Origin of the sequence: Streptomyces sp. NPDC048171 (genome assembly GCF_043202655.1) — a bacterium.
Lineage (GTDB): Bacteria > Actinomycetota > Actinomycetes > Streptomycetales > Streptomycetaceae > Streptomyces.
Genome location: NZ_JBIDAU010000001.1, coordinates 497,267 through 554,937, shown reverse-complemented (window position 1 = coordinate 554,937; position 57,671 = coordinate 497,267). Strand labels below are relative to the sequence as shown.

Sequence of the window (57,671 nt, the reverse complement as noted above, 5' to 3'; positions counted from 1 at the left end):
CGGTGGCCGGCGAGACGCCGAGGTTGTGCCGCTCGGTGAGGGCCTTGGAACCGACCGGCTCCTCGGTGCCGACGTAGTCCTGGACGATGGCGCGCAGCACCTGGAGCCTGCGTTCACTGAGCATCCGCGCACACCTCCAGAAGTCGTCGTCCGCTGCCCTGCCGGTCCGTCCTGGCACTCACGACGCGCGAGTGCCAGACTTCCCCGGCCCAGTGTACGGCCGTGGGGTACGCCCCCGGCAAGGCCGGGGCCACGCCGACGTGCGGCGAGACCGTGTGGCGATAGCGTCGTGGTCGTGACGGTGACTTGGGAAGACCTGGGATGGGAGCGGGTGGCGCCCGGAGTGGGCCGGTGCCGGCTGCCGGGCTGGGACTGCACGGCCGGGCTGGTCCTCGGCACCGACGCGGTGCTGATGATCGACGCGGGATCGAGCCTGGGCGAGGGCGCCCGGTTGCGCGCGGGGGCGCAACGGCTGGCCGGCCACCGTGTGACGCATCTCGCGCTGACCCACCCGCACTTCGACCACGTCCTCGGCGCCGCGGCGTTCGCGGGCGCGGAGGTCTACGGCGCGGTGGGCACCGACGCGGTGTTCGCGCCGGGCGGACACGGGCGGGAGGCGCTGCGCGCGGACGCTGTGGCTCAGGGGCTGGACGAGCGGCGGGCGGAGGAGGCGGTCGACGCGCTGGTCCGCGTCCCGCACGAGGTCTGCGGCGAGCGGACGCTCGACCTGGGCGGCGGGCGGCAGGTCCTGCTCGCCAACGTGGGCCCCGGGCACACCGGCCACGACCTCGCGGTGCTGGTGCCGGGCGACCCGGAGGTGGTGTTCTGCGGGGACCTGGTCGAGGAGTCCGGCGAACCTCAGGCGGGCCCCGACGCCGTACCGTCGCACTGGCCCGCGGCCCTGGACCGGCTGCTCGACCTGGGCGGCGCGGACGCGCGGTACGTCCCCGGGCACGGAGCGGTGGTGGACGCGGCGTTCGTCCGGGCCCAACGGGACGCGCTGTCCGTGCGTTTCGGCGTGTCGCACTGATCACGAACGGCGGATTCCTCGTATCGTCGGCAGAATGCGCCAGTACTCCGCCGACCTGACCCCTCCGTGGAAGAAGTCGCAGCCCGTACCCGAGGTACCCGCCGACCCCGGCCTGGTGGTCGAGGAGCCCGGCACCGGGTTCTGCGGCGCGGTGATCGGCTGCGAGGCGGGCACGGTGACGCTGGAGGACCGCTTCGGCAAGCACCGGGTGTTCCCGATGGAGCCGCGCGGCTTCCTGCTGGAGGGGCGCGTGGTGACGCTGGTGCGGCCCGCGTCCGGCCCGGTACGCCCCTCCCGTACGGCCTCCGGTTCGGTCGCCGTCCCCGGCGCACGCGCCCGGGTGGCGCGCGCCGGGCGCATCTACGTCGAGGGGCGGCACGACGCCGAGCTGGTCGAGAAGGTCTGGGGCGACGACCTGCGCGTCGAGGGCGTCGTCGTGGAGTACCTGGGGGGCGTGGACGACCTGCCGTCGATCGTCGAGGACTTCGACCCGGGGCCGGACGCGCGGCTCGGCGTCCTGGTGGACCACCTGGTGCCGGGTTCGAAGGAGTCCCGCATCGCGGAGGCGGTGACGGGCGAGCACGCCCTGGTCGTCGGCCATCCCTACATCGACATCTGGGAGGCGGTGAAGCCGTCGTCCGTGGGGATCGACGCCTGGCCTCGGGTGCCGCGCGGGCAGGACTGGAAGACGGGTGTGTGCCGGGCCCTGGGCTGGCCCGCCGACAACACCGGGGCGGTGTGGCAGGCGATCCTGGCCAGGGTCGGCTCGTACAAGGACCTGGAGCCGGAGCTGCTGGGCCGGGTGGAGGAACTGATCGACTTCGTGACCGCGTAAGTCACGTCTTCAGCCCCTCCGGCGTTTGAGGAGCGGGGGTCCGGGGGCGGAGCCCCCGGGACGGGACGGGTAGGGGCGGCGGGGGCGAAACAGGCTGTTCAGTCCACCAGATCCCGCACCACCGCATCCGCCAGCAACCGTCCGCGCAGCGTGAGGACCGCGCTCCCCGCCGCGTAGGGGCCCTCTTGGAGGAGCCCGTCGGACAGCGCCCGCCGGGACGCCGCGAGCCCCGCCTCCCGCAGCAGCGACAGCGGCACCCCCTCCCGCAGCCGCAGCTCCAGCAGGACACGCTCCACACGCCGGTCCTCGTCCGTGAGGATCTCCCGCCCGGCCCCCGGCGACTTCCCCGCCGCCAGCGCCCCGGCGTACGCCCCGGGGTGCTTCACGTTCCACCAGCGCACACCGCCCACGTGGGAGTGGGCTCCCGGCCCCGCGCCCCACCAGTCGGCACCCCGCCAGTACAGCTCGTTGTGGCGGCAGCGGCCGGCGTCGGAGGTGGCCCAGTTCGACACCTCGTACCAGTCGAAGCCCGCCGCCGAGAGGGTCTCCTCGGCGATCAGGTACCGGTCGGCGTGCACGTCGTCGTCGGTCATCGGGACCTCGCCGCGCCGGATGCGCCGAGCGAGCTGGGTGCCCTCCTCGACGATCAGGGCGTACGCCGAGACGTGGTCGGGTCCGGCGCCGAGCGCGGCGTCGAGGGAGGCCCGCCAGTCGTCGTCGGACTCGCCGGGGGTGCCGTAGATCAGGTCGAGGTTGACGTGGTCGAATCCGGCCGCGCGGGCCTCGGCGACGCAGGCCTCGGGGCGGCCGGGGGTGTGCGTGCGGTCCAGGACCTTCAGGACGTGCTGCCGGGCGCTCTGCATGCCGAAGGAGATCCGGTCGAAGCCGCCCTCGCGGAGGGTGGCCAGATAGGCGGGGTCGACCGACTCGGGGTTGGCCTCCGTCGTCACCTCCGCGTCCGGCGCCAGGCCGAACTCGTCGCGGATCGCGCCCAGCATCCGCACCAGGTCCCCGGCGGGCAGCAGCGTGGGGGTGCCGCCGCCGACGAAGACCGTGCGGACCTCGCGCGGGTCGTCGCCGAGCACCTTGCGGGCCAGGCGGACCTCGTCGACGAGCGTCCCGGCGTAGTTGTCGCGGGAGGCGAGGACGCCGCCGGTGCCGCGCAGCTCGGTCGCGGTGTAGGTGTTGAAGTCGCAGTAGCCGCAGCGGGTCGCGCAGTAGGGCACGTGCAGGTAGAAGCCGAGGGGGCGGTCGGTGGCCCCGGCGAGCGCGGACGCGGGCAGGGCACCGTCGGCGGGGACGGGTTCGCCGTCGGGGAGTGCGGAGGGCATGCGTCCATTGTCCCGTACGGGCGCCGCTACCCGGTTGCCCGGCCGCCCGCCGCTACTCGGCCTGGAGCACCAGCAGCGCCAGGTCGTCCTCCGGGGGCCGGGGCCCGAACTCGTGCACCAGCCGCCGGATGCGCTCGGCGACCAGTTCGGCGTCGAGACCGGCGCACCCGGCGAGCGCCGCGGCGAGCCCGTCCCCGTCGTCGAACTGGCGGGAGCCGCTGCGCCGCTCGGTGACCCCGTCCGTGACGCAGAGCAGGGTGTCGCCGGACCACAGCTCGAAGGTCTCACTGGCGTACGTGGCGTCCTCGACGACGCCGAGCAGGGTCTGCGGCGCGGCGACCGCGCGCACCGCGCCGTCGGGTCCGAGGAGCAGCGGCAGCGGATGCCCGGCGGAGGCGAGGGTGCAGCGGACGCCGCCCTCGAAGGGTTCCAGTTCGCCGTAGAGCAGGGACAGGAAGCGGGTCTGCGGTCCGTCGCCCGGGGCAACCGGCGGTCCGCCGACGGCGACCAGGGCGCGGGCGGCGGCGTCCGCGGCCTCGGTGGCGTCGTCGAGGAGGAGCTGGTTGAGGCGGTCGAGGACGTCGGGGACGCCGTACTGCTCCCGGGCGAGCAGCCGCAGCCAGGGCCGGGCGAGGCCGATGACGACGGCGGCCTCGGGGCCCTTGCCCTGGACGTCGCCGACGGCGAAGCACCAGCGGCCGTCGCCGGCCGGGAAGAGGTCGTAGAAGTCGCCGCTGGGGCCGCCCTTGTCGCAGGGCTCGTAGACGAGGGCGCTGCGCACGCCGGGGATCTCGGCGACGGCGCCGGGCAGCAGGCCGCGTTGGAGGACGGCGCTGATGGTGGCCTGGCGCGCGTACTGGCGGGCGGCGCCGATGGCGAGCGCCACGCGGCGGCTGAGGTCCTCGACCAGGCCGGTGATCTCGTCGGGGAAGCCCGCGGTGCCGGCCCGTCCGATGACCAGGGAGCCGAGCGGCCTGCCCCCGGCGACCAGGCGGTAGGCGAGCGCGGCGCCGTGCGTGCCGAGTGCCTCGGCGGGCCAGGGGTGGCCGACGGGGCCGGAGCGCCACGGGTCGCGGGCGCGGGGCGGGTCCTTCTCCAGGGCTCGGCGCAGTTCGTCGATGTGGCCCTCGCCGGCGTGCCAGACGCGGGCCAGCCGGGCGCCCACCGCCGTGCCGGGGTCGTCGCTCCAGGCGCCCCGGCCCAGGGACTCGTCCTCCAGCCACACCCCGCACCAGTCGGCGAGCCGCGGCACGACGAGCTGCCCGGTGAGCGAGGCGACCAGGTCCTCGTCGAGCTGCCCGGCCAGGAGGTCGGAGGCCTCGGCGAGGAAGGAGAGCGCGCCGCGCCCGAGCCACTCCCGGTCGCGCAGACCTCGCAGGCCGGTGCCCGGGCTCTCCGGAGCCTCGTCCGGGACGTACACCTCGATCTGCCCGGCGGTCAGGGCGTCGCTCCCGGCGTCCGCCGCCGCCTCCGTACCCGCGGCCGGGAGCCTGGCCCACACCGTCTTGGTGCCCGGCCGGTAGGTGATCCCCCAGGCCTCCGAGAGCGCGGCGACCAGCCGCAGGCCGCGCCCGTACTCGGAGGGGTCCTGCGGTGTCCCGTGGTCGCCGCCCCTCGGCGCGCGGGAGGGGTGGTGGTCCGTGGCCTCGACGACGAGGGTGCCCGTCTCCTCCATCCGGCAGACGACCTCGACGTCCGTGCCGGCGTGCACGACGGCGTTGGTGACCAGCTCGCTGACGACCACCAGGACGTCGGTGGCGCGGTGCTCGGTCAGCTGTTCCGTGCCGGGCAGGCCGCGCGCGGACCAGTCGGCGAGCGCCGCCCGCACCATCGCGCGCGCGGCGCCCGGCGCCAGGGAGCTGCCGAGCAGCACCACGTGCGCCCGCGCGCACTCCTGGGCGGATGCACCGGCGGTGTACGCGGGTGCCCCGCTGGCGCGGAAGGCGGTCTCCCGCTGCGTCGGAATGGCCCCCATGGACGTCTCCCCGGGCAGTTCGTGCGAGGTGCTCGCAGTCGATGCCGACAGAGTGACAGACCGGACCCGTTCATAAGCACGGAGTTACCGAAGTCGGCCGCCATGGGTGAGATCCGTGCTACGCGGATGCTCGGACTCCGCCGGAAAACGGACGGTTCCGAGCATCCGCCACGGAGCGAGGGGCGGCGAGCGCGCTCACGCCTCGCGCGAGCCCTCGTACATCTCCTCGATCAGGTGCTTGTACTCCCGCTCCACGACCGGCCGCTTGAGCTTGAGGCTCGGGGTGATCTCGCCGTGCTCGACGTCCAGGTCGCGCGGGAGCAGGCGGAACTTCTTGATGGTCTGCCAGCGCTGGAGGCCCTCGTTGAGCTGCTTGACGTAGCCGTCGACCATCTCCACCGTCACCGGCGCCGCGACGATCTCCGCGTACGGCTTCCCCTCCAGGCCGTTCTCCTTGGCCCACTCGGCGATGGCGATCTCGTCGAGGGAGATGAGCGCGGTGCAGAAGTTCCGGTCGGCGCCGTGCACCAGGATGTTGGAGACGTAGGGGCAGACCGCCTTGAACTGGCCCTCGACCTCGGCGGGCGCGATGTACTTGCCGCCGGACGTCTTGATGAGGTCCTTCTTGCGGTCGGTGATCCGCAGGTAGCCGTCGGCGGAGAGTTCGCCGATGTCGCCGGTGTGGAACCAGCCGTCGGCCTCCAGCACCTCCGCCGTCTTCTCGGGCAGCTTGTGGTAGCCCTCCATGATGCCGGGACCGCGCAGCAGGATCTCGCCGTCGTCGGCGATGCGCACCTCGGTGCCGGGCAGCGGCTTGCCGACCGTGCCGGTGCGGTAGGCCTCGCCGGGGTTGACGAAGGACGCGGCGGAGGACTCGGTGAGGCCGTAGCCCTCCAGGATGTGGATGCCGGCGCCGGCGAAGAAGTAGCCGATCTCGGGGGCGAGGGCGGCCGAGCCGGAGACGCAGGCGCGCAGGCGGCCGCCGAAGGCCTCGCGGATCTTCGCGTAGACGAGCTTGTCGGCGACGGCGTGCTTGGTGCGCAGCCCGGCGGGGGCGCTTGCGGTGCCGGTGCGCTTGAAGTTGTCCTGGGTGACCTTGGCGTACTCGCGGGCCACGCCGGCCGCCCACTGGAAGATCTTGTACTTGGCCCCGCCGCCCGCGCGGGCCTTGGCGGCGACGCCGTTGTAGACCTTCTCGAAGATGCGCGGCACGGCGGCCATGTAGGTCGGCTGGACCACCGGCAGGTTCTCGATGATCTTGTCGACGCGGCCGTCGACGGCGGTGACGTGACCCACCTCGATCTGGCCGGAGGTCAGCACCTTGCCGAAGACGTGCGCGAGCGGCAGCCACAGGTACTGCACGTCGTCCCCGCTGACCAGGCCGGTCGCGGCGATGGCCTTCGCCATGTACGACCAGCAGTCGTGCGGGAGCCGCACGCCCTTGGGCTTGCCGGTGGTGCCGGAGGTGTAGATGAGGGTGGCGAGCTGGTCCTTGGTGAGCGCGCCGACCCGCTTGACGACCAGCTCGGGGTCCGTCTCCAGGCGGGCCGCGCCGCTGCGCTCCAGCTCGTCGAGGGTGAGGATCCAGTCCTCGGTGGTGTCCGCGCCGGTCGCGTCGATCACCACGACGTGGGTGAGTTCCGGCAGCTCCGCCCGCTTCTCCCTGGCCTTGGCCAGCTGCGCGGCGTCCTCGGCGATCAGCACGCGGCTCTCGGAGTCGGAGAGGATGTACGCCGATTCGTCGGCGTTGGTCTGCGGGTAGACGGTGGTCGTCGCCGCCCCCGCGCACATGATGCCGAGGTCGGCGAGGATCCAGTCCAGCCGGGTGGCGGAGGCCAGCGCCACGCGCTGCTGCGGCTGCACGCCCAGCTCGATCAGGCCGGCCGCGATCGCGTAGACCCGCTCGGCGGCCTGGGACCAGGTCAGCGACTTCCACTCGTCGGGGCCCTCGCCCGAGGCGGGCGGCACCGGGTAGCGGTACGCCTCGGCGTCCGGCGTGGCGGCCACCCGCTCCAGGAAGAGTCCCGCCACGGAGGGCGGACGGTTCTCGATCGTTGTCTGTGTGTCGCTCACGACATCCTCCGTGGGCCCGCGACGGCGCGGCTTGCTCAGGTGCGGCTGGATTCACTCTCGGGCGGTGTTCAGGCAGGGCTCGGACAGTTGCCCGATCACTTGTTTAACTCACGAGTAACTACGGGGCAGGCATCAGAGTAAAGGGCGACCGGCCCCCGCGTAAGAGTCCGCGCCCTGTCACTTCCTACAGACGCGCCCCCGTGACATGGGAAGGGACCCGCCGCACTTTCGCACGACGGGCCCCTCTGCGTCCTTTTTGCCAGGACTCGGCATGCCGCGGAGCGGTTACTTCTTGCCCTTGCCCGACCCCGCGCTGTCATCGCTGGAGAGGACCGCGATGAAGGCCTCCTGCGGAACCTCCACGGAACCCACCATCTTCATCCGCTTCTTGCCTTCCTTCTGCTTCTCCAGCAGCTTCCGCTTACGGGAGATGTCACCGCCGTAGCACTTGGCGAGGACGTCCTTGCGGATGGCACGGATGGTCTCGCGGGCGATCACCCGGGAGCCGATGGCGGCCTGGATGGGCACCTCGAAGGCCTGCCGCGGGATCAGCTCGCGCAGCTTGGCGACCAGCCGTACGCCGTACGCGTACGCGGCGTCCTTGTGGGTGATCGCGGAGAACGCGTCCACCTTGTCGCCGTGCAGCAGGATGTCGACCTTGACCAGGCTGGAGGTCTGCTCGCCGGTGGGCTCGTAGTCCAGCGACGCGTAGCCACGGGTCTTCGACTTCAGCTGGTCGAAGAAGTCGAAGACGATCTCCGCGAGCGGGAGGGTGTAGCGGATCTCCACCCGGTCCTCGGAGAGGTAGTCCATGCCGAGCAGGGTGCCGCGCCGGGTCTGGCACAGCTCCATGATCGAGCCGATGAACTCGGTCGGCGCCAGGATGGTGGCGCGCACGACCGGCTCGTAGACCTCGTTGATCTTGCCTTCGGGGAACTCGCTCGGGTTGGTGACGGTGTGCTCGGTGCCGTCTTCCATGATCACGCGGTAGACCACGTTGGGCGCGGTGGCGATCAGGTCGAGGCCGAACTCGCGCTCGAGCCGCTCGCGGATCACGTCGAGGTGCAGCAGGCCGAGGAAGCCGACGCGGAAGCCGAAGCCGAGGGCGGCGGAGGTCTCCGGCTCGTAGACCAGGGCGGCGTCGTTGAGCTGGAGCTTGTCCAGCGCCTCGCGCAGCTCGGGGTAGTCGGAGCCGTCCAGCGGATACAGGCCGGAGAAGACCATCGGCCTGGGGTCCTTGTAGCCGCCGAGCGCCTCCTGGGCGCCCTTGTGCTGGCTGGTGACGGTGTCACCGACCTTGGACTGGCGGACGTCCTTCACGCCGGTGATCAGGTAGCCCACCTCGCCGACGCCGAGGCCGTCGGCGGCGAGCATCTCCGGCGAGTTGGTGCCGATCTCCAGCAGCTCGTGGGTGGCGCCGGTGGACATCATCCGGATCCGCTCGCGCTTGTTGAGCTGACCGTCGATGACACGGACGTACGTGACGACGCCGCGGTACGAGTCGTAGACCGAGTCGAAGATCATCGCGCGGGCGGGGGCGTCCTTGACGCCGACCGGGGCCGGGATCTCGGCGACCACCTTGTCGAGCAGCGCGTCGACGCCGAGGCCGGTCTTGGCGGAGACCTTGAGCACGTCGTCCGGGTCGCAGCCGACCAGGTTGGCCAGTTCCTCGGCGAACTTCTCGGGCTGCGCGGCCGGCAGGTCGATCTTGTTCAGCACGGGAATGATCGTGAGGTCGTTCTCCATCGCCAGGTAGAGGTTGGCGAGGGTCTGCGCCTCGATGCCCTGGGCGGCGTCCACGAGCAGGATCGTGCCCTCGCAGGCGGCCAGCGACCGCGAGACCTCGTACGTGAAGTCGACGTGCCCGGGGGTGTCGATCATGTTGAGGATGTGCGTGCTGCTCTTGTCGTGGGTCGGCGCCCACGGCAGTCGCACCGCCTGGGACTTGATCGTGATGCCGCGCTCGCGCTCGATGTCCATGCGGTCGAGGTACTGGGCGCGCATCTGCCGCTGCTCGACCACACCGGTCAGCTGGAGCATCCGGTCGGCGAGCGTGGACTTGCCGTGGTCGATGTGCGCGATGATGCAGAAGTTGCGGATCAGCGCCGGGTCGGTACGGCTCGGCTCGGGCACATGGCTGGGGATCGCGGGCACGCAGGGTCCTGATTCTTGAGGCGTCCGCAGTGTCTGCGGTCTCGGGTCTCGGGTCGGATCGATACGTAGACTCCATCGTCCCACGGGTGGGGAGCCGGGATGGGTCTGGGACGGCCCGAGGCCGGGTTGTGGCCGCGTCGCGGGCCGGTTGCGGGCTGGTTGCGGCCGGGTTTTGGGGGCGCTGCGGGCCGCTGGTACTGTGGGGGGCTGTGTCTCATGCCCTCTCAGCGCGAGGCACTCCTTCAAGAAATCATCGGTACGGGACCTTCGCGGCCTCGTGCCTGAACCTGCAAAGGCTCAATTCGTGGCGAACATCAAGTCCCAGATCAAGCGGAACAAGACCAACGAGAAGGCCCGGCTGCGCAACAAGGCCGTCAAGTCCTCTCTGAAGACCGCGATCCGCAAGGCCCGTGAGGCCGCTGCCGCGGGTGACGTCGAGAAGGCCACCGAGTACCAGCGCGTCGCCGCGCGTCAGCTCGACAAGGCCGTCTCGAAGGGTGTCATCCACAAGAACCAGGCCGCCAACAAGAAGTCGGCGCTTGCGACCAAGGTCGGCGCCCTCAAGGGCTGAACCCCTCATCTGGTCTGATCGCCGGGTGGACCCAGAGCGGGCCCTCTCTCATCCGCTCCCGTCCGGCACCCAGGATCCATGCGCGGCCTGCGTTCGCCACGCGGGCATGGATCCGCGAGCTTGATCCGAAGGCCCCGGTGGCCGTCCTTCCCCGGACGGACGCCGGGGCCTTCGGTCTGCCCTACGCCGGGGCATTCGGTCGGCCGGGGTGGGTGGAGCGGCCGGGGTGGGTGGAGCGGGTGGGGGCGGGCTACGAGCGTCCGCGTGAGCGTGCCGCGCGTGCGATCGTCACCACGGCCTTCTCCAACGCGTACTCGGGATCGTCACTGGCGCCCTTCACCCCCGCGTCCGCCTCGGCCACGGCGCGCAGGGCCACCGAGACCCCGTCCGGTGTCCAGCCGCGCATCTGCTGCCGGACGCGGTCGATCTTCCAGGGCGGCATCCCCAGCTCGCGGGCGAGGTCGGCGGGGCGGCCACCGCGGGCGGAGGAGAGCTTGCCGATGGCCCGCACGCCCTGTGCCAGTGCGCTGGTGATCAGCACCGGCGCGACCCCGGTCGACAGCGACCAGCGCAGCGCCTCCAGGGCCTCGGCCGCACGTCCCTCGACGGCCCGGTCGGCGACGGTGAAGCTGGATGCCTCCGCCCGTCCCGTGTAGTACTGCCCGACCACCGCCTCGTCGATCGTCCCCTCGATGTCGGCGGTCAGCTGCGACACCGCCGAGGCCAGCTCCCTGAGGTCGCTGCCGATCGCGTCGACCAGGGCCTGGCACGCCTCGGGGGTGGCCGACCGCCCGGCGGTACGGAACTCCGAGCGCACGAAGGCCAGCCGATCCGCGGGCTTGGTCATCTTCGGGCACGCCACCTCGCGCGCGCCCGCCTTGCGGCCGGCGTCCAGGACGCCCTTGCCCTTGGCGCCGCCCGCGTGCAGCAGGACGAGGGTGATCTCCTCGGCGGGAGAGCCGAGGTAGGCCTTGACGTCCTTGACCGTGTCGGCGGACAGGTCCTGCGCGTTGCGTACGACCACGACCTTGCGCTCGGCGAAGAGCGAGGGGCTGGTGAGCTCGGCGAGCGTGCCGGGCTGCAGCTGGTCGGGGGTCAGGTCGCGTACGTCCGTGTCGGCGTCGGCGGCCTTCGCGGCGGCCACCACCTCCTGCACGGCACGGTCGAGCAGGAGGTCCTCCTGGCCCACGGCAAGGGTCACCGGGGCGAGAGGGTCGTCATTCGCAGTCTTCCTGGCCATCGCGACAAGCATCGCACGCACCACTGACAACGGACGCCGGCCGCCGATGCCGGGTGGCCGGCGCGGGGCTACGGCTCCTCGCGCCAGCCCTCCCACTCCCCCGCGAACTCGTCCAGCTCGCCGGGGTCCAGCAGTGCCCGCTCGTCGCACAGGAGGACGAGCCACTGGGCGTCCTCGGCGTCGTCCTCGCCGGCCAGCGCGTCCCTCAGGAGCCGGGAGCCCGAACCGCTCCCCGAGTGCCTGGGCCGCCTCCTCCGCCGCGTCGCGGTCGGGCAGCACCAGTACATGTCTCACATCGCTCACGGGTGCCATTGTCGGGCACCGCGCGGCGAGCGGGGCGCGGGGGCGGTCAGCCCTTGGGCACGGTCTGCACGTCGAGGTCGATGCGGATGCTGGGCCCGACCACGGCGATGCCGCGGGCCAGCATCGTCTGCCAGCTCACCGTGAAGTCGTCGCGGTGCAGTTCGGTGGTGGCGCGGCAGGCCGCCCGCGTCTCGCCCTCCATGCCGTTGCCGAGCCCGAGGTACTCGGTGTCCAGCGTGACCGTGCGCGTCACGCCGTGCAGGGTCAGCGCCCCCGTGACGGCCCACCGGTTGCCGCCGCGGTGCGTGAACCGGTCGCTGTAGAACTCCAGCGTCGGAAACCGCTGCACGTCGAGGAAGTCGGCCGAACGCAGGTGGTCGTCGCGCATCTTCACGTTGGTGTCGATGGAGGCCGCGTCGATGACCACGTGCATCGCCGACCGCTCCATCTCGTCCGCGATCCGCACCGCGCCCGCGAAGGAGTTGAACCGGCCGTGGATCCGGGCCAGTCCGATGTGCCGCGCGGTGAACGCGATCGAGGAGTGCGCCGGTTCGATCTCCCAGTCGCCCGGCGCGGGCAGCTCCGGCGGCTGGGCCACCTGGAGGGTCACGTCACCGAGCGAGGCCAGCGCGTCCTCGGCGACCGTCACGGACGCCCGGTACGGCGTGTAGCCCTCGGCGGAGACGGCGAGCCGGTACTCCCCCGCGGGCACCGCCGCCAGGAACGACCCGAAGGGATCCGTGCCGCCGCCGACCACCTTGCGTCCCATGCTGTCGCTGACCACGAACTCCGCGTTCGGCACCGGCTCGTGGACCGGGTCGAGAACCCGGCAGCTGAGCACCCCGGCGTCCGGCGGGGTGCTCACAGCAGCCAGCGGACCCGTCCGGTGCACCCGCTTCGTACGGCTTCCCAGCAAGCGGCCGATCATCTGCGACACCCTCTGCCCCACATCAGAATTAGTTGACGAATTAACATTCGATCACCGATGGGGCTTTCGAGGCAACACGGGACCACTCACCCGGTATCGGCACCCCGCCGTACCGGGACCCGGTCGAGCCGGATGCCGAAGTGTTCGCGGTACGCGGTGAGCACCTCCTCGTCCGTGCCCAACTCGCGTTCCTCCCGGTCGCCGTCGGGGGCCGTCGCCGTGAGCCGGCGTCCGCTGAGCGTGATCCGTCCCCCGTCCTCGGTGATCCGGGAGCAGACCGTCGACTGGAGGAAGTGCGACCGGGGAGAGGTGCTGTGCCACCACGCGCCGGACACGAAGTCGTCCAGCACCCTCGGGCGGACGTCCACCCGGTACACCGGCCGCCCCTGGCGCAGCACGTCCAGGTCGGCCGCCCGCGCCGTGGCTTCCGCACCGCGCACCCCGGCCGCGTCCGGCCCCGCCTCCACGACCCGGAACGTGCCCCCGGGGTCCTCCTGCTCCGCCCGCTCCCCGAACGCCAGCGGACCGTGGCTGTGCGCCCCGAACCCGACGTCCGCCAGCCAGTCGCCCCCGTCCACCGTCCGCACCAGCAGCACCATGTGGTCGTACGGGATCCCGAGCCGGCCCCCGTCCCCGTAGACCCGCGCGGCGAGCAGCGTGACCTCGTATCCGAGCGCCGCGAGCAACGCGCCGAACAGACCGTTGAGTTCGTAGCAGAAACCGCCCCTGCGCCCGCCCACCACCTTGCCCAGCAGCCGTCCCTCCTCCAGCACGATCTCCTCGCCCAGGTGGACGGAGAGGTTCTCGAACGGCACCGTCCGAAGATGAAGCAGGTGCAGTGCGCGCAGCGCGTCGAGGGTGGGCCGCGCCGGGTACTCGGCCCCCAGTCGGCGGAGATAGGCGTCGACCTGTGCGGAATCCATGCCCTCAGTCTCCCAGGACCCGCAGCGCCCCGCCCGAGCCCGCGACTGCCAGGGCACCGTCCCGGTCCGTGCGCAGCACCGTCGCCCCCTGGCCGCGCAGGGCCGCGACCGTGTCCGGGGCCGGGTGCCCGTAGGTGTTGTCCGCGCCGCAGCTGATGAGGGCCAGGCGCGGAGCCACCCTCCGGATGAGGTCCGGGTCCTGATGAGCCGACCCGTGATGGGCGACCTTGAGCACGTCGACCCCTGCCAGCGCCGCTGCCGCCGGGGAGCGCGCCAGCTCCCGCTGGGCCGGCGGCTCCAGGTCCCCGAGCAGCAGCAGACGCAGGCCGGCCGTCCGCACCAGGAGGGTGACACTGGCGTCGTTGGGTCCCTCGGTGCTCGTCGGCGGCATCGCCCCCGGGCCGGTGCCGGACGGCGGCCACACGACCTCCCAGGAGAGCGGGCCGGCCCGTCGCCGCTCGCCGGCGGCCGCGTGCCGCAGGGGGATCCGTCGCGCCGCCGCCTGCCTGCGGACGGCGTCGGCCTGGTCCGCGGGCTCTTCGAGGGCGGTGGTCTCGATGGCCCCCACCGCACGCCCCCGCAACACCCCGGACAGCCCGGCGACGTGGTCGGCGTGGAAGTGCGTCAGCACCACGAGCGGGACGCGGGTGACGCCGAGCGAGCGCAGACAGCCGTCCACCAGCGCCGGATCGGGCCCGGCGTCCACGACCACGCCCGCGCCCTCCCCCGCCGCGAGCACCATGGCGTCGCCCTGTCCCACGTCGCACATCACCATCCGCCAGCCCGGCGGCGGCCAGCCCTTGATCACCCGGGCCAGCGGCGGCGGCTGCACCACCGCCAGCACCAGCAGCAGCGCGCAGACCCCGCACCACCAGGGATGCCGCAGCAGCCGCCGCCCGACGAGCAGCCCGACCGCCGTGACGAGCGCGAGCAGCGCCGCCCCCGCCCAGCTTCCCGGCCAGTCCACTCCCGCGCCGGGCAGCGCGGCCCCGGCGCGGGCGATCCCCGCGATCCACCCGGCCGGCCAGCCCCCGCACCAGGCCAGCGCCTTGGCCACGGGCATCGCCACCGGCGCCGTCGCCAGCGCCGCGAACCCCAGCACGGTGGCCGGGGCCACCGCGAACTCCGCCAGCAGGTTGCACGGCACCCCCACCAGGCTCACCCTCGCCGACAGCACGGCGACGACCGGCGCGCACACGGCCTGCGCGGCCCCCGCGGCGGCCAGCGCCTCCGCCAGGCGCGGCGGCACCCCGCGCCGCCGCAACGCCGCGCTCCACCGAGGCGCGAGCGTGAGCAGTGCCCCCGTGGCCAGCACCGAGAGCAGGAACCCGTAACTCCTGGCCAGCCACGGGTCGTACAGCACGAGCACCAGCACGGCCGTCGCCAGCGCCGGGAGCAGCGATCTGCGCCGTCCGGTGGCCAGGGCGAGCAGGGCGACGGACCCGCAGGCCGCGGCCCGCAGCACGCTCGGGTCGGGCCGGCACACCACCACGAAGCCGAGTGCGAGCGCACCGCCGAGCAGCGCCGTCGTCCGCAGGGAGAGCCCGAGACGGGGCGCGACTCCCCGGCGCTCACTGCGCTGGGCCAGCCCGGGCGGGCCGAGCAGCAGGGCGAGCACGATCGTGAAGTTGGCCCCCGAGACGGCCAGCGTGTGCGCCAGGTCCGTCTCCTTGAACGCCTCCTCCAGCTCCGGAGTGACGCGCGACGTGTCCCCCACGACCAGGCCCGGGAGCAGCGCCCGCGCGTCACCCGGCAGACCGTCCGTCGCCTCCCGCAACCCGGCCCGCAGCCGCCCCGCCAGCCGCTGCGCCGACGACGGACCGGCCACCACCTCGGGCGCGGCCCGGCCGCCCCGTACCCGCAGCACGGCGGCGATCCGGTCCCCACTCGTCCTCGGGGGCGACGAGCGGGCGGTGACGCGGAGCCGGGTGGTCGGCAGGAGCCCCAGCCAGCGCGAGGCCGCGGGACCGGCACGGGACGGCCGGGCACCGCCGTCGTCGCCGTCCTCACCCGGGTCCTCCTCCCCCACGTCGACGAGCACGAGCACCGGCGTCCGCGTCGAGACCACCGTGGAGTCCTTCTGCATGACCCGTCGTACGTCGGCCTCGATCAGCACCGTGGGCGGGGCTGCACGGTTGCCCCGGACCCGCGGCGTGGTGAGGCGGGGATCTGCGGTGACCTCCACTTCGGCGGTGACCGCGGCGTACTGCCGGCCCGCCCCCGGCACGGGTCCGCGCCGCAGGTCCGCGCCGTGCAGCGCGGCCGAGGTGGCGGCCGCGGCGACACAGAGGAGCAGGGCGGCGACGGCTACCGGGGGCCGTCCGCGCGTCGCGCGCCGCCTCCGCTCCCACCGGAGCAGTACGCCCGCCAGGACCAGGGCACCGGTCACCATGCCCACGGCCCAACCGGCCGACGCGGTCGGCATGACCGCCGCCGTCGCCCAGGCCGCGAGCGCGGGCGGCACCAGGCGCAGGTCCGTGGGCCCCTCCTGGCGGGGGTGAGCCGCGCCGAGCCGGTGGCCGGAGGCGGCGTGCACGGCCGCGCGTGGGGGTGCCGTCCGAGCGTGGGACTGCCCGGCAGGGTCCGTCGACGGGCTCGTGGGCAGATCCGGGAACCGAACCGGGGACAGACCCGTGGGTAGATCCGGGGACAGACCCGTGGACCGATCCGAGGACAGACCCGTGGACCGATCCGGGGACAGGCTGGTGGACCGATCCGTGCTCATGGCCGCACGAGATCCCGCAGGTCGGCGAAGCGGCGCTCGCCGATGCCGTTGACCTCGCGCAACTCGTCCACCGAACGGAAACCGCCGTGCTGGGTGCGGTAGTCGATGATGTGCTGGGCGAGCACGGGGCCCACGCCGGGCAGGGTGTCGAGCTGGTCCGGGGTCGCGGTGTTGAGGGAGACCGGTGCCGCGGGCGGCGCCGCCGCCCCGCTCCCCGCGGTACCTCCACCGCCCGGGACGACCCCCGCGACGGGTGCGGGAGCGCCTACGACGACCTGCTCGCCGTCCACCAGGAAACGCGCCCGGTTCAGCCCGTCGGTCCTTGCACCGTCCCGCACGCCCCCGGCGGCCCGCAGGGCGTCCGCGACCCGTGAACCGGCCGGCAGCCGGTGGACGCCGGGTTTGCGGACCTTTCCGCCGACGTCCACGACGATCTCGGCACCGGGCGTGGGCGACTCCCCACCGACCGCCTTGCCCTCGCCCTCACGCGCGCCCTCGTCCCGCGCTCCGAACGCCGCCGCCTCCCGCACCACCTCGGGCGCCGCCACGGACTGGGTGCGGCCGGTCCAGAAGTGCTGCACGGCGAATAGCCCTGCGACGACGAGCAGCACCGTGAGCGCGGCCACGCTGCGCCGTTCCAGCCCGCACCGCGCCTGCAGCCACACCGGCATCCGCTCCCGCAGCGCCTGCCCGGACCGCTCCTTCCAGGTCGCCCGGACGGCACCATCCGCCGCGGCGGGCAGCGGCGCGTCTCCGCCTCCGCCGGACAAGGGCGGCCCCTTCCCCGACTCCCCGCGCGATCCATCGTGCTCGGCCAGCCCGGCCCGCTCGGCGAACAGCGCCTCCGCCCGCCGCCGCAGCTCCTCCGTGGGTGCGTGCCGGCGTCCGTGCCGGGCGTGGGAGCGGGGCGGGTGGCGGTGTCGGAGCCGCCCGTCGGAGGACGGTGCGCGGCCCGGACCGCTGGACCCGATCGCCGAGCGTGACTGTGAGCGCGAGGGGGACTGTGAACGAGAGCGTGATCGAAGTGCCATGCGCCGAGGATCCGACACCTCGACCCGCCCGCGACGATCATGGTCGATTCCCGTGGACTACCCACGGGTTGTGGAAAACTCCGCCCCCCGAACGGGCGACGCGCCACGCCGTGATCGCACCACCGCGCGATCGCAGCACCGCAACGCCCCTCACCGCGACGAGACGACGACCCCCAGCAGCCCGGGCCCCGTATGCGCCCCGATCACCGCCCCGACCTCGCTCACATGCAGGTCGGCCAGCGCGGGCACCCGCTCCCGCAGACGGTCCGCCAGGGCCGACGCCCGGTCCGGGGCGGCGAGATGGTGGACGGCGATGTCGACCGGTGCGCCGCCCGCCCGGTCGGCGGCGATCTCCTCCAGCCGGGCGATGGCCCTGGACGCCGTCCGGACCTTCTCCAGGGGCTCGATGCGGCCACCCTCCAGCTGCAGCAGGGGTTTCACGGCGAGCGCGGAGCCGAACAGCGCCTGGGCCGCCCCGATCCGCCCGCCGCGGCGCAGGTAGTCGAGGGTGTCGACATAGAAGTAGGCGGAGGTGCCCGCGGCCCGCTTCTCGGCGGCCGCGACGGCCTCGTCCACCGTGCCGCCCGCCTCCACCGCGTCCGCGGCGGCGAGCGCGCAGAATCCGAGGGCCATCGCGATCATTCCCGTGTCCACGACGCGCACCGGGACCGGCGCCTCCCGGGCCGCGACGACGGCGGCGTCGTGCGTGCCGGACAGCTCGGCGGAGAGGTGGAGCGAGACGATGCCGTCGACGCCGGACTCGGCGATCTTCCGGTAGGTCTCGGCGAACAGGGCGGGGCTGGGGCGGGAGGTGGTGACCGGGCGCCGTTTCTGCAGGGCCTGGGCCAGGGAGCGGGTCGAGATCTCGGTGCCCTCCTCCAGCGCCCGGTCGCCCAGTACGACGGTCAGGGGTACCGCGGTGATGCCGTGCCGCTCCATCGTCCGGGCCGGGAGGTAGGCCGTTGAATCGGTGACGATCGCGACATGGCGGGACATGAGCTGGAGGTTACCTGGCGTACTGTCCGTGCGGCAGCCCGGCCCCGGTGGCCGGGGGTTCACACGGGTGCCGTCAGGTCGTGCTCTCCGGGCGGGCCTTCTTCTGCCAGGGGTACACGGGGTTCGGTCCGGGCGGGTCGAGGGCGGGGCGCGCCGTCTCCTCCGCCGGTTCCTGCACCGGGGGCTCCGGCCAACTCTGCCGGGCGGCGGGGGCGTCGGCGGCCGGGGCCTCGGGCCAGGGCGGCGGCGCGGCGGCGGGCTCCGTCTCCGTCCAGTGCCGCAGGGCACCGGCCTCGACGTCGATCTGCGCGCTCAGCGAGTCGAGGTCGTCGTCCGCGAAGCGGCGGGCCCGGTCACGGGCGGCCCAGCGCAGGGACTCGGCCGACCGCGTGATGCGCTCGGTGCGTTCGCGCAGCGAGGGCAGCAGCTCGGCGAGCGTCACGCGGTCCGGCTCGGCCTCCAGCCGCCGCAGCTCCCCGTCGAGTTCGAAACCGTGGGCGCTGAGCCGCTCGAAGAGGGCCAGCGACTCCTTGAGGGACGCGTCCTCCGCCACGCGCGCGTGCAGCGCGTCCTGCGTGGCCCGCATGGACGTGCGCAGGCTCAGCCGCAGCTGCGCCAGCTCGCCGAGCGGGCCGGTCTGGACGAGGGACTTCGCGCGCAAGGTGTGGTCCTCGACCGTGCGCCGGGCCTGGGTGATACCGCGGTCCACGCTGCGCTTGGCCGCGCCGACCGCCTTCACCGTGGCGTAGACGCCCAGCACCACGGCGAGCACGAAGAGCAGGGCGAAGACGGTGATCACTGCTTCCACGAAGCTCCTCCTCCGAGCGTCCGGCCCGCGCGCGCCGGCGTCCGCGGCACTCTTCGCGCCGCTCTTCCACGGTAAACGCAACGGGCAGGCCCAGGGTTCCGGCGGAACCCCGAACCTGCCCGTACCCACTCCCCGGGGCGCCCCTAAGGGATCCCCCCGAGAACGGTGGGAAGCGGCGTCCGTCGCCTCACGCGGGGACGATGTTCACCAGCTTCGGCGCCCGCACGATGACCTTCCGGATCCCGGCCCCGCCCAGCGCGGCCACGACCTTCTCGTCGGCCAGCGCCGCCTTCTCCAGGTCGCCCTCGGAGATGCCCGGGTCGACCTCCAGCCGCGCCTTGACCTTGCCCTTGATCTGCACGACGCAGGTCACGGTCTCGTCGACGACGTAGGCCGGGTCGGCCACCGGGAAGTCGTGGTGCACCACGGAGTCGGTGTGCCCCAGCTTGCGCCACAGCTCCTCGGCGACGTGCGGGGCCAGCGGCGCGACCAGCAGCACCAGGCGCTCGGCGACCGTGCGCGGGACCGGGCCACCCACCTTGGTCAGGTGGTTGTTCAGCTCGGTGACCTTGGCGATGGCGGTGTTGAACCGCATGCCCTCCAGGTCCTGCCGGACGCCGTCGATGGCCTTGTGCAGGGCACGCAGCGTGTCCGTGTCGACCTCGGAGTCCGCGACGTCCGTGACGGTCACCTCGCCGGTGTCCTCGTCGACGACGTTGCGCCACAGTCGCTGCAGCAGCCGGAACTGGCCCACCACCGCGCGCGTGTCCCAGGGCCGGGAGACGTCCAGCGGGCCCATCGCCATCTCGTACAGACGCAGCGTGTCCGCGCCGTACTCGGCGCAGATCTCGTCGGGGGTGACCGCGTTCTTCAGGGACTTGCCCATCTTGCCCAGCAGCCGGGAGACCTTCTCGCCCTGGTGGTAGTAGGCGCCGTCGCGCTCCTCCACCTCGACGGCCGGCACCGCGATGCCGCGGCTGTCCCGGTAGACGTAGGCCTGGATCATGCCCTGGTTGAACAGCTTGTGGAACGGCTCGGCCGAGGACACGTGCCCCAGGTCGAACAGCACCTTGGACCAGAAGCGGGCGTACAGCAGGTGCAGCACGGCGTGCTCGGCGCCGCCGACGTACAGGTCGACGCCGCCGTGCGGCAGGCCCTCGCGGGGGCCCATCCAGTACTGCTCGATCTCCGGGTCGACCAGCCGCTCGGAGTTGTGCGGGTCCAGGTAGCGCAGCTCGTACCAGCAGGAACCGGCCCAGTTGGGCATGGTGTTGGTCTCGCGGCGGAACCGGCGGGGACCGCGCCCGTCGCCCAGGTCCAGGGTGACGTTCACCCAGTCCTCGTTGCGCGACAGCGGCGTCTCGGGGCGGGTGTCGGCGTCGTCCGGGTCGAAGGTGCGCGGCGAGTAGTCCTCGACCTCGGGCAGCTCCAGGGGCAGCATCGACTCGGGCAGCGAGTGGGCGATGCCGTCCTCGTCGTAGACGATCGGGAAGGGCTCGCCCCAGTAGCGCTGGCGGCTGAACAGCCAGTCGCGCAGGCGGAAGTTGACGGTGCCCTCACCGGTGCCGGTGCGCTCCAGCCACTCGGTCATGCGCTCCTTGGCGTCGGCGACGCCCAGGCCGTCCAGGCTGATCTCGCCGTTGGACGAGTTCATGATCTTCGCGTCGTAGGAGCCGAAGGCGTCCTCCCACGTCGCCGGGTCGGTGCCGCGGCCGTCGGTCGGCTCGACCACGCAGCGGATCGGCAGCTCGAAGGCGCGCGCGAACTCGAAGTCGCGCTGGTCGCCCGCCGGGACGGCCATGATCGCGCCGGTGCCGTAGCCCATCAGCACGTAGTCGGCGATGAAGACCGGGACGCGCTCGCCGTTGACCGGGTTGGTGGCGTAGGCGCCGATGAAGACGCCGGTCTTGTCCTTGGCCTCGGCCTGCCGCTCGACGTCGGACTTGGACGCGGCCTGCGCGCGGTACGCCGCCACGGCCTCGGTCGGGGTGGCGTGGCCGCCGGTCCACACCTGGTGCGTGCCCTCGGGCCAGGCGGCCGGGGTGAACTTCTCGACCAAGGGGTGCTCGGGCGCCAGCACCATGTAGGTGGCGCCGAACAGGGTGTCCTGGCGGGTGGTGAAGACGGTGATGCGCTCGCCGTCGACGGGGAAGTCGACGCGCGCGCCCTCGGAGCGGCCGATCCAGTTGCGCTGCTGCAGCTTGATGGCCTCGGGCCAGTCCAGGCCGTCCAGGTCGTCCAGCAGCCGGTCCGCGTAGGCGGTGATGCGCATGTTCCACTGGCGCAGCTTCGACTTGAAGACGGGGAAGTTGCCGCGCTCGGAGCGGCCGTCGGCGGTGACCTCCTCGTTGGCCAGCACGGTGCCCAGCCCCGGGCACCAGTTGACGGGCGCGTCGGAGGCGTAGGCCAGGCGGAACTCGCCCAGGACGTCGGCGCGCTCGGCCTCGCTCAGCGTGTTCCAGGCGCGTCCGGCGTGCCCCGGGACCTCACGCTCGCCGGAGGCGAACTGGGCGACCAGCTCGTCGATCGGGCGGGCCTTCCTCGCCTCCTCGTCGTACCAGGAGTTGAAGATCCGCAGGAAGATCCACTGGGTCCACTTGTAGTACTCGGGGTCGATCGTGGCGAACGACCGGCGCTTGTCGTGGCCCAGGCCCAGCCGGCGCAGCTGGCTCACCATGTTCTTCATGTTGGCCTCGGTGGACACGCGCGGGTGCGTGCCGGTCTGCACCGCGTACTGCTCGGCGGGCAGTCCGAAGGCGTCGAAGCCCAGGGTGTGCAGGACGTTGTGGCCGGTCATCCGCTGGAAGCGGGCGAAGACGTCGGTGGCGATGTACCCCAGGGGGTGGCCGACGTGCAGGCCCGCGCCGGAGGGGTACGGGAACATGTCCATGATGAACTTCTTGGGCCGGGCGACCACCTCGGGGTCACCCGCCAGGTCACCCTTGGGGTTCGGCGCCGCGTACGTCTCCTCGGCGTCCCAGAAGTCCTGCCAGCGTGCCTCGATCTCGGCGGCCATGGCGGCCGTGTAGCGGTGCGGCGCGGCGTCCGCCGACACAGGGGCGGTCGCCGCGGGGTTCGTCTCGCTCATGATCCTCAAAGCTCCATCGATCGTCTCTGCCAGCGGCTGCGACCTTCAAGACCAGCGGCAACCAGCGGCTGCGAATGCCGGGAAATGAAAAATCCCCTCGCACAGGAGGGGACGCCGCGCCGATTCCGGCCACCGGACTACGACCGGGGTCGGGACTGATCAGCGCGGCTCGCTAAGCAGAAGGCGTACGGCACGCATGGCGTCAGGGTACCGCAGTCGCCGATCGGGCCGCGACGCGCGTTCCGGCCGGCCGCGCGACCGGCAGACCTGAACCAAGGTCAAAGGTTACTTCGCGTAACAACCAGTAAGGGGACAACACTACGAGCGCACTGTCTTTTGATAACAACGCAATAACTCAAACCTCGTACCCACGGGTATGGCGCCACTTAGAGTGCGGCAGCGGGACCGCTTTCCCGAACCGCTCCGGAGTTGCCCCCATGAACCCTCCCCCGATCCGCCCTCCGCTCCACTCCCCGTTCCACCCTCGCGACACCGGCTCGACGCCTCTCGGCGCGTCCGTGAAGTGGGGAGTTCTGCCGTGGTGACCAACGACAGCACGGCAGACGACACCTTCGCCGAGTTCCTCAACTTCGGCGCCGGCGTCCTCTCCCTGGTCTTCCTCAGCTGCTCGGTGATCTGGGGACTCCTCGCCCAGGACCGGATCGTCCTCGACACCCGCCAGCGGATCCTGGCCCAGGCCGTGCACCGGATCACCGCGGTCGCCTCGGTCGTGTTCCTCGTGGTGCACATCGGGGTCAAGCTGGCCCTGGACCACACCACCTGGGTCGCCGCCGTCCTCCCGTTCGGGCTGCTCGCCACGGACGACGAGGAGTTCGGCGGCCGCGCCGTCCTGATCGGCTTCGGCACCCTGGCCAGCATGCTCATGATCTTCGTGAGCGTCACCGGCGCCCTGCGCACCCGCTTCGCGTCCGCGTCCCCCGTGGCCTCCCGCTGGCGGGCCATGCACATGCTCGCCTATCCGGCGTGGTGCCTGGCCCTGCTGCACGGGCTCTACGCGGGTCGAGCGGCGAAACCGGTCTTCACGATCCTGTACGGCCTGTCCGTCCTGGGCGTCATGGGCGCCCTGGCGCTGCGGGCGGCCCCCCGGCCGGTCAAGCGCAGGGCCGCCGACCGGATCGCGGCCCTCTTCGGCACCGGGGAGCGGCCGGTCCGCGAGGAGCGGCCGGAGGAGCGGGCCCAGTGGAAGGACCCCGCGGCGCTGCCCGGTTACGAGCGGGCGACGCGGCGGCGCGGCAGGTCCGCACCCCTGTACGAGACCGCGGAACGCGTGACTCCGCCGGAGCGCGCGAGCGGCTTCGCGGCGGCCTACCGCGCCGTCTCCGGCCCTTCCGGCACCCGCCGGCCACCGCTGGCGGGCGACGGCACCGGGTCCCACACGCTGCCGCCCGACATGCGCCCCACCGAGACGATGCCCTACGTGGACAGCGCCGCCGGCACCTCGGGCAACTGGCCCATACCGTCGCCGCCGCCGGTCGGCGAGGCACCCCCGTCGGCCTACGACCCGCTCAACGACACGGGACACACCATCCCGGTCTATGGCAATCCGGATGCCTCCGGCTACGGGTCGAGTGACGTGTACGACACCGCTGAGACGAACGCGGTCTACGACACGTACTACCCGAACGACACGTACAACAGCGGTCCCGCCAATGAACCAACCCCCGGTGCGCCGTCGTCGGCCTACGACTTCGACGCACCGGGTTCGGGCGAACCTTGGAACACGCCTTCCGGAGGCCATAAGTGAACGAGGCCCTGCCCGACGTCCCAGAAGTCCGCGTCGTCGGTCTTCCCCAGCTCACGTCGGGCTTCGACCTTGTCGAGCGCCTGGATCTGCCGATGCACCTCAAGGTGCACGGTCCGCTCGAACCGATGGGCGGGGAGCAGCTCGCGCAGCTCTCGGAACGCATCAACCTGAAGGGCCGCGGCGGCGCGGGCTTCCCCTTCCACAAGAAGCTGCGCTCGGTCGCCGAGGCGGCGATCAAGCGCGGCGTCCGGCCGGTCGTGGTCGTCAACGGCAGCGAGGACGAGCCGGCCTGCCGCAAGGACACGGTGCTCATCAACCGTGCCCCGCACCTGATCCTGGACGGCGCGCTGCTGTGCGCCGAGGCGATGGGCGCCCGCACCCTCGTGATCGGGGTCACCCGCGAGTCCACCCAGCGCTCCATGGAGGCCGCCCTGGCCGAACGGGGCCTCAGCAACGGCCGCCGTTCCGCCCTGCGGGCCCGCGTGCAGCGCAACCCGGTCCGCATGGTGACCGGTGCCGCCGCCTCGCTGATCCGCTCCATCGACGGCGGCCCGGCGATCCCGCCCGGCCGCAAGGTCAGCGCCTCGAAGAGCGGGGTCGGCGGCGCCCCGACCCTGCTGTCCAACGCCGAGACCTTCGCCCAGCTCGCGATCGCCGCCCGCATCGGCCCCGAGCGCTACGGCAACACCGGGCTGTACGACGAGCCCGGCACCGTGATGCTCACCGTCTCCGGCGCGGTCGCCCGGCCCATGGTGATCGAGGTGCCGACGGGGGTGCCGCTGCGCTACGTCCTCCAGCTGGCCGGCGCTCCGCCGGTGCCGCAGGGCGTGCTGACCGGCGGCTACCACGGCAAGTGGCTCGACGCGGCGAGCGTCGACGAGGCGATCGTCTCCCGCAACTCCCTGCAGCAGGTGGGCGGCTCGCTCGGCGCGGGCGCGATCCTGCCGATCGGTCAGGACACCTGCCCGCTGGGCGAGTCCCTGCGGGTGGCCCAGTGGCTGGCGCAGGAGAGCGCGGGCCAGTGCGGCCCCTGCTACCTCGGTCTGCCCGCCGCCGCGCGCGGCCTGGAGGACATCCTGAACGGTGGCGGCCCGGCCGCCCTGGAGGCCGTCAAGCAGGTCGCGCGGAACGTGAAGCGGCGCGGCGCCTGCTCGCACCCGGACGGCTCGGCGATGTTCCTGGAGTCGACCGTCGCCGCGTTCACCGACGACCTCGCCGCCCACGTCCTCGGCAACGGCTGCGGACGGCCCGTGGAGGGCGTCCTGCCGCTCTTCGAGGGAGGCATGGCACCCACGGGCGTCCCCGGCGGCGACGAGACGAACGGCCCCAGCCGGCAGAAGATCTACGTCGACTGGACCCTGTGCCGGGGCCATGGGCTGTGCGCGGACATCCTCCCGGAGGTCTTCCAGCTGGGCGCCGACGGATTCCCGACGGTCGCACAGGCCGACGTGCCGCGGTTCGCGGAGGCCAAGGCGGTGCGCGCGGTGCGCCGCTGCCCCGCGCTGGCCCTGCGGATCGAGGAGGACCTGCGCGGACCGGCTCCGTCCTCGCGCACCAACCTGCCGGTCCTCTCCCAGGGCCGGGGGCGCCGGGCGCTCGGCCGCTGACGGCGGACACGAAGAAACCCCCGGATCACGATCCGGGGGTTTCCTTCTGAAGCTGTGGAGCTAAGGAGAATTGAACTCCTGACCTCCTGCATGCCATGCAGGCGCTCTACCAACTGAGCTATAGCCCCTTGTCCTTCATCCGCCCGGTCTCCCCGGCGGCGACGCCAACATTACACGGTCCACCGGGGCGAACACCAAATCGTTTCCGTTCCGTCCGGTTTGCCCTAAGCCGTCACGAACGAGTAGAACCGCTTGAGGGTGCAGTGCTCCTCCAGGAGCCGGCCGTAGATCGGTTCGCCCTCCAGCTCGCGGTACGTCTCGATCGGGTCGCCCTTTATGATCAGCGCCCGCGCGCATTCCTCGCACCAGTACTGGTAGTCCGGGTTGAGCGGCTCCATGTCGCGCACGATCGGCGTACCGCTGCCGCACCAGTCGCACTTCCGCCTGTGTGCACCCATCGATCAGCTCCAGCTGTGGCCGCAGGCCGTGCACACGTACGAGATTCCGCCGTTGTCACCCAGGACTTGGGCCACGTGCCCGGAACCGCAGGAGGGGCAGCGGAGGCGGGTGACCGTGGTCCGTGCCACCGCTCCGCCGAGGAGGTGACCGACCTCCTCGAGGATGCTCGCAGGCATCGCCACTCCCTCCCGTCGGGTCGCGGTCCCCTTCCGGCCGTTTGATTCTGCCACGACCGGGCCAATACGGTCAGCGACGCCTCAGTACCAGTCGGGACACGGAGTTCCACAGGGGTATACGCCCCTGGGAGCCCAGTTGCTCAAGCGGGTGGATGCGAAAAATCCCGCCCCCCGAGGGGGACGGGATTCGTCCGTGGGCTGTGGAGCTAAGGAGAATTGAACTCCTGACCTCCTGCATGCCATGCAGGCGCTCTACCAACTGAGCTATAGCCCCTGGTGTCACGCGGCTGGGCCGCGTGCTCCGGTTCGCTCCGCTCGGCGGGGCGAACAAGAAGAACTCTAGCCTGTGGCCTGCCGGAAAGTGAAATCCGGGGACCGGGGCCGCCGCCGGCGGCTCAGTCGTCGTCGCCGAGCACCGGTTCCGGCAGCGTGCCGGCGTTGTGCTCCAGCAGTCGCCAGCCGCGCGCGCCCTCGCCGAGGACCGACCAGCAGCAGTTGGTCAGGCCGCCGAGGCTCTCCCAGCTGCGCGGGTCGAGGCCGAGCAGGCGGCCGATGGTGGTGCGGATGGTGCCGCCGTGGCTGACCACGACGAGGGTGCCGTCCTCGGGGAGCTTCTCGGCGTGCCGCAGGACCACCGGAGCGGCGCGGTCGGCGACCTCGGTCTCCAGCTCGCCGCCGCCTCGGCGCACGGGCTCGCCGCGCTTCCACGCCGTGTACTCCTCGCCGTGCCGGGCGATGATCTCGTCGTGGGTCAGCCCCTGCCAGACGCCCGCGTAGGTCTCCCGCAGGCCCTCCTCCAGGGTCACCTCGAGGCCGGTGAGGGCGGACAGCTCGGCGGCCGTGTCCGCGGCCCTCACCAGGTCGGAGGCGACGATCGCGTCGGGCCTCAGGTGGATCAGCAGCTCGGCCGCGCGGCGGGCCTGGGCGACGCCGGTCTCGGTCAGCTCGACGTCCGTGCTGCCCTGGAAGCGGCGCTCCACGTTCCACGCGGTCTGGCCGTGCCGCCAGAGGATGACGCGCCGGCCGCGGCCCGGCCGGCCCGCGGCCACCTCGCCGGTGGCGCTCATCGCCAGTCCCCGTCGGTCTCCGTCGCCTCCTCGGCGGCCTGGAGCCTGGCGTGCTCCTCGGCCTTGCCGCGGGTCTCCTTGGCGTCGGCGGGCAGCTCCAGCTCGGGGCAGTCCTTCCACAGCCGCTCCAGGGCGTAGAAGACGCGCTCCTCGCTGTGCTGGACGTGGACGACGATGTCGACGTAGTCGAGCAGGACCCAGCGGGCCTCGCGGTCGCCTTCGCGGCGCACCGGCTTGGCGCCCAGTTCCTTGTTCAGCCGCTCCTCGATCTCGTCGACGATCGACTTGACCTGGCGGTCGTTGGGCGCGGAGGCCAGCAGGAAGGCGTCCGTGATCGACAGCACGTCGCTGACGTCGTAGGCGATGATGTCGTGCGCGAGCTTGTCGGCCGCCGCCTGGGCGGCGGTGCTGATGAGTTCGATGGAGCGGTCGGTCGCGGTCACTGCCTGGCTTTCGGGTCGGCGGTCGGTTGACCTCAAGGGTCTCACGACCGCCGACGGCGGCCCACGCCATAACCGGGCCGCCGCCCCGCGAAGGGGCCCGCGGCTGCTACGACGCCGGTTCGTAGTCCTGGCCGAGCACCACCGAGACCCGTGCGTTCGCGGAGGTCTTCCCCTGGGCGACGGCGCCGGTGGGCAGGCCCAGGGTCTTGGCGACCTGGACGGCGTTCTCCTTGTCGGCGGCCTCGGCGTAGACGACCTCCGACTTCGGCTCGGTGCCGGAGGCGGTGCCGCCGGACAGGAAGGTGAAGCCGCCGTTGAGCAGGACGACGCGGGCCTTGCCGGTGCGGTCCTCGACGCCGGTGGCGTTGCGGACGGAGACGCTGACGGCAGCGTCCTTGTCGGGGCTCTTGGCGGTGCCGCCGAGGATGTCCTTGACGACGTTGTCGCTCGCCTCGGCGCTGAGCGAGCCGCCCTCCTCGACGGGCAGCAGCTCGGTCCTGAAGTCGCCGCCCTTGGCGAGGTCGGAGAGCCCGGCGAGGAAGGAGCCGAGGTCCTTCTCGGTCAGCGGCGGGTCGAGGATCAGCCCGAGGGTCTGGATGGTGGTCGTCGCGGCCTGCGGGTCGGAGGACAGCTTGCGCAGCACCCCCTGCATGACCTGCCCGAACCGCTGCAGCTGGGCGTCGGCCCGCTCGCCCGAGCCGCGGTGGGTGGCGTAGGCGACGGCCATCTTGCCGCTGAGGGTCTGCCCCTGGCCCTTGCGCACCAGCGGCGTGGCGCCCTTGTCCTTGGCCTCCGGGTCGGCGACGTCGGCGTCGGTGTCGACCTCGATGTTGCCGACCAGGTCGACGAGGATCTGGAGGTACGGGGTGTCCAGGCGCCAGGTGCCCTCGATGTCGGTGCCGAGGGAGGAGTCCAGGGCCGTCCGGGTGGCATCGGGGCCCTCGTCGTCGACGGACTTGGCGAGCGTGGTGGTGCTGCCGTCGTCGCCGGTCAGGGCGAGGTCGTTGGGCACCAGTACGGCGGTGCCCTTCTTGGTGGTGGTGTTGTCGACGAGCAGCGCGGTGGAGGTGGAGCCGCCCTTGGTGTCGTGCAGGTGGACGGCGATCACGTCACGCTTCTGGGCGCCCGCCGCCGTCGTGCCGCCGGTCTTGTCGTCGGAGGAGCCCACGCCGGGGAGCTTTCCGGCGTACCAGAGGTAGCCGACGCCGCCGACCGCGACCAGGGCCAGGACGACGACCAGGGCGACGACACGCGTGCGTGCGCGCCGCCGGGCCTCCTCGCGGCGCTCGGTGCGGTTCTCCGTGAACTTCATCCAGTCGATGACGTCCTCGGAGTCGCCGGCCGGCTCCTCGACGAAGGCGAACTGCTCGGTCCGGTAGTCCCGGTCGTCGGCGCCGGGGGCGGACGGCTGCGGTTCCTCGCGCGGGCCCGCCTGCTGCGGGATGTGCGCGGTCTGCTCGGCGACCCGGGGCTGCGGGCCGCTGGTCGCGGCCTGGCCGTAGGGGTCGTACGGCTGCTGCGCGGCGGGCGGATGGCCGTAGGAGCCGTGGCCGGGCGTGGCGGGCTGCTGCCCGGTGTCGTAGCCGGTACCGGAGCCGTAGGGGTCGTACGGGTCGTAGGGCCGCTGGGCGGCCTGCCCGCCGTCCGGGGCGGTGTACTGGTCGTAGCCGTAGCCCTGCTGCCCGTACTGCTGACCCTGCTGCTGGTACGGGTCGTACTGCTGCTGCCCGCCGGGAGCGGCCTGGGCCTGGCGGTAGACCGGCCGGCCGTACTCGTCGTAGCCGACGAGTTCGTACTGGTCGTCGCCGCCGTATCCCGCGGCGTATCCGTCGTTCACCGGTGCCCCTCTCGGTTCACTCGCCGCGGTACAGCTGGCGTTTGTCGATGTAGCGCACGACTCCGTCCGGCACCAGATACCAGACGGGATCGCCCTTGGCGACTCTCGCACGGCAGTCCGTGGAGGAGATGGCGAGGGCCGGGACCTCGACGAGCGAGACGCCGCCCTTGGGGAGCCCGGCGTCCGTGAGGGTGTGGCCGGGCCGGGTGACGCCGATGAAGTGCGCCAGGGAGAACAGCTCCTCGCTGTCGCGCCAGGTGAGGATCTGGGCGAGGGCGTCGGCGCCGGTGATGAAGAACAGGTCGGCGTCCGGATTGAGGGCGCGCAGGTCGCGCAGGGTGTCCACGGTGTACGTGGGGCCGCCGCGGTCGATGTCGATGCGGCTCACGGAGAACTGCGGGTTCTCGACGGTCGCGACGACGGTCATCAGGTAGCGGTCCTCGGCCGCGGACACCGTTCGGTGGCTCTTCTGCCACGGCTGTCCGGTGGGGACGAACACCACCTCGTCGAGCTGGAACTGCGCGGCGACCTCGCTGGCCGCCACCAGGTGCCCGTGGTGGATCGGGTCGAAGGTGCCGCCCATGACGCCCAGACGGCGCTTCCCCGGCGACGACGGGCCGTTGCCCGGACCGGTGGCGCGGGCGGGCACCGCGTTCTGCGTGCCGCGCCCCGGCGTGTACGCCGGGCCGGTAGGCGTGTCCTGCTCTCCCATGCGTGCAGACCCTACCGGCCCACCCCGGGCACCCCGGCCGCCCCCACGGCCACGGGTGCTCAGCGGTCGCGGTTGAACCGGGTGGTGATCCACAGCAGGAGCATCAGGGCGATGAACGCGCCGATGCCGGTGACGTAGGGGCTGAGGCTCTCGTGGTTGCCGCTGTGCTCCTCGCCGCCCTCGGCGGCGAGGGTGGCGAACTGGGCGGCGCTGAGGGGAAGGCTCATCGGCAGGACCTATCCGGTGTGGGCGGGACAAGACGTCCGCTCATCGTATGCGGGCCGCTCACGGGCGATCACGCCGACTCCGCCGACGGAAGCGCTCGGGAGGGGTCCGGGGAACCTTCGGATCGGCTCAGTCGTCCTTCCGCTTGTACCCCCGCAGCAGGAACCACGCGGTCAGCACGCACCCCAGGACCATGACGATCAGGACGATCCGGAGCAGATTCCCCGGCCCCTGCTGCTCGGCGGCGGTCGCGGCCCCGGCGAGCCAGTCGGGGTGGGGGATGTGCTGCATGGCGTGGACTCCTTCGACGTACTGCCCGTCCACGGTATCGCCGCCTAGGCTGGGCCCGGCTCCGGGGGTGCAAAGGACCGCACAAGGGTTCGCAAAGGCCAGACACCCGCACGGGCCACACACACGCACATGGGGGAAGACATGTCCGACGGCCACCAGGACAACGGGCACGAGCACGTGCCGAGCCGGCAGCGCAGGCGCTTCCCGGGGATCTCCTCGCGTGCGTACGAGCATCCGGCCGACCGCAGCGCGCTGGTGGCGCTGCGCAAGCTGAGCGGCTTCGACACGGTCTTCAAGGCGCTGAGCGGCCTGCTGCCCGAGCGGAGTCTGCGGCTGCTGTTCCTGTCCGACTCGGTACGCGTCTCGGACCGGCAGTTCGCCCATCTGAACGTCATGCTGCGCGACGCCTGCTACATCCTGGACCTGGAGAAGGTCCCGCCGATGTACGTCAACCAGGACCCGGTGCCGAACGCGATGTGCATCGGCCTGGACGAGCCGATCATCGTCGTGACCACGGGCCTCGTCGAGCTGCTCGACGAGGAGGAGATGCGTGCGGTGGTCGGGCACGAGGTCGGGCACGCGCTGTCCGGGCACTCGGTCTACCGGACCATCCTGCTCTTCCTGACGTCCCTGGCCGTCCGGGTCGCCTGGATCCCGCTGGGCAACGTGGCGATCATGGCGATCGTGACCGCGCTGCGCGAGTGGTTCCGCAAGTCGGAGCTGTCCGCCGACCGCGCGGGGCTGCTGGTGGGCCAGGACATCCAGGCGTCCATGCGCGGCCTGATGAAGATCGCGGGCGGCAACCACCTGCACGAGATGAACGTGGACGCCTTCCTGGAGCAGGCCGACGAGTACGAGGCCGGGGGCGACCTGCGCGACTCCGTGCTGAAGATCCTCAACGTGCTGCCGCGCACCCATCCCTTCACCACGGTGCGGGCGGCCGAGCTGAAGAAGTGGGCGGCCTCCCGGGACTTCCAGCGGATCATGGACGGCCACTACCCGCGGCGCGACGAGGACAAGGACACCTCGGTCCGGGACTCCTTCCGGGAGTCGGCGTCCCACTACGCGACGCACGTGCGCGGCTCCAAGGACCCGCTGATGAAGCTGGTCAACGACATCGCGGGCGGCGCCGGTGACCTCGGCGACCGGATGCGGCGGGGCTTCGGCGGCTTCACGTCCTCCCAGTCGCGACCGCCCGGTGACGCGAACGGGTCCTCCGAGGGCCCGGCGGGCGCCGACGGCCCCGAGGATCCGGACGGCCGGCCGCCCCGCGACGGCGCCTGAGCCGGCGCGGGGACGTCACACCTTGGGCTGGGCGCTCGCCGCGAGGGTCCCGCACAGGGCGGCGGCGTCGCCCGAGGTGTACGGGTCGGTGCCGGCGGGGGCGCCGGTCCCGGCCGTCTGGCCGGCGAGCAGCGGCCGCAGGTGGTTCGCCGAGTCCTCGGCGCAGGAGAGCGGCCCGGCCTGGACGTAGGAGGCGACCAGCTGCGTCTGGTGCAGGCGCAGGTCCTCCCGGTCGTAGCGGAAGGTCAGCTCGCGCCGGACGGTGAACAGCGACGTCCCGGCCCGCTGGTCACCGGCCGGCCGCAGTGCGTAGACCATGGTGTGGTCGGCGGTGACCTCCAGGGTGGACGCGTCGGTCTCCAGGGCCCGCAGGCTGCCGTTCACCCGGATCTCGGGGTCGGCCAGCTCGGCCCGGAGTGGGTCGAAGCGCACCAGCCACCCGGTGGGCGCGTGCCGTCCGTCGGCGGTGGGCTGCTCGAAGCTCTCGTCGAACTGGTGGAGCTGGTCGGGATCGAGCAGGACCCGCACGGAGCGCACCTCCCGGCCGCCCAGCACGTCCGGGTCCAGCGCCGAGCGGACGATGTAGTTCTTGGCGGTGGTCAGCGCGTTCAGCACCTGGTCCTCGGAGAAGTGCGCCGTGCGCCGGGCCCCCGGCAGCGGGACGCCCTCGGCGGCGGTGCGGAACCCCGCGGCGGGACTGTGCTCGTAGAGGAAGCCGGCGTCGTCGGCGCCGGGCACCCTGCCCCGGGGTGCGAGCGGGACGACCGTCATCCGCACCGGCTCCGCGGCACGCTGCGCGGACGGGTTCTGGTACGGGTGCCGTACGCCCATGTAGATGGCGGTGCCGAAGGCCACGGCGATCAGGACGACGAGGACGAGCGCCTGCCGGGAGAGGCCGGCCCGGCGCAGCGGCGGGCGGCGGCGGACGGCGGGGGCGTGGTCGGTGATGCGTTCCTGGGCGGAGAACTCCTGGAGCCGGGCAGCGCGGACGAACGACTCGTCGAAGACGACGGATCGGTATTCGTCCTCTCCGCCGCCGGGGGCGCCCTCGGGCGTCCCTCCGGGCGGATCGCCAAGCCCTGCCATACCTTCAGGGTAGGTCGGCGGAAGGTCGCGTAAACGCGCCGGTGCAGGTCAAGTTGGGACAGCTTCGGGCCGTGGGACGGCAGGTCAGGGGCTGCTCGGAAGCACCGGGACGGCGGGCTGCGAGTAGTCGGCGGAGGCCGAGGGGGTCACGGAGCCGCCCTGCTCGGGGCCGGTCGACGCGGGTGGCGGCACCTGCTGCGTGCCGCTGCCCGAGGACGCTCCCCGGTAGACGGCCGCGAAGGCCAGTGCGACCATGCCCACGCCCATCACGAGGGCGAGTATCCAGGCGACGGGCCGGTGCCAGCGGACCTGCTTGCCGGACGCGGGAGGGGCGCCGTAGGGGCGGTCCAGGAGGTCGCGGTCGTCCGGGTCGTCGAGGTCGGGATCATGGCCGAAATCGCCGTACCCGTCGTCGTAGCGGTCGGCTCTGGTGCGGCCGCGGCGGGCCGCCTCCGCCTCGGTGGCCTCGGCGCGGGCCTGCGCGGCGGCCAGGAGGCGCTCGACGGCGGTCGGCTCGTGCACCGCGGCCGCCCGTACGAAGGCCTCGTCGAAGACCACGGAGGCGAACTCTTCGTCCGACACCCCGCGGTCGTGTTCGTCGTCGGGCTCCCAGCCGTCGGGAAACGGCGTACCCCCCACGTCCTCCGGCACGGATCCAGAGTAGACCTGGGGGGTCGTTTTGGGCAGACGGCCGGGAAATTCGTCCGTTGGGTGGGATGCCCCGATCGTGTCAGCGCCGTACGTGCCCGTCGCCGGTGACGATGTACTTGGTGCTGGTCAGCTCGGGCAGCCCCATCGGGCCCCTGGCGTGCAGCTTCTGGGTGGAGATGCCGATCTCGGCGCCGAAGCCGAACTGGCCGCCGTCGGTGAAGCGGGTGGAGGCGTTCACCGCGACCGTGGTGGAGTCGACCAGCTGGGTGAAACGGCGGGCGGCCTGCTGCGAGGTGGTCACGATGGCCTCGGTGTGGCCGGAGGTCCACAGCCGGATGTGCTCGACGGCCTTGTCGAGGGAGTCGACGACCGCCGCGGCGATGTCGTACGACAGGTACTCCGTCTCCCAGTCCTCCGGGGTGGCCTCGACGGCCGTCACCTTGGAGTCCCGGGCGTACGCCATCACGCGCTCGTCGGCGTGCACGGTGACCCCGGCCTCCGCGAGGGCGTCCAGGGCGCGGGGCAGGAAGTCGGCGGCGACGTCCTGGTGCACCAGGAGGGTCTCGGCGGCGTTGCAGACGCCGACCCGCTGCGCCTTGGAGTTGACCAGGATCTCGACGGCCGTGTCGACGTCGGCGAGCGCGTCGACGTAGACGTGGCAGTTGCCGGTGCCGGTCTCGATGACGGGGACGGTGGACTCCTGGACGACGGTGTTGATCAGCGAGGCGCCGCCGCGCGGGATGAGGACGTCGACCAGCCCGCGGGCCCGCATCAGCTCGCGCACGCTCTCCCGGCTCTCGCCGGGCACCAGCTGGACCGCGTCGGCGGGCAGCCCGGCCCCGCCCACGGCGTCGCGGACCACCCGGACCAGGGCGGTGTTGGACTGGTAGGCCGAGGAGGAGCCCCGCAGGAGGACCGCGTTGCCGGACTTCAGGCAGAGGGCGGCGGCGTCGACGGTCACGTTGGGCCGGCCCTCGTAGATGATGCCGACCACGCCGAGCGGCACCCGGACCTGGCGCAGGTCGATGCCGTTGGGAAGCGTGGAGCCGCGCACGATCTCGCCGACCGGGTCGGGCAGCGCCGCGACGTCGCGCACGTCGGAGGCGATGGCGCGGACCCGCTCCGGGGTCAGGGTGAGCCGGTCGATGATGGCCTCGCTGGTCCCGGCGGCGCGGGCCTTGGCCACGTCCTGCGCGTTGGCCTCGACGATCTCGCTGGTCCGCACCTCCAGCGCGTCCGCGACGGCGAGCAGCGCGTCGTCCTTGACGGCCCGCGGCAACGGCGCGAGGTCGGCCGCGGCGGCCTTGGCCCGGTAGGCGGCCCGGGTGACCGGGGACATCGAGTCGTACGGCGAGAGCGTGGTCATGGGGGAAGCGTAGTGGGCCGGACCGGGGCGATCACCGGGTGTCCCAAACCCCGAGACATGCAACGGACAGTGGCGAATGCCGCTAAAAGGGATGTACCCCCACCGGCGTCGCCGGTGCCGGGCCGTACCCCGCCGCGATGCGCTGGTGGTAGGTGGCCCGGTCGATGACCTCCAGGCCGACGATCTCCCACGGCGGCAGTCCCGCGGTCTGCCGGTGCTCGCCCCACAGGCGCAGGGCGACCGCGGCGGCGTCGTGCAGGTCGCGGGCCTCCTCCCAGTACCGGATCTCCGCGTGGTCGTCGGCGTACCTGCTGGTCAGCAGGAAGGGATGGTCGTGTGCGAGCTGTTCGAGGGCGCGACGCACCTCGGTGAGGGGTGCGCGGGCGCCGGAGACGCTGAGGGTGACGTGCCACAGACGCGGGGTGTGCCCGGGGTCCTCGCCGCGGAACCGGTCGCCGGCCGCGACGCTGGTCAGGGCGCGTTCCTCACCGGGTGCGCGGGCGCCGTTGCGGGGGCCGCCGGTACGGGCGCCGGTGCCGCCGCGGGAGCCCGAGCCGCCGCGGGAGGCGGTACCACCGCGGGAGGCGGTACCACCGCGGGACGCCGCCGGCCCAGGGCGCACTCCGCTCACGACGGCCTCCTTCACACACACGGCTGGCCCGGCGGTCGGCCGGGTCCGTCCCTGGGAAAAGTTGAGCAGGCCGCGCGGGCTCGCGGGGCGGTTTTGCGGAACGTCCACCGCCGATTCGGGGACGTTTCGACCTATTACGGGTGCAGGATCACCAGATCGTCCCTGTGTACGACCTCTCGTTCGTACGCGGGTCCCAGCTCGCGGGCCAGCTCGCGGGTGGAGCGGCCGATCAGCAGCGGGATCTCCTTGGCGTCGAAGTTGACCAGGCCCCGCGCGACCGCCCGTCCGGTGCCGTCGCGCAGCTCGACGGGGTCGCCGGCGGCGAACTCGCCCTCGGCGCCGGCGATTCCGGCCGGGAGCAGCGACTTGCGGCCCTCGACGACCGCGCGCACCGCCCCGTCGTCGAGGATGAGCGCCCCGCGCGGGGTGGAGGCGTGCTGGAGCCAGAGCAGCCGGTCGGCGAAGCGCCTGCCGGTGGCGTGGAAGTAGGTGCCGGTGTCGCCGCCGGCCAGGGCGTCGGCGGCGTGGACCGCGCTGGTCAGGACCACCGGGATGCCGGCCGCGGCGGCGATCCGGGCCGCCTCGACCTTGGTGACCATGCCGCCGGTGCCGACCCCCGCCTTGCCGGCGCTGCCCATCTCGATCTCCGCGAGGTCGGCGGGGGCGTGCACCTCGGCGATCCGCGAGGTGCCGGGCCTGCTCGGATCGCCGTCGTAGACGCCGTCCACGTCGGAGAGCAGGACCAGCAGGTCGGCCCGGACCAGGTGGGCGACGAGGGCGGCGAGCCGGTCGTTGTCGCCGAAGCGGATCTCGTCGGTGGCGACGGTGTCGTTCTCGTTGACGATCGGAAAGGCGCCCATCGCCAGCAGCTTGTCGAGGGTGCGGGAGGCGTTGCGGTGGTGCGCGCGGCGGCTCATGTCGTCGCTGGTCAGCAGCACCTGGCCGACGCGGACGCCGTAGCGGGCGAAGGAGGCGGTGTAGCGGGCGACCAGCAGGCCCTGGCCGACGCTGGCGGCGGCCTGCTGGCGGGCCAGGTCCCGGGGGCGGCGCCGCAGGCCCAGCGGGGCGAGCCCCGCGGCGATGGCGCCGGAGGAGACGAGGACGATCTCCCGCTCGCCACCTGAGCGGACCTTGGAGAGGACGTCCACCAGGGCGTCCACGCGGTCCGCGTCCAGGCCGCCCGACGCGGTGGTCAGCGAGGAGGAGCCGACCTTGACGACGATCCTGCGGGCCTCGCCCACGGCCTGCCTTGCCCCTGCCACGGTTGCCGTCCGCCTCTCCCGTTCGACGCGCGCGAACCCCGCGCTCGCCAGGCAATCTACGCGAAGGGGAGCCCGCCCTGCGCCGCGGTCCAGGCTCCGGACAGGGCTGCGGGGCACCTCCGCGCGGGGGCTCGCGTCAACACGCGCGTGTCGTCGGGAGGCCGCCCGGCGTTAACCCGGATGTCCGATGCGCGACAAGCCTGGAGCGACCGCAGTGCCCCTCTCTCTGCCCCGCCCCCGCCTCCCCCGCCCCTCCCGCCTCCGCCGCCCGCGCCTGCCCGGCCGGCGGACCGTGGTGAAGCTGCTCGTCGTGGGCGTCCTGGCGGCCGCCTTCGCCGCCCAGGCGGTGGGCGCGCTGCTGCCGCACGTGCCGCTGCTGCTCGCCGCGACCGCCGGTTCGCTGGCCGCCGAGGGGGTGCTGTACCGGTGGCAGCGCGGCATGGTGTCGCTGTTCGCCAAGTCGCACGCCGACGTCACGGTCCGGCACGTGCTGCGGGACCTGCTGCTCGTGGTCGGGCTGCTGCGGCTCGGCGAGCAGCACCGGGAAGGGGTGTACGCCCCGCTGGTCGCCGCGCTGCTCCTCTTCTACGGGCTGCACTGGGCGGTCCAGGCGGTGTCCGTGCTGGTCCGCCGCACCCGGACGCTGCCCGTGGTGACCCGGAACATCGACGCCTCGGCGCTGCGGCTGACCCCGGCGCCCCCGCTGCTGCTGCGCCGCCCCGGGCACCGGCTGGCGGTCTTCGGGCTGCCGGCGTCGGCCGGGCTGCTGGCCACGGCGGTCGCCGACGCGCCGGTGTGGGGCGCGGCGGGCCTCGGGCTGTCCCTCACGCTGGCACTGGCCGGTCTGTGCGCGCTGCTGACGCGGCTGCTGCCGGGGCGCAGGCCCGCCGGTGAGCAGGAGGTGCTCGACTGGTTCGAGGCGTGGCTGGCGGAGTACCGGCCGACGGTCGGCCTGTACTTCTCGGGCGGGGCGTCCTCGGCGTACCAGGCGAACATGTGGCTGGAGCCGCTGGCGCGGCTGGAGGGGCGGCCGGTGATCGTGCTGCGGGAGCGGTTCATGGTGCAGCGGATCGCGGCGACGGACATCCCCGTGGTGTGCCTGCCGAAGGTGTCCACGCTGATGCGCCTGGAGCACTCCACCCTCCGGGTCATGCTGCACCCCTCGAACTCCGGGAAGACCTCGCAGGTGCTGCGCATCCCCACCATCAAGCACGCCTTCGTCAATCACGGGGAGAGCGACAAGCTGTCCTCCTGCAACCCGTACGCGAAGGCGTACGACGAGGTGTGGGTGGCCGGTCCCGCGGCGCGCGAGCGGTACGCGCTGGCGGAGGTCGGCGTCGAGGACAAGGACGTGGTGGAGATCGGCCGCCCGCAGCTCGGCGCCGTACGGCCGCACGCGGGGCCGCCCGCGCCGGGGGCCTTCACGACCGTGCTGTACGCGCCGACCTGGGAGGGCTGGGACGGCAATCCGGGCAACACGTCGGTGGTCGAGGCGGGCGAGCACCTGGTCCGGGCGCTGCTCGCGGACCCGGCGGTACGGCTGCTGTACAAGCCGCATCCGCTGACGGGGTCGGTGGATCCGCGGGCGCGGGCGGCCGATCTGCGCGTGCGGGAGCTGGTGCGGGCGGCGAACCGGGAGCGGGGCGGGCCCCGCCCTGCGCCGTCGGCGGCGGCCGGGCTGGCCCGGCGGACCGCGGAGCTGGACCGGCTCACCGCGCCCGGTTTCCGGTCGGCCGCCGACCAGGCGGAGCGGATGCTGCGCGGTCCGGCTCCGGCGTCCGGGCGGGCGGAGGCGGTGGCGCGGGCGACGGCCGCCTGGGAGGTGGCGTACTGGGCGTCGCTGCCCGAGTGGGAGCACCAGGTGGTCACGGACTCCCGGCCGCCGCTCTACGCCTGCTTCAACCGGGCGGACCTGCTGATCAGTGATGTCTCCAGCGTGATCAGCGACTTCCTGGCGAGCGGCAAGCCGTACGCGGTGGCCAACACCAGCGGGCTGGCCGAGGACGTGTTCCGCAAGTCGTTCCCGACGGTGGTGGCGGCGACCGTGCTGACGCCGGACGCGGCCGGGGTGCCGGACCTGCTGGAGGCGGTCCGCCACCCGGAGCTGGACGAACTGGCCGGGGAGCGCGCCGCGTTGGCCCTGCGGCTGCTGGGCCCGGCCGGGCCGCCGCCGCAGGAGCGCTTCGCGGCGGCCGTGCGGTCGCTGTGCACGGCGGCCGGGGAGCACCGGGCGCGCATGGCCGAGCGGCTGGCCACGGAGCTGCCCCTGCCCGGGCCGCGGCGCGGGCCCGCCCAGCGGCCCACGGCGTCCGCCGGCACGCCGCACGCCGGGCGGACGGAGCCGCGGGGCCGCGCCTGAGCGCCGCGGCCGCGCGGCCGGACGTCAGCCGTGCCGGTGGCGCCAGCCCTGCCAGGCGGACTCGATCATGGCGTCCAGGTCGTGCCGGGCCGTCCAGCCCAGTTCCTCGCGGGCGCGGTCGGCGGAGGCGACGACGCGGGCCGCGTCGCCGGGGCGGCGGGGACTCACCCGCGGGGCGGTGTCCTGCCGGCCGGTGACCTTGAGGATGCGGTCCACCATCTCGCGCACCGAACTGCCCTCACCGCGCCCCACGTTGAGGGTGAGCGCGGTCCCCTCCGGGGCGTCCGCCAGGCGCCGCGCGGCCGCGAGGTGGGCCGCTGCGATGTCCTCTACGTGGATGTAGTCCCGTACGCAGGTGCCGTCGGGGGTGGCGTAGTCGTCGCCGAAGACGCGCGGGGCGTCGCCCGCCTCCAGGCGTTCGAAGACCATCGGGATGAGGTTGAAGACGCCGGAGTCGGACAGCTCGGGGGCGGCCGCGCCCGCGACGTTGAAGTAGCGCAGCGAGGCGGCCCGGATGCCGTGGGCCCGGGCGGCGGCGTTGATCAGCCACTCCCCGGCCAGCTTGGTCTCGCCGTAGGGGCTCAGCGGCAGGCACGGGGTGTCCTCCGTGACGAGGTCCACATCGGGCATGCCGTAGACGGCGGCGGAGGAGGAGAAGACGAGGCGGCCGACACCGGTGGCCGTCATGGCCTCCAGGAGGGTCGCGAGGCCCGTGACGTTCTCCCGGTAGTAGTGGAGCGGCCGCTCCACCGACTCCGCGACCTGTTTCTTGCCCGCGATGTGCACCACGCCTGTCACAGCATGGTCACGAATCGCGCCCTCCAGGAGGGCTCCGTCGAGCACGCTGCCGACCACCAGCGGGACCCCGTCGGGGACGCGGTCGGTGCTGCCGGTGGACAGGTCGTCGTAGACGACGACGTGTTCCCCGCCGTCGACGAGGGCGCGCACCACATGCGCGCCGATGTACCCGGCTCCGCCCGTGACCAGCCAGCTCATCCTCATGCCTCCCAGGTCTTCGTCACTGGGTGCAGACTCGTCCGTGGGCCCCGGAAAATCGAGTCGGGCACATGGGACGGAATACGACGGAAGTCGGTAAAGAGGACAGGGGGGCCGAATGTGAGGAAGTTCTCCGGGTGCTTCCCCGCGGCCGATTCGAGCGGCCGATGGCGGCCATTTCCGGTTGTGGCAGGGCACAGAGTGTCCGGCTACCGTGCCCACGGAAACTCCGCGTGAATCCTTTACGCTGATGCGGCGGCGCGCTCCAGGCCCAACGATGCCCGGAGCGCGTTCCGGTTCCAGCCCGCGGTCCCCTGGTCAGATCTCGGAACAGGTTGTAAGGATGCCCAAGCTCTCTCTCGTTGTCCCCGTGTACAAGGTGCAGGGCTATCTGCCCGAGTGCCTTGACTCCGTACTCGGGCAGGACTGCACGGACTTCGAGATCATCGCGGTCGACGACTGTTCGCCGGACGGGTCCGGTGCCATTCTCGACGAGTACGCGAAACGAGACTCGCGGATTCATGTGATTCACCTCACGGAAAACGTGGGCCTGGGGCGTGCGCGCAACGCCGGTCTGGAAAAGGCAAGTGGCGATTACGTGTTGTTCCTGGACAGTGACGACACACTGTCCGACGGCGCGTTGTCGGCCATTGCCGCCCGGCTGGAGGCCACCGGCAATCCCGAGATCCTGGTCTTCGACTACGCGCGTACCTACTGGGACGGCCGGGTCCGCCCGAACCTGCGGGCCGACCTGCTCAAGGAGGAGGGCCCGGACTCCTTCCCCCTCTCCGAGCGGCCCCGCCTGCTCGACCTGCTCCAGATCGTGTGGAACAAGGCGTACCGGCGCGACTTCGTCACCCGGGCCGGGCTCACCTTCCCGCCCGGGTACTACGAGGACGCCCCCTGGACGTTCTGCTCCATGATCAGCGCCGAGCGGATCGCCGTACTGGACCGTGTCTGCGTGCACTACCGGCAGCGGCGCGAGGGCGGCAACATCCTCAAGACGGTCAGCCGCAAGCACTTCGACGTCTTCGACCAGTACCAGCGGGTCTTCGACTACCTGGACGCGCACGAGGAACTCGCCGAGTGGCGCGGCCCGTTGTTCCGCAAGATGGTCGACCACTACCTGACCATCCTGGAGCGGCCGGGCCGCCTGCCGCAGGACGCGCGGGCCGAGTTCTTCCACCGCGCCTCGGCCGACTACCGGGCCCGCGTGCCGGGGGGCTGGACCCGCCCGGCCGGCGGCCGCGGCCACAAGTACGGGATGCTGGAGCGCGACGCGTACACGACCATGGTGAGCGCGCTGGCGGCGGTGAAGTTCCGCCAGCGGGTCAAGACCCGCACCCGCACCGCGCTCAACCGCTCCAAGCGGAGCGCGATGGGCGCCTTCTACCAGTCGCAGCTCAGACTTCCGCTGGACGACAACCTGGTGCTGTTCTCCGCCTACTGGAGCCGCAGCGTCTCCTGCAACCCCGCCGCCATCGACGCCGAACTGGCCCGGCTGGCCCCCGGAATGCGCCGCGTGTGGGCGGTGCGCGCGGAGAACGCGCACCTGGTGCCCAAGGGCGTCAAGGTCGTCCGGGTGGGCTCCCGCGAGTACTGGGCGGCCCTGGCCCGCGCCAAGTACCTCGTCAACAACGTGAACTTCGCCGACTCCGTGGTCAAGCGCGAGGGCCAGATCCACGTGCAGACCCATCACGGCACGCCGCTGAAGACCATGGGCCTGGACCAGCGCAAGTACCCGGCCTCCACCGACATGGACTTCGAGAAGCTCCTGGAGCGGTGCGACCGCTGGGACTACAGCATCAGCTCCAACCGGTTCTCCACCGTGGTCTGGGAGCGGGTCTACCCCTGCTCGTACACCACGCTGGAGACCGGCTACCCGCGCAACGACGCCCTCGTGAACGCCACGCCCGAGGACGTGCGCGCGGCCCGTGCGGCGCTGGGCCTGGCCGACGGCGCCAAGGCGTTCCTGTACATGCCGACGCACCGCGAGTACCAGCCGGGCTTCACCCCGCCGCTGGACCTGGCCCGGTTCGCCGGCGAACTGGGACCGGACGTGACCGTCCTGGTGCGCGGCCACTACTTCTACGGCAGCTCCTCCCCGCACATCGCCGAACTGCGCCGCACCGGCCGGATCGTCGACGTGTCCGGGCACGGCCGGGTGGAGGACCTGTACCTCGCCGCCGACGCGCTGATCACGGACTACTCCTCGGCGATGTTCGACTACGCGGTCCTCGACCGCCCGATCATCAGCTACGTCCCCGACTGGGACGTCTACTCCGCGGTGCGCGGCACCTACTTCGACCTGCTCCAGGAACCGCCCGGCGCGGTGGCCACCACGCAGACGGAACTGCTGCGGCTGCTCGCCTCCGGCGAGTACGACAGCCCGGAGACGACCGAGCGGCGGGACGTCTTCCGCCGGCGTTTCTGCGAATTCGACGACGGACACGCAGCCGAACGCGTCGTACGGCGCGTCTTCCTCGGTGAAGAGAGCCAGCTGCCCGTCGTTCCGTTCGACGAACGCCACCACGCCCCGACCCCCGCCCAGGCGCTCGAACTGGTCGAGCGGGCCTGACCCCGAAAGGAGATCACCAAGCCATGGCCCCTCGGCTCAGTGTCATCGTCCCCATCTACGACGTGGAGCGTTACCTCCCCGCCTGTCTGGACTCGCTCGCGGCGCAGACCTTCCGCGACTTTGAGGTCCTGATGGTGGACGACGGTTCACCCGACGGCTCCGCCGCCATCGCCGAGGAGTACGCCTCCCGCGACTCCCGCTTCAAGCTCATACGCAAGGAGAACGGCGGCCTCGGCGCCGCCCGCAACACCGGCATGGCGCACCTCGCGCCGGAGTCGGAGTTCCTGACCTTCGTCGACAGCGACGACCTGATCCCGCCGGACGCCTACCGGCTCATGGTCGGCAGCCTCGACGAGAGCGGCTCGGACTTCGCGACGGGCAACGTCTTCCACCTCAAGGGCGAGAAGTCCTGGCAGGTGCCGCTGATGCGGATGCTGGCCGGCGAGGCCCGGGTGCGCACCCACATATCCCGGTACGCCAAGCTGGTCGCCGACCGCATCGCCTGCAACAAGGTCTTCCGCCGCACCTTCTGGGAGAAGAACGGCTTCGCCTTCCCCGAGGGCCGGCTGTACGAGGACACCCCGGTCACCATGCGGGCCCACTACCTGGCCGAGAGCGTCGACGTCATCTCGGAGCCCTGCTACTACTGGCGGCTGCGCGAGGGCGAGTCCGCCCCGTCGATCACCCAGCGCCGCACCGACCCGGCGGGTGTGCGCGACCGCACCACCTCCGTCATGGAGATCAGCGCCTTCCTCGCCGACCAGCCCGGCGAGACCTTCGCCCGTCTCAAGCGCGAGTACGACACCCGCGTCCTCCGCGACGACCTGCGGCTGTTCCTCAACGTGGTGCCGGACGGCGACGAGGAGTACCGCACCGAGTTCCTGCGCTCGGCCAACCGCTTCCTCGACAGCATCGACCCCAAGGTCGTCATGGACCTCCCGGCCGAACTGCGCGTGCAGTGGCTGCTGGTGCGCAAGCACCAGATGGAGGAGCTGATCGCCCTGCTGGCCGGCCAGCGCCGCAAGGAGACGCCCGAGGTCAGCGGCCTGCTGCGCAAGTACGCCTCGTTCCCCTCCCTGGAAGGTGCCGATCTGCACCTGCCCAAGGAGGCGCTCCGCATCGACCAGCACCTGACCATGCGCGCCCCGCTCCAGGAGGTCAGCTGGTCCGGCGACAAGCTCGTGCTCTCGGGCAACGCCTGGATCGACAAGATCGACCTGCCCTCGCGCAAGGCCTCGGTCAAGGTGCTCCAGCTGCGCAAGGACCGCTCCCGCCGCCGCATCCTGCTGCCGGCCCGCAACGTGCCGCGCCCGGAGGTCACCACCGACTCCGGCCAGGACCGCTACAACTACGACTGGGCCGGCTGGGAGGTCACCATCGACCCCGCCAGGCTCCGCAAGGGCGGCGAGTGGCAGGAGGCCGTGTGGCACGTGGGCCTGGGCATCTTCGCCTCCGGCCTGGTACGCCGCAACGCCGTCCACTCCAGCGGCGGCGCGGCCTGCAACTTCCCGCCGTACCACTGGCTGAGCCCCGACTTCCGGCTGCTGCCGTCCGTCGAGCGCGGCGCGCTGAAGCTGCGCATCGAGAAGGTCCGCGCACTGATCACCGGGCGCACCCTGGAGGACGACCGGATCAAGGTCACCGGCGAGATCCGCGAGCCCCTCACGGCGGACGAGCAGGTCGTCCTGCGGGTCAAGAACCAGAAGGGGGCCGAGACCCTCGAGTACCCCGTCACGGTGGCCCGCGAGGGCGGCAGGCAGACGTTCTCGGTCCAGGTGCCGGTGGCCGACGTGGCGCTGGTCTTCCACGAGGGCGTCGACGAGATGGCGCAGCCCGAGAAGCGGACCTGGTCCACGGTGCTGGTCGCGACCGGCCCGCAGGGCAAGGAGCGCCGCTTCGGCACCGTGATGCAGGAGGGCCTGTCCGACGTCGAGTTCCCGCTGCCCGCCTCCCTCGGCCACCAGTCGCGCCTGGTGGAGCTGGCCGTGGTCGCGGGTCACACCGGCTTCCTGAAGTTCTCCGGCCGCACCCGCCGCGCCCTGATCGACACGGCGACCGTGCGCGACGGCCGGATCGCCCTCACCGGCCACGCCGACCCGCGGCTGTCCGGCTCCCGCTTCCTGCTCAAGCCGCGCAACCGCTACGAGGAGCGCTTCGTCGAGACCCGCTGGCTCGACGACGGCCGCTTCGAGGTCTCCTTCGACCCCTCCAGCCTCGGCGGCGACGGCAGTGTCCCGCTGCGGGCCGGCCGCTGGAACCTCTTCCTGCGGCCCGACGAGGAGGGCACGCCCGACGTGCCCTTCGTGGTCGACCGGCTGGCCTCGGACTCGTTCCCGGTCCAGGCCGAACTGGGCGGCCGCCGCTACTGGCTGGAGAACCGCTGGGGCGACTTCCCGCAGCTCAACGCCCGCTCCGAGCTGAGCGACCTGGAGCGCGGCCCGTACCGCCAGCGGGAGCTGCGCAGCGAGGTGTACGAGCCGCTGTTCCAGCAGCCGCTCAAGGACCAGGTCTTCTACCTGAGCTACAACGGCAAGCAGTTCTCCGACAGCCCGCGCGCGATGTACGAGGAAGTGGTGCGCCGCGGCCTGGACGTCAAGCACCTGTGGGCGGTCCGTGACGGCCAGGTCAACCTGCCCGACGGGGTCGAGAAGATCCGCATGTGGGGCAAGGAGTGGTACGAGGCGCTGGCCTCCAGCCGCTACATCGTCACCAACGGCCACCTTCCCGACTGGATCGTGCGCCGCCCGGGGCAGTCGATCGTGCAGACCTGGCACGGCACGATGCTGAAGAAGATCGGGCACGACATCGACACGCTGCACTTCGACCGGCGCTACCAGGAGAAGCTGGCGCTGGAGGCGAAGCAGTGGAGCCTGCTGGTGTCCTCCAACCGCTTCAGCACGCCGATCCTGAAGCGGGCGTTCTCCTACGACGGTGAGATCCAGGAGGCGGGCTACCCCCGCAACGACTACCTGTACTCGCCCGAGCGGGACGCGATCGCCGCCCGGGTCAAGAAGGCGCTCGGGCTGCCCGAGGGCAAGAAGGTCGTGCTGTACGCGCCGACCTGGCGCGACGACCAGTCGCACAGCGCCGGGCAGTACCTGTTCGACCTGCGCATCGACCTGGAGGACGCCCAGCGCCGCCTCGGCGACGACCACGTCCTGCTGATCCGCCGCCACTCCAACGTGGTGGACGCGGTGCCCGGCGCGGGCAACGGCTTCGTCTGGGACGCCTCGGAGTACCCGGACATCGCCGACCTGTACCTCGCGGCGGACATCATGATCACGGACTACTCGTCGGTGATGTTCGACTACGCGCACCTGAAGCGCCCGATGCTGTTCTTCACGTACGACCTGGAGCACTACCGGGACACGCTGCGCGGGTTCTACTTCGACTTCGAGCAGGACTCCCCCGGTCCGCTGATCGGCAACTCCAAGGAGCTGGTCGACGCGATCCGCGACATCGACCAGGTGCAGGCGGAGTACCAGGAGCGGTTCGACCGCTTCCACCACCTCTTCTGCGACCTGGACGACGGCAACGCGTCCGCGCGGGTCGTCGACCGGATGCTGGAGCAGGCGCGGGAGAGCTGACCGCGCGGATCACACGAAAGGGCGGGGCCCGGAGGAGACGATCCTCCGGGCCCCGCCCTTTCGGCGTCGCGCGCGGGTCAGAGCCGCACGGTCTTCACCGCGAACTGGCAGGCGGCGGTGAAGTAGGGCCGCAGCTCCGTGCGCCGCCGGGTGGGCGGCAGCGGCGCGGGCGTCTGTCCGAGGGCCCGGCGGGACTTGCGCACGGCCCGGGTCAGCACGGTCGGCGGGGCCGCGGCGGCCTCGCTGAGCACCGGACGCGGGAAGGTGAACACGTTGATCGGGGCCAGCACGTCGGTGGCCAGCTTCGCCAGCTGCACGCGGGGCGCGCCGGCCGCCGTGCGCAGGAAGAAGTCCCAGATCACCTCGGGTTCGTCGGCCTCGGTGTGCGCCCGCACCAGCGCCGCGCAGTCGATGTCGACCGCGACCCGGCCGTCGCCCTCGGCGCGCAGCGGGAAGGTCAGCACCCGCTCCTTGTCCTTGCGATGCACGGCCTCCACGACGGCGTCCGCGGTGGCCTCGGCGCCCCACAGCTCCGCCTGGACGGCGATGGTCCGCTCGTCGACCCTGACCGGGCCGACCTCGGCGTGGGCGTCGCGCAGGGCGCTGCGCAGCCGCAGTCCGCCGTCCTCGTGCATGTGCGGCAGCAGCAGCGCCAGGGAGGGCCCCTGCGGGCGCGGCAGTTCGACGGCGAGCAGGTCGCGGGTGTCGCAGCCGTAGCCGTCGGTGCCCAGCGCCACCTCGCGGTCGCCCTCGCGGCTGGCCAGGGTCAGCTCCCAGGTGCCGTGCGGTACTCCGGCGTCCCAGGGCACGACGGCGTCGCCGGCGGCGGAGAACGGGAAGCGGTGCTCCTCGGTGCCGGCCCCGCCCTTGCGCAGGACGAGGTCGGCCTGTCCGGCGCTCGGCGGCAGCGTGCCCACGGCGACGTGCACCGAGCCCTGCCGGTCGACCCGGGCGGTGGCGTGGCGGGGCAGTTCCTTGCGGGCGAGGGCCTCCCGGAGGATGGCCTCGAAGCGCTCGCGGCTCGCCCGCTCGTGGAAGCGCTCGGCGTTGCGGATGCCCGCGGCGGACATCTTGAGCCGCAGTTCGTCGTCCTGGACCAGGCTGCGGATCGCGGCGGCCATCGCGTCGACGTCACCGCGCGGGACGATCAGGCCGTCCTCGCCGTCGGTGAGGATGTTGCGCGGCCCGTGGTCGGCGTCCGTGGCGACGACGGGGAGCCCGGCGGCCATCGCCTCCACGACGACGTTGCCGAACGCCTCGCGCTTGGAGGGCAGGACGAAGATCGAGCCCTTGCCGAACTCCGGGGTGACGGGCGAGGTCTGCCCCATCAGCAGGATGCTGTTGGACAGCCCCAGTTCCTCGATACGGGCCCGGAGCTTCTTCTTCTCGGCGCCGTGGCCGTAGATGCGCAGCGTCCAGTCCGGCGCGTCGGCGTGGACCCGGGCGAACGCCTCGATCAGCAGGGCGTGGTTCTTGTTGTCCGTCAGGTGACCGGCCGAGACCACGACCTTGTTGGTGCCGGTGGACCGGATGGTGGAGGCGGGCACGCAGTTGGGCATCACCGCCAGGCGGTTGCGCACCGCGGGCACCTGCCGGGCGATGGCGGCGACCTCCTCCGGGGTGAGCGCCGTCAGGGCGTGCAGGTACCGGTAGGCCGGGAAGAGGCGTTCCTTGATGTCCGTGGCGTAGATGGCGGGCATCGAGTGCTCCTGGGTGACCTTCAGGTAGTCACCGCGGGCCTGCGCCAGCATGATCGTGTTGCGTGGGCTGGAGCTGACGATCACGTCCGCGTCGGTGGTGTCGAAGTACTCGAGGAGCCGCAGTTCCGCGAGCCTGCTCACCACCGGCGTCTTGGCACCGGCGTTCAGCGGGTAGATCAGCGGGAACTTCTCGGACAGCGGGTTGTCCACGTCGGAGACCGGGGAGTCCGGACGCATGTCGCTGAGCACCCGGACGGAGACCCGCGGGTCCAGCGGGAAGTAGGACTCGTCGCGCACCTTGCGCAGCGCGACGATCTCGACGTCGTGCCGTTCGGCGAGCGCCCCGGCGAGGTTCTGCGTCGCGCTGACCACGCCCCCCATGTGGCAGAGGTCCCGAACGAGAAATGCGATCTTCACTTTGCTGCTTCTCTCTGCTTCCGGGGACGGATGGTCAGTCCGCTTCCCCGCCCCGGGCCACGCACAGTGGCCACACCCTCCTCACAAAGTACACATGGCTGCTCGACAGCGGATCACGGCCCTGCCACACCTGTGTAACCCTGCGAACAGCAAGATGCCGTCCGCAGGGCTTCGGTTCCAGAGGGCGGGCTCAGAACGGCTCGAAGCCGTCGAACTCCCGCTCCGCGTCGTCCCGTTCGGCATCCCGGTCGCGGCGGCGCTGGGCGGCCGGCCGGGGGGCCTCGAAGCGGTGGTCCTCGCCTCGGCGGCCGAGCATCTCGGCGCCGGCCGTCACCGTCGGCTCCCAGTCGAAGACGACCGCGTTGTCCTCGGGGCCGATCGCCACACCGTCGCCGTTGCGGGCGCCGGCCTTCATCAGCCGGTCCTCGACGCCGAGGCGGGCGAGCCGGTCGGACAGGTAGCCGACGGCCTCGTCGTTGTTGAAATCGGTCTGGCGCACCCAGCGTTCGGGCTTCTCGCCGCGCACCCGGAACAGGCCGTCCTCCTCGCGGGTGACGGTGAAGCCGGCTTCGTCCACGGCCTTGGGCCGGATGACGACCCGCGTGGCCTCCTCCTTGGGCCGGGCGGCACGCGCCCCGGCCACCAGCTCGGCCAGAGCGAAGGACAGCTCCTTGAGGCCCATGTGGGCCACCGCGGACGCCTCGAAGACGCGGTAGCCGCGCTCCTCCAGGTCCGGGCGGACCATCTCGGCGAGGTCCTTGCCGTCGGGTACGTCGATCTTGTTGAGGACGACGATCCGGGGCCGGTTGTCCAGGCCGCCGTACTCCCGCAGCTCGGCCTCGATGACGTCCAGGTCGGAGAGCGGGTCGCGCTCGGACTCCAGCGTCGCCGTGTCCAGGACGTGCACCAGCACGCTGCACCGCTCCACGTGCCGCAGGAACTCCAGGCCGAGGCCCTTGCCCTGGCTGGCGCCGGGGATGAGACCGGGGACGTCCGCGACGGTGTAGACGGTCTCACCGGCCGTCACCACGCCCAGGTTCGGGATGAGCGTCGTGAAGGGGTAGTCGGCGATCTTCGGCTTGGCAGCGCTCAGTACGGAGATCAGCGAGGACTTGCCGGCGCTCGGGTAGCCGACCAGCGCCACGTCGGCGACGGTCTTCAGCTCCAGGTGGATGTCCTGGAGGTCGCCGGGCTCGCCGAGCAGCGCGAAGCCGGGCGCCTTGCGCCGCGCCGAGGCCAGCGCCGCGTTGCCGAGGCCGCCCCGGCCGCCCTGCGCGGCGACGTAGGAGGTGCCGTGGCCGACCAGGTCGGCGAGGACGTTGCCCGCCTTGTCGAGGACCACGGTGCCGTCGGGAACGGGCAGGACCAGGTCCTGGCCGTCCTTGCCGGCGCGGTTGCCGCCCTCACCGGGCTTGCCGTTGGTGGCCTTGCGGTGCGGCGAGTGGTGGTAGTCGAGGAGCGTGGTCACGGACTGGTCCACGGTGAGGATGACGTCGCCGCCCCGGCCGCCGTTGCCGCCGTCCGGGCCGCCGAGCGGCTTGAACTTCTCCCGGTGGACGGAGGCACAGCCGTGGCCTCCGTTACCCGCGGCGACGTGCAGCTCGACGCGGTCCACGAAGGTGGTCATGGGATGTGCCTCCAGTTACTGCTTACTGCGGGGATGTCTCTTGGGTAACACGCGAAAGGCGGACCCGCTTCCCCTCGGGGAAGTGAGGCCCGCCTCGCGAAAGTGTCCGGTCAGGCGACCGGGACGATGTTCACGACCTTGCGGCCACGGTGGGTGCCGAACTGCACCGCACCGGCCTGCAGGGCGAACAGCGTGTCGTCGCCGCCACGGCCGACGCCGGAGCCCGGGTGGAAGTGGGTGCCGCGCTGACGGACCAGGATCTCACCCGCGTTGACGGCCTGACCGCCGAAGCGCTTCACGCCGAGCCGCTGGGCATTCGAGTCGCGACCGTTCCGGGTGGACGATGCGCCCTTCTTGTGTGCCATGTCTCCTCAGTCCCTTACTTCGCAGCCGCGGGGATCTCAGTGACCTTGATCGCCGTGTACTGCTGGCGGTGGCCCTGACGACGGCGGTAGCCGGTCTTGTTCTTGTAGCGCAGAATGTCGATCTTCTGGCCCTTGTGGTGGTCCACGATCTCGGCCTGGACCTTGATGCCGGCCAGCACCCACGGGTCGCTGGTCACAGCGTCGCCGTCGACGACGAGCAGGGTCGAGAGCTCGACCGTGTCGCCGACCTTGCCGGTGGAAATCTTGTCAACCTCAACGATGTCGCCGACAGCAACCTTGTGCTGGCGACCACCGCTGCGCACGATGGCGTACACGCGGATCTCACTCTCTCGCTCGGGAACGGCACCCCCGCAGTCCAGCCACCCGGTGACACACGGACAGCCTCTCCCGGCCGTGGCCCGCGAGGGCCCGTACCCGGAAGGAAAGAGGTTTACGGGGATGTGACGCGTCACTCGACACGCCGACGCTCAAGATTACGGGGCCGCACGACAGGGGTCAAACCGGGCCCCTGTCCGCCCGCGCACCGTGGCCCCGCCCGCCCGGATGCCGGGCGAACGGGGCCACAGGGTCTGCGACGGGTGCCGGATCAGCCCTCGTCGGTGGCGGCCGTGACCGAGGACGGTGCCTGCTGCGCCGCGGCCGCGGTCTTCTTCGACGCCGTCTTCTTGGCCGTGGTCTTCTTGGCGGTCGTCGTCTTGGCCGCCTTCTTGGCCGTGGCCTTCTTGGCGGTCGTCGTCTTCTTGGCCGCGGTCTTCTTGGTGGCGGCCTTCTTCGCCGTCGCCTTCTTGGCCGTCTTGCGGGCCGCCGCCTTCTTGGCCGGGGCGGCCTCCTCGGCGGCCTCCGCGTCCGACGCGACCTGCTCGGCCCGCTCCTCCTCCGGCCCGGCCGACGGGACGACCATGACGGCCGCCTCCTCGGACGCGGTGGGCGCGGTGGACTTGCGCACCGCCCGGCGGCGCGGACGGGCCGGGGCCGCCTCCTCGACGGCGGGCTCCGCGGGGGCCTCGGCGGGCACCTGAGGCGCCTGCTCGGCCTGCGCGGTCTCGGGCACCGTCAGCACGGCGGCCTCCGCACCCGCGGGCGAACCGGCCGGTGCGGACACCTTCCGGGTGGCCCGGCGGCGGGTACGGCCCTTGGGCGCGGCCTCCTCGGCGGCGGGCGCCGGCGCCTCGGCGGGTGCCGTGACGTGGCCGCCGGCGACCGCGTCCTCGACGGCCGCGGGCTCGGCCAGCACCTCGGCGGCGGGCTCGCGCCGCACGGGACGCTCGACCTCCTCCCGCACCGTGACGTCCTGCGCGGTCGGGCCCTCGGCGGGCGCGGGCTCGCCCTTGCCGGCCTTGGGCGCGCCCGCCGGGGCCGACGCCCGACGGCTCGCGCGACGCCGGCCACGACCGCGCGTGGCGGCCGCCTCGGCCTCGGCGGCGCTGCTGTACAGCTCCTCGTCCGGGGTGAAGTCGGGCTCCGGGAGGGCGACCGGCTCGGCCACCTCCGCGGCGACCTCGGTCTCGGACTCGGTGTCCGCCTCCTGCTCCGCCGTCGGACCGGTCTCGACGCCGGCCACGGCCTCGTGCTCGTGCGGCTGGTCGGCCCCGGCACGCGCCCGCTTGCGGCGCTTGCTCCCGCCACCGCCGCCACCGGCCGCGGTCGGCTGGTCGAGGTGGACGATGACACCGCGGCCGTTGCAGTGGACGCAGGTCTCCGAGAACGACTCGAGCAGGCCCTGGCCGACCCGCTTGCGGGTCATCTGCACCAGACCCAGCGAGGTCACCTCGGCGACCTGGTGCTTCGTACGGTCCCGGCCCAGGCACTCGAGCAGGCGCCGCAGCACCAGGTCCCGGTTGGACTCCAGCACCATGTCGATGAAGTCGATGACGATGATGCCGCCGAGGTCGCGCAGCCGGAGCTGGCGCACGATCTCCTCGGCCGCCTCCAGGTTGTTCCTGGTGACCGTCTCCTCCAGGTTGCCGCCCTGGCCGGTGAACTTGCCGGTGTTGACGTCGACGACGATCATCGCCTCGGTCCGGTCGATCACCAGCGAACCGCCGCTGGGCAGCCAGACCTTGCGGTCCAGCGCCTTGGCGAGCTGCTCGTCGATCCGGTACGTCGCGAAGACGTCGACCTCGCTGGTCCACTTCGACAGCCGGTCGGCGAGGTCCGGCGCCACGTGGGACACGTAGCCGTGGATGGTCTGCCAGGCGTCGTCACCGCTGACGACGACCTGGGAGAAGTCCTCGTTGAAGATGTCGCGCACGACCCGGACGGTCATGTCCGGCTCGCCGTAGAGCAGCGTCGGCGCGTTGCCGCCCTTGGCCTTCTTCTGGATGTCCTCCCACTGCGCCTGGAGCCGCTCGACGTCGCGGCGCAGCTCGTCCTCGCTGGCGCCCTCGGCCGCGGTGCGCACGATGACGCCCGCGTCCTCGGGGACGATCTTCTTGAGGATGGTCTTCAGCCGGGACCGCTCGGTGTCGGGCAGCTTGCGGCTGATGCCGGTCATCGAGCCCTCGGGCACGTAGACCAGGTAGCGGCCGGGCAGCGAGACCTGGCTGGTCAGGCGGGCGCCCTTGTGGCCGATCGGGTCCTTGGTGACCTGCACCAGGACCGACTGGCCGGACTTGAGGGCGGACTCGATGCGCCGCGGGCCGTTCGCCATGCCCAGCGCCTCGAAGTTGACCTCGCCGGCGTACAGGACGGCGTTGCGGCCCTTGCCGATGTCGATGAAGGCGGCCTCCATCGACGGCAGCACGTTCTGCACCTTGCCGAGGTAGACGTTGCCGACGTACGAGGTGGCCTGCTCCTTGTTGACGTAGTGCTCGACGAGCACGCCGTCCTCCAGGACGCCGATCTGCGTGCGCTCGCCGTGCTGGCGCACGACCATGACGCGCTCGACGGCCTCGCGGCGGGCCAGGAACTCGGCCTCGGTGATGATCGGCACGCGCCGGCGGCCCTGCTCGCGGCCCTCGCGGCGGCGCTGCTTCTTGGCCTCCAGGCGGGTCGAGCCCTTGATGGACTGCACCTCGTCGGAGGGCTCGCTCTTCTCCCGCGGCGGGCGGGGCTCGCGGACCTTGACGACGGTGCGCTCGGGGTCGTCGGTGGACGCGTCGCCGTCCCCGGAGCCGTCCCCGGCCCGGCGGCGACGGCGGCGACGGCGACGGCTGCTGCTGGAGCCGCCACCGTCACCGGCGGACTCCGCGCCCTCCTCGGCGTCGTCCTCGGCCTGCTCGGCGGTGTCCGCGGCGTCCTGATCGGCCTGGTCGGCCTGATCGGCGGCGGTCTGCTCGCCCTCGCCGTCGTTCAGGTCGCCGTCGGCGGAGTCGCCGCGGCGACGACGACGGCCGCCCCGGCGCCGGCGGCGGCGCGAGCCGGACTCCTCGGAGCCGTCGGCGTCGTCGTGGTCCTCGCCCGACTCGTCGGAGTCGTTGTCGGTGTCGGAGTCGGCGCGGGCGTCGGTCTCCCGCTCGTCCTGCGCGGCGGCGGGCGTCCGGTCCTCGGTGCCCTCCTCGGCGCCCCTGCGGCGGCGACGGCGACGCGACCCAGCGGCCTGGTCCTCGGACTGCTCCTCGGCCACCTCGGCGGGCTTCGCCGGCTCGGCACCGGCCGCCTCGGCGGCGGCTTCGGCGGCGGCCCGCTCGGGCGTCTGGAACTGCGGCTCGGCGAAAACGGGCGCCTGGAACACGGCGACGGCGGGCCGGGACGGGCGCTTGGGCGCGTCGGCGTCGTCGGAGGCGGCGGCGGTCTGCGCCGGCGCGGCGAAGCCGCCGGCCGCCTTACGGGTGGAGCGGCGGCGCGCACGGCGCGGAGCGGCGTCCTCGGCCGGCTCGGCGGGCGCGGCAGCGGAGGTCTCGGCGTCCTTGGCGGCCTCGGGGGCGGCTTCACGGACGGGTTCGGGGGCGGGCTCGCTCACCTCGGCGGCGGCCTCGGCGGGCGCCTCGGCCGGGGCCGTCACACGGCGCGTGGCCCGACGGCGGGTGCGGCCCTTGGGCGCGGCGTCCTCGGCGTCCGTCACGGCGACGGGAGCGGCGGCGGGCTCGGCGTCCGCGGCGGCGGTGGGCTCGGCGGGGGCGGCCGCTGCGGTCTCGGCGGCGGCCGGCTCGGCGGGCGTGGTGACGCTGCGCGTGGCCCGGCGGCGGCTGCGGCGCGGCGCGGGGTCCTCGGTGACCTCACCGGCCTCGGCGACCGGCTCGGCGACGGGCGCCTCGGCACCGGAGGGCGCCGCGACGACGGTCTCGGCCGCCTCCGTCGACGTCGGGGTGCCGGCGGGCGCGGAGGCGCGGCGGACCGCACGGCGCCGCGGCCGGGCGGGGGCGGCCTCGGGGGCCGGAGCGGCGGCCTGCGCGGCCTCCGTCTCCTCGGTCTCTTCCGCCTCGTCGGTCGCGGCGGTCACCTCGGCGGGCGCGACGGTCTCGGCCGGCGCGTCGGAACCGCCGGACGGCGGGCCCGCCGGGCGGGAAGCGGCCCTGCGCCGACGGCGCGGCGGCAGGGTGTCGCTCGGGGTGTTCGACTCGGAGTCGGTCGAGGCGGTCGACGACTCGGTGGGTTCGGTCGGTTCGAGCATGCGGGGCTTTCTCCCGTCAGGCTCCCGGGCGCCGCACACCAGGCCCGGCGTCGATCTGATCGACCGCCGGTGACGTCCGCGGCTCGCGCGGTGCGCGTCGCCGCCGTCCGGGGCGCGGGCGCCGCTCGGAAGCTCTCCGTGTCTTGTCTCGCCGGTTCCGTACCCCTTGGCGGGTACGGCCTGGCGAAAGTCTTGTGGTCGGTGCGCTGCCCGACCCAGGTGGCTCCCGAGTTCGAGGGCGGCGCTACGACGTCCGTCCTTGAGCGGAACCTTCCCTACGCGGGCGCCTTCGCGGCGGCGGGAGCGGCGGCCGGTTGCGGCTCGGGCGCTTCTGCCTCGCGGTCGGGCGCGAGCGGGTCGGTCACCGCACCGGTCTCTTCATCGAACAGCCCCTGCGCCAGCCTGGTCACCGCTGCGGGGACCGGCGGCGCCAGGTCGGCCACGGCGCGAAGACCGGACAGGACGTCGTCGGGTCGTACGGCAGGCGTCACGTGCCGAACAACCAGCCGCAGTATCGCACAGGGCTGGTCGGTCGGCCTATCAGCCGGTGAACCGTGCGTGGTGGCGCTCTCCAGGCTCGCGACGGCGGAGCGGGCGTCGAAGGTGCGGACGCCGTTCTTGGTCCGGCGCTGGACCTCCACGTCCGGGGCCGAGTTGAAGGCCGCCACGGCGCGCTCGGCGTCCGCGGGCTCCACCCCGTCCAGCCGCAGCTCCCACACCGATGCCGTCAGCCGGTCGGCGAGCCCGGAGGTCCGGGCCTCGACCGCGTCGACGACGTCGAGCCCGGCGGGCAGCGACGCGTCGAGAAGCACCTTGAGCTGCTCCGGGTCACGCGCCGCGGTGAGCGCGATCTCCAGGTACTCCGCCTCACTGCCCGTGCCGGTGGGTGCGGCATTGGCGTACGACACCTTCGGGTGGGGCGTGAACCCCGCCGAGTACGCCATGGGCACCTCGGCGCGGCGCAGCGCGCGCTCGAAGGCACGCTGGAAGTCACGGTGGCTGGTGAACCGGAGGCGGCCGCGCTTGGTGTAGCGCAGTCGAATGCGCTGCACCGCGGGTACGGGCGGCGGGCCTTCGGGCTGTCGCTTGCCCAGTGTCGTTCAGTCCTTCGTGAGAGCGGTCGTACTACTACCAAGAGTACGTGCCTCGGCGACGGATGGTTCCCGCCGGTCGACCGGCCGCGGCTTCGCGGGCTCCCCGAAGAGGGCCCGGCGTACGTCGGCGCGGGTCTGCCGCACGGTCAGCCGGGCGGCGGCGAGAGCCTGCCGGGTCACCCGCCCGGCGGCACGTCCGGCGTCCGCCAGGGGCCGCAGGACGGTGTCCCGCACGGCGTGGCCCACCGGGGTGAGCACGCTCCGGTACGCCCAGCGGGCCGGTTCGGCCACGGTCCACCGCCACAGGGTGCCGAGGAACCGCCCGAAGGCGCGCGAGACGTACCCCGCGATCCGCCAGGCGTGCCCGAGGGCGTCCACGACCTCCCTGCCGATCACCGCGAGGACCCGGCCCACCGGGGTGAGCACCCACCGCCACAGGGCCAGAGCGGGCAGGACCACCAGCACCCGGGCGGTCCAGTAGAGGACCGCGCCGACACCGGTGAGGACCGCGCCGACACCGGTGGCGATCATGCCGAGACACCAGGCGAGCCCTCTCCCGCACCACGCGAGCGCGTGACCCACCGGCGTGAGCAGCCAGGCGTAGAGCCAGGCGGCGGGTACGACGACGAGGTACCGCCCCAGCCAGGCGAGAGCCGCGTACAGCCCGCGCCCCGCCGGCGTCAGCACCCTCCGGTACAGCCACACCGCCGGCACCACGAGCAGCACGCGCCCGAGGAAGGCCACGCCCTTGCCCAGCGGCACGACGGCGTACCGCCAGATCCCGACCAGCGGCCACACGAACAGGAGCCGCCCGAGCCAGGCCAGCGCCCGTCCGGCCGGGCGGAACACGGTGTCCCGCAGGAACCGCCCGGCGACGACCAGCACGTCCCACGCCATGCGTACCGGTACGACCAGCACCAGGGCGACGATCCGCACCGGAACGCGGACCGCCGCGGCGACGCACCCCTCCGGGTCCGATCGCCGCGGCGGCTCCTGCGGACGGCCCTCGGGCCGCTTCTCAAGCTCCATACCGGCACAGACGCCGAAACGCCCCGCCCGGATGCGGTCAGGTGAGTTCGCTGCGTCCCCAGCTCCAGCTGCCGAACGCGGAGCTGTCCCACTTGCGCACGGGCCCACCGAACCCGGAACCGTTGCTGGTCAGCGTCCACAGGGCGGTCCGACCGACCCCGTCACTCCCCTGGCCGTTGTCGTACAGCACACCCACGTCACCACGACCGTCACCGTCGAAGTCGCCCGACGTCACCTTGGACCGCTCCCAGTCCCAGCTGATCGACCCCGCGCTGTCCCAGACCTTCACGGGCTTGCCGAACCCGGAGCCATTACTGGTCAGCGTCCACAGCGCGGTCCGATTGGCCCCGTCACTCCCCTGCCCGTAGCCGTACAGCACACCCACATCACCACGACCGTCACCGTCGAAGTCACCGGCAACCACCTTCGACCGACCCCAGTCCCAACTACCGCCCGTAGTGCTGTCCCAGACC

Annotated in this window: 43 protein-coding genes, 2 tRNA genes and 2 pseudogenes (1 of these 47 cut by a window edge); 9 read left to right on the top strand and 38 right to left on the bottom strand. The window is 72.6% G+C overall.

Annotated features, from left to right (window positions below; all coding sequences use genetic code 11):
- Positions 1 to 124, bottom strand: partial view of a heat-inducible transcriptional repressor HrcA gene (gene hrcA / locus ACGF3J_RS02485; protein ID WP_161329472.1) — the beginning only. 893 nt of this gene lie to the left of the window's left edge; 124 of the gene's 1,017 nt are visible here — the first part of the coding sequence; the start codon lies at positions 122 to 124; the stop codon falls past the left edge of the window.
- A gap of 171 nt (positions 125 to 295) precedes the next feature.
- On the opposite strand from hrcA, the gene ACGF3J_RS02480 reads away from it, so the two are divergent.
- Positions 296 to 1,030, top strand: a complete 735-nt coding sequence (locus ACGF3J_RS02480) for an MBL fold metallo-hydrolase (RefSeq protein WP_161329471.1) — start codon at positions 296 to 298, stop codon at positions 1,028 to 1,030.
- 34 nt (positions 1,031 to 1,064) lie between these two features.
- A complete protein-coding gene (locus ACGF3J_RS02475) occupies positions 1,065 to 1,865 on the top strand; it encodes a DUF3097 domain-containing protein (protein ID WP_161329470.1) in 801 nt (266 codons plus the stop codon).
- A gap of 98 nt (positions 1,866 to 1,963) precedes the next feature.
- Here the strand turns inward: ACGF3J_RS02475 and hemW are convergent, their stop codons facing one another.
- The 4 genes from hemW to lepA all read right to left on the bottom strand — a co-directional run bounded on the left by hemW (position 1,964) and on the right by lepA (position 9,398).
- Positions 1,964 to 3,196 carry a radical SAM family heme chaperone HemW gene (gene hemW / locus ACGF3J_RS02470; protein WP_161329469.1) on the bottom strand — a complete coding sequence of 411 codons (1,233 nt, stop codon included), beginning with the start codon at positions 3,194 to 3,196 and terminating at the stop codon, positions 1,964 to 1,966.
- Positions 3,197 to 3,248: 52 nt separating this feature from the next.
- Entirely contained in the window at positions 3,249 to 5,171 is a 1,923-nt protein-coding gene (locus ACGF3J_RS02465) for a SpoIIE family protein phosphatase (protein ID WP_161329468.1), read from the bottom strand.
- Between the two features lie 195 nt (positions 5,172 to 5,366).
- Complete coding sequence (locus ACGF3J_RS02460) at positions 5,367 to 7,244, bottom strand: AMP-dependent synthetase/ligase (RefSeq protein ID WP_161329467.1); 1,878 nt, start codon at positions 7,242 to 7,244, stop codon at positions 5,367 to 5,369.
- 285 nt (positions 7,245 to 7,529) lie between these two features.
- Complete coding sequence (gene lepA / locus ACGF3J_RS02455) at positions 7,530 to 9,398, bottom strand: translation elongation factor 4 (protein WP_161329466.1); 1,869 nt, start codon at positions 9,396 to 9,398, stop codon at positions 7,530 to 7,532.
- A 304-nt stretch (positions 9,399 to 9,702) separates the two neighbouring features.
- Here lepA and rpsT point away from each other — a divergent pair, with 304 nt between their 5' ends.
- On the top strand, positions 9,703 to 9,969 hold the full coding sequence (rpsT, locus tag ACGF3J_RS02450) for a 30S ribosomal protein S20 (RefSeq protein WP_122620158.1): 267 nt from the start codon (positions 9,703 to 9,705) through the stop codon (positions 9,967 to 9,969).
- A gap of 250 nt (positions 9,970 to 10,219) precedes the next feature.
- Here the strand turns inward: rpsT and holA are convergent, their stop codons facing one another.
- The 9 genes and pseudogenes from holA to leuS all read right to left on the bottom strand — a co-directional run bounded on the left by holA (position 10,220) and on the right by leuS (position 22,011).
- Positions 10,220 to 11,209: a DNA polymerase III subunit delta gene (holA, locus tag ACGF3J_RS02445; protein ID WP_202558298.1), complete on the bottom strand. Its 990-nt coding sequence runs from the start codon at positions 11,207 to 11,209 to the stop codon at positions 10,220 to 10,222.
- A gap of 68 nt (positions 11,210 to 11,277) precedes the next feature.
- Positions 11,278 to 11,512, bottom strand: a pseudogene (locus ACGF3J_RS02440) (hypothetical protein).
- A 46-nt stretch (positions 11,513 to 11,558) separates the two neighbouring features.
- Positions 11,559 to 12,440 (bottom strand): YceI family protein, encoded by an 882-nt coding sequence (locus ACGF3J_RS02435; RefSeq protein ID WP_161329464.1) that lies wholly within the window; start codon positions 12,438 to 12,440, stop codon positions 11,559 to 11,561.
- 86 nt (positions 12,441 to 12,526) lie between these two features.
- Positions 12,527 to 13,363, bottom strand: a complete 837-nt coding sequence (locus ACGF3J_RS02430) for an arylamine N-acetyltransferase (RefSeq protein ID WP_161329463.1) — start codon at positions 13,361 to 13,363, stop codon at positions 12,527 to 12,529.
- 4 nt (positions 13,364 to 13,367) lie between these two features.
- Entirely contained in the window at positions 13,368 to 15,899 is a 2,532-nt protein-coding gene (locus ACGF3J_RS02425) for a ComEC/Rec2 family competence protein (protein WP_393853417.1), read from the bottom strand.
- Between the two features lie 185 nt (positions 15,900 to 16,084).
- On the bottom strand, positions 16,085 to 17,119 hold the full coding sequence (locus ACGF3J_RS02420) for a helix-hairpin-helix domain-containing protein (protein WP_393853416.1): 1,035 nt from the start codon (positions 17,117 to 17,119) through the stop codon (positions 16,085 to 16,087).
- Between the two features lie 150 nt (positions 17,120 to 17,269).
- Complete coding sequence (locus tag ACGF3J_RS02415) at positions 17,270 to 18,115, bottom strand: DegV family protein (RefSeq protein WP_161328977.1); 846 nt, start codon at positions 18,113 to 18,115, stop codon at positions 17,270 to 17,272.
- 73 nt (positions 18,116 to 18,188) lie between these two features.
- Positions 18,189 to 18,923 (bottom strand): hypothetical protein, encoded by a 735-nt coding sequence (locus tag ACGF3J_RS02410; protein WP_161328976.1) that lies wholly within the window; start codon positions 18,921 to 18,923, stop codon positions 18,189 to 18,191.
- A gap of 187 nt (positions 18,924 to 19,110) precedes the next feature.
- The gene (gene leuS, locus ACGF3J_RS02405) at positions 19,111 to 22,011 is read right to left on the bottom strand and encodes a leucine--tRNA ligase (RefSeq protein WP_161328975.1); all 2,901 of its coding nucleotides are present in this window, start codon (positions 22,009 to 22,011) and stop codon (positions 19,111 to 19,113) included.
- A gap of 538 nt (positions 22,012 to 22,549) precedes the next feature.
- Between leuS and ACGF3J_RS02400 the strand changes: the two genes are divergently transcribed.
- On the top strand, positions 22,550 to 23,776 hold the full coding sequence (locus ACGF3J_RS02400) for a cytochrome b/b6 domain-containing protein (RefSeq protein ID WP_161328974.1): 1,227 nt from the start codon (positions 22,550 to 22,552) through the stop codon (positions 23,774 to 23,776).
- The gene (locus tag ACGF3J_RS02395) at positions 23,773 to 25,383 is read left to right on the top strand and encodes an NADH-quinone oxidoreductase subunit NuoF family protein (RefSeq protein WP_161328973.1); all 1,611 of its coding nucleotides are present in this window, start codon (positions 23,773 to 23,775) and stop codon (positions 25,381 to 25,383) included. Before ACGF3J_RS02400 ends, ACGF3J_RS02395 begins: the two co-directional genes overlap by 4 nt.
- 55 nt (positions 25,384 to 25,438) lie before the next feature.
- On the opposite strand, the gene ACGF3J_RS02390 is transcribed toward ACGF3J_RS02395, so the two are convergent.
- The 10 genes from ACGF3J_RS02390 to ACGF3J_RS02345 form a co-directional block, all read right to left on the bottom strand.
- Positions 25,439 to 25,511: transfer RNA gene (locus tag ACGF3J_RS02390), tRNA-Ala, on the bottom strand.
- A 96-nt stretch (positions 25,512 to 25,607) separates the two neighbouring features.
- Positions 25,608 to 25,841, bottom strand: a complete 234-nt coding sequence (locus tag ACGF3J_RS02385) for a hypothetical protein (protein WP_019523121.1) — start codon at positions 25,839 to 25,841, stop codon at positions 25,608 to 25,610.
- A 3-nt stretch (positions 25,842 to 25,844) separates the two neighbouring features.
- Positions 25,845 to 26,018, bottom strand: coding sequence for a hypothetical protein (locus tag ACGF3J_RS02380; RefSeq protein WP_202558136.1), 174 nt, complete (start codon positions 26,016 to 26,018; stop codon positions 25,845 to 25,847).
- Between the two features lie 201 nt (positions 26,019 to 26,219).
- A tRNA-Ala gene (locus ACGF3J_RS02375) sits at positions 26,220 to 26,292 on the bottom strand.
- 121 nt (positions 26,293 to 26,413) lie between these two features.
- On the bottom strand, positions 26,414 to 27,085 hold the full coding sequence (locus ACGF3J_RS02370) for a histidine phosphatase family protein (RefSeq protein ID WP_161328972.1): 672 nt from the start codon (positions 27,083 to 27,085) through the stop codon (positions 26,414 to 26,416).
- Positions 27,082 to 27,528 (bottom strand): ribosome silencing factor, encoded by a 447-nt coding sequence (gene rsfS / locus ACGF3J_RS02365; RefSeq protein ID WP_161328971.1) that lies wholly within the window; start codon positions 27,526 to 27,528, stop codon positions 27,082 to 27,084. The genes ACGF3J_RS02370 and rsfS overlap by 4 nt, the downstream gene beginning before the upstream one ends.
- A gap of 106 nt (positions 27,529 to 27,634) precedes the next feature.
- Positions 27,635 to 29,365, bottom strand: coding sequence for an LCP family protein (locus ACGF3J_RS02360; RefSeq protein ID WP_161328970.1), 1,731 nt, complete (start codon positions 29,363 to 29,365; stop codon positions 27,635 to 27,637).
- Between the two features lie 16 nt (positions 29,366 to 29,381).
- The gene (gene nadD / locus ACGF3J_RS02355; protein WP_122620144.1) at positions 29,382 to 30,077 is read right to left on the bottom strand and encodes a nicotinate-nucleotide adenylyltransferase; all 696 of its coding nucleotides are present in this window, start codon (positions 30,075 to 30,077) and stop codon (positions 29,382 to 29,384) included.
- A 59-nt stretch (positions 30,078 to 30,136) separates the two neighbouring features.
- Positions 30,137 to 30,304: a hypothetical protein gene (locus tag ACGF3J_RS02350; protein ID WP_125494020.1), complete on the bottom strand. Its 168-nt coding sequence runs from the start codon at positions 30,302 to 30,304 to the stop codon at positions 30,137 to 30,139.
- Between the two features lie 127 nt (positions 30,305 to 30,431).
- A complete protein-coding gene (locus ACGF3J_RS02345) occupies positions 30,432 to 30,593 on the bottom strand; it encodes a hypothetical protein (RefSeq protein ID WP_185832559.1) in 162 nt (53 codons plus the stop codon).
- 141 nt (positions 30,594 to 30,734) lie between these two features.
- Here ACGF3J_RS02345 and ACGF3J_RS02340 point away from each other — a divergent pair, with 141 nt between their 5' ends.
- Positions 30,735 to 31,877 carry a M48 family metallopeptidase gene (locus ACGF3J_RS02340; protein ID WP_161328969.1) on the top strand — a complete coding sequence of 381 codons (1,143 nt, stop codon included), beginning with the start codon at positions 30,735 to 30,737 and terminating at the stop codon, positions 31,875 to 31,877.
- Positions 31,878 to 31,892: 15 nt separating this feature from the next.
- On the opposite strand, the gene ACGF3J_RS02335 is transcribed toward ACGF3J_RS02340, so the two are convergent.
- From ACGF3J_RS02335 to proB, 5 genes are all read right to left on the bottom strand, one after another.
- Entirely contained in the window at positions 31,893 to 32,963 is a 1,071-nt protein-coding gene (locus ACGF3J_RS02335) for a hypothetical protein (protein ID WP_161328968.1), read from the bottom strand.
- Positions 32,964 to 33,047: 84 nt separating this feature from the next.
- On the bottom strand, positions 33,048 to 33,614 hold the full coding sequence (locus ACGF3J_RS02330; protein ID WP_161328967.1) for a hypothetical protein: 567 nt from the start codon (positions 33,612 to 33,614) through the stop codon (positions 33,048 to 33,050).
- 79 nt (positions 33,615 to 33,693) lie between these two features.
- Positions 33,694 to 34,980, bottom strand: coding sequence for a glutamate-5-semialdehyde dehydrogenase (locus ACGF3J_RS02325; protein WP_393853415.1), 1,287 nt, complete (start codon positions 34,978 to 34,980; stop codon positions 33,694 to 33,696).
- Between the two features lie 82 nt (positions 34,981 to 35,062).
- Positions 35,063 to 35,602: a hypothetical protein gene (locus ACGF3J_RS02320; RefSeq protein WP_393853458.1), complete on the bottom strand. Its 540-nt coding sequence runs from the start codon at positions 35,600 to 35,602 to the stop codon at positions 35,063 to 35,065.
- Positions 35,603 to 35,745: 143 nt separating this feature from the next.
- A complete protein-coding gene (gene proB, locus ACGF3J_RS02315; protein WP_161327052.1) occupies positions 35,746 to 36,873 on the bottom strand; it encodes a glutamate 5-kinase in 1,128 nt (375 codons plus the stop codon).
- Between the two features lie 187 nt (positions 36,874 to 37,060).
- On the opposite strand from proB, the gene ACGF3J_RS02310 reads away from it, so the two are divergent.
- The gene (locus ACGF3J_RS02310) at positions 37,061 to 39,232 is read left to right on the top strand and encodes a hypothetical protein (RefSeq protein ID WP_393853414.1); all 2,172 of its coding nucleotides are present in this window, start codon (positions 37,061 to 37,063) and stop codon (positions 39,230 to 39,232) included.
- Between the two features lie 24 nt (positions 39,233 to 39,256).
- On the opposite strand, the gene galE is transcribed toward ACGF3J_RS02310, so the two are convergent.
- On the bottom strand, positions 39,257 to 40,228 hold the full coding sequence (galE, locus tag ACGF3J_RS02305; RefSeq protein ID WP_161326881.1) for a UDP-glucose 4-epimerase GalE: 972 nt from the start codon (positions 40,226 to 40,228) through the stop codon (positions 39,257 to 39,259).
- 343 nt (positions 40,229 to 40,571) lie between these two features.
- Between galE and ACGF3J_RS02300 the strand changes: the two genes are divergently transcribed.
- Complete coding sequence (locus ACGF3J_RS02300; protein WP_393853413.1) at positions 40,572 to 42,806, top strand: CDP-glycerol glycerophosphotransferase family protein; 2,235 nt, start codon at positions 40,572 to 40,574, stop codon at positions 42,804 to 42,806.
- Between the two features lie 23 nt (positions 42,807 to 42,829).
- Positions 42,830 to 46,393 carry a CDP-glycerol glycerophosphotransferase family protein gene (locus tag ACGF3J_RS02295; protein WP_393853412.1) on the top strand — a complete coding sequence of 1,188 codons (3,564 nt, stop codon included), beginning with the start codon at positions 42,830 to 42,832 and terminating at the stop codon, positions 46,391 to 46,393.
- 77 nt (positions 46,394 to 46,470) lie between these two features.
- On the opposite strand, the gene ACGF3J_RS02290 is transcribed toward ACGF3J_RS02295, so the two are convergent.
- The 8 genes and pseudogenes from ACGF3J_RS02290 to ACGF3J_RS02255 form a co-directional block, all read right to left on the bottom strand.
- Positions 46,471 to 48,510, bottom strand: coding sequence for a glycosyltransferase family 4 protein (locus tag ACGF3J_RS02290; protein WP_393853411.1), 2,040 nt, complete (start codon positions 48,508 to 48,510; stop codon positions 46,471 to 46,473).
- Positions 48,511 to 48,700: 190 nt separating this feature from the next.
- Positions 48,701 to 50,137: a GTPase ObgE gene (obgE, locus tag ACGF3J_RS02285; protein WP_161332376.1), complete on the bottom strand. Its 1,437-nt coding sequence runs from the start codon at positions 50,135 to 50,137 to the stop codon at positions 48,701 to 48,703.
- 110 nt (positions 50,138 to 50,247) lie between these two features.
- Positions 50,248 to 50,502 (bottom strand): 50S ribosomal protein L27, encoded by a 255-nt coding sequence (gene rpmA, locus ACGF3J_RS02280; RefSeq protein WP_015033582.1) that lies wholly within the window; start codon positions 50,500 to 50,502, stop codon positions 50,248 to 50,250.
- 14 nt (positions 50,503 to 50,516) lie between these two features.
- Entirely contained in the window at positions 50,517 to 50,837 is a 321-nt protein-coding gene (gene rplU / locus ACGF3J_RS02275; protein ID WP_003976204.1) for a 50S ribosomal protein L21, read from the bottom strand.
- Positions 50,838 to 51,109: 272 nt separating this feature from the next.
- On the bottom strand, positions 51,110 to 55,075 hold the full coding sequence (locus ACGF3J_RS02270; protein WP_393853410.1) for an Rne/Rng family ribonuclease: 3,966 nt from the start codon (positions 55,073 to 55,075) through the stop codon (positions 51,110 to 51,112).
- 275 nt (positions 55,076 to 55,350) lie between these two features.
- Positions 55,351 to 56,127, bottom strand: a complete 777-nt coding sequence (locus ACGF3J_RS02265) for a TIGR03936 family radical SAM-associated protein (RefSeq protein ID WP_393853409.1) — start codon at positions 56,125 to 56,127, stop codon at positions 55,351 to 55,353.
- A 48-nt stretch (positions 56,128 to 56,175) separates the two neighbouring features.
- Complete coding sequence (locus tag ACGF3J_RS02260; protein WP_393853408.1) at positions 56,176 to 57,198, bottom strand: hypothetical protein; 1,023 nt, start codon at positions 57,196 to 57,198, stop codon at positions 56,176 to 56,178.
- A gap of 37 nt (positions 57,199 to 57,235) precedes the next feature.
- Positions 57,236 to 57,671 (bottom strand): annotated as a pseudogene (locus tag ACGF3J_RS02255) (esterase); the annotation flags it as partial.

Excerpts from the sequence above, each read along its gene's own strand:
- ACGF3J_RS02260 (WP_393853408.1), bottom strand. The coding sequence starts at position 57,198 with ATGGAGCTTGAGAAGCGGCCCGAGGGCCGTCCGCAGGAGCCGCCGCGG.
- ACGF3J_RS02350 (WP_125494020.1), bottom strand. The coding sequence starts at position 30,304 with ATGAGCCTTCCCCTCAGCGCCGCCCAGTTCGCCACCCTCGCCGCCGAG.
- ACGF3J_RS02295 (WP_393853412.1), top strand. The coding sequence starts at position 42,830 with ATGGCCCCTCGGCTCAGTGTCATCGTCCCCATCTACGACGTGGAGCGT.
- ACGF3J_RS02435 (WP_161329464.1), bottom strand. The coding sequence starts at position 12,440 with ATGATCGGCCGCTTGCTGGGAAGCCGTACGAAGCGGGTGCACCGGACG.
- ACGF3J_RS02420 (WP_393853416.1), bottom strand. The coding sequence starts at position 17,119 with ATGGCACTTCGATCACGCTCTCGTTCACAGTCCCCCTCGCGCTCACAG.
- holA (WP_202558298.1), bottom strand. The coding sequence starts at position 11,209 with ATGGCCAGGAAGACTGCGAATGACGACCCTCTCGCCCCGGTGACCCTT.
- ACGF3J_RS02465 (WP_161329468.1), bottom strand. The coding sequence starts at position 5,171 with ATGGGGGCCATTCCGACGCAGCGGGAGACCGCCTTCCGCGCCAGCGGG.
- ACGF3J_RS02345 (WP_185832559.1), bottom strand. The coding sequence starts at position 30,593 with ATGCAGCACATCCCCCACCCCGACTGGCTCGCCGGGGCCGCGACCGCC.
- ACGF3J_RS02370 (WP_161328972.1), bottom strand. The coding sequence starts at position 27,085 with ATGAGCGCCACCGGCGAGGTGGCCGCGGGCCGGCCGGGCCGCGGCCGG.
- ACGF3J_RS02310 (WP_393853414.1), top strand. The coding sequence starts at position 37,061 with ATGCGCGACAAGCCTGGAGCGACCGCAGTGCCCCTCTCTCTGCCCCGC.
- rpmA (WP_015033582.1), bottom strand. The coding sequence starts at position 50,502 with ATGGCACACAAGAAGGGCGCATCGTCCACCCGGAACGGTCGCGACTCG.
- ACGF3J_RS02340 (WP_161328969.1), top strand. The coding sequence starts at position 30,735 with ATGTCCGACGGCCACCAGGACAACGGGCACGAGCACGTGCCGAGCCGG.
- nadD (WP_122620144.1), bottom strand. The coding sequence starts at position 30,077 with ATGGGAGAGCAGGACACGCCTACCGGCCCGGCGTACACGCCGGGGCGC.
- ACGF3J_RS02430 (WP_161329463.1), bottom strand. The coding sequence starts at position 13,363 with ATGGATTCCGCACAGGTCGACGCCTATCTCCGCCGACTGGGGGCCGAG.
- ACGF3J_RS02475 (WP_161329470.1), top strand. The coding sequence starts at position 1,065 with ATGCGCCAGTACTCCGCCGACCTGACCCCTCCGTGGAAGAAGTCGCAG.
- ACGF3J_RS02325 (WP_393853415.1), bottom strand. The coding sequence starts at position 34,980 with ATGACCACGCTCTCGCCGTACGACTCGATGTCCCCGGTCACCCGGGCC.
- ACGF3J_RS02300 (WP_393853413.1), top strand. The coding sequence starts at position 40,572 with ATGCCCAAGCTCTCTCTCGTTGTCCCCGTGTACAAGGTGCAGGGCTAT.
- ACGF3J_RS02385 (WP_019523121.1), bottom strand. The coding sequence starts at position 25,841 with ATGGGTGCACACAGGCGGAAGTGCGACTGGTGCGGCAGCGGTACGCCG.
- hemW (WP_161329469.1), bottom strand. The coding sequence starts at position 3,196 with ATGCCCTCCGCACTCCCCGACGGCGAACCCGTCCCCGCCGACGGTGCC.
- ACGF3J_RS02380 (WP_202558136.1), bottom strand. The coding sequence starts at position 26,018 with ATGCCTGCGAGCATCCTCGAGGAGGTCGGTCACCTCCTCGGCGGAGCG.
- obgE (WP_161332376.1), bottom strand. The coding sequence starts at position 50,137 with ATGACCACCTTCGTGGACCGCGTCGAGCTGCACGTCGCCGCGGGTAAC.
- leuS (WP_161328975.1), bottom strand. The coding sequence starts at position 22,011 with ATGAGCGAGACGAACCCCGCGGCGACCGCCCCTGTGTCGGCGGACGCC.
- galE (WP_161326881.1), bottom strand. The coding sequence starts at position 40,228 with ATGAGCTGGCTGGTCACGGGCGGAGCCGGGTACATCGGCGCGCATGTG.
- ACGF3J_RS02415 (WP_161328977.1), bottom strand. The coding sequence starts at position 18,115 with ATGTCCCGCCATGTCGCGATCGTCACCGATTCAACGGCCTACCTCCCG.
- ACGF3J_RS02270 (WP_393853410.1), bottom strand. The coding sequence starts at position 55,075 with ATGCTCGAACCGACCGAACCCACCGAGTCGTCGACCGCCTCGACCGAC.
- ACGF3J_RS02335 (WP_161328968.1), bottom strand. The coding sequence starts at position 32,963 with ATGGCAGGGCTTGGCGATCCGCCCGGAGGGACGCCCGAGGGCGCCCCC.